51 protein-coding genes (1 of these 51 running past the window's edge) are annotated in these 57,671 nt (G+C 68.5%); 46 read left to right on the plus strand and 5 right to left on the minus strand.

Going from position 1 to position 57,671, the window contains the following annotated elements; genetic code table 11:
* Both U1F38_RS00155 and U1F38_RS00160 read right to left on the minus strand, forming a co-directional pair.
* Positions 1-5,265: hypothetical protein (locus tag U1F38_RS00155; protein WP_409985771.1), on the minus strand; the 5,265-nt coding region annotated here is incomplete at its 3' end.
* Between the two features lie 487 nt (positions 5,266-5,752).
* A complete protein-coding gene (locus U1F38_RS00160; RefSeq protein ID WP_409985030.1) occupies positions 5,753-6,697 on the minus strand; it encodes a PhoH family protein in 945 nt (314 codons plus the stop codon).
* Positions 6,698-6,799: 102 nt separating this feature from the next.
* On the opposite strand from U1F38_RS00160, the gene U1F38_RS00165 reads away from it, so the two are divergent.
* The 8 genes from U1F38_RS00165 to U1F38_RS00200 all read left to right on the plus strand — a co-directional run bounded on the left by U1F38_RS00165 (position 6,800) and on the right by U1F38_RS00200 (position 13,577).
* On the plus strand, positions 6,800-7,021 hold the full coding sequence (locus U1F38_RS00165) for a hypothetical protein (protein WP_409985031.1): 222 nt from the start codon (positions 6,800-6,802) through the stop codon (positions 7,019-7,021).
* 7 nt (positions 7,022-7,028) lie between these two features.
* Positions 7,029-7,604, plus strand: a complete 576-nt coding sequence (ruvA, locus tag U1F38_RS00170; RefSeq protein WP_409985032.1) for a Holliday junction branch migration protein RuvA — start codon at positions 7,029-7,031, stop codon at positions 7,602-7,604.
* Positions 7,605-7,771: 167 nt separating this feature from the next.
* Complete coding sequence (locus U1F38_RS00175) at positions 7,772-8,131, plus strand: I78 family peptidase inhibitor (protein ID WP_409985033.1); 360 nt, start codon at positions 7,772-7,774, stop codon at positions 8,129-8,131.
* Positions 8,132-8,214: 83 nt separating this feature from the next.
* Positions 8,215-9,705, plus strand: coding sequence for a trypsin-like serine peptidase (locus U1F38_RS00180; protein ID WP_409985034.1), 1,491 nt, complete (start codon positions 8,215-8,217; stop codon positions 9,703-9,705).
* Between the two features lie 22 nt (positions 9,706-9,727).
* Complete coding sequence (gene ruvB, locus U1F38_RS00185) at positions 9,728-10,789, plus strand: Holliday junction branch migration DNA helicase RuvB (protein WP_409985035.1); 1,062 nt, start codon at positions 9,728-9,730, stop codon at positions 10,787-10,789.
* Positions 10,790-10,874: 85 nt separating this feature from the next.
* Entirely contained in the window at positions 10,875-11,558 is a 684-nt protein-coding gene (locus U1F38_RS00190) for a DUF484 family protein (RefSeq protein ID WP_409985036.1), read from the plus strand.
* Positions 11,559-11,712: 154 nt separating this feature from the next.
* Positions 11,713-12,702, plus strand: coding sequence for a tyrosine recombinase XerC (locus tag U1F38_RS00195; RefSeq protein WP_409985037.1), 990 nt, complete (start codon positions 11,713-11,715; stop codon positions 12,700-12,702).
* On the plus strand, positions 12,699-13,577 hold the full coding sequence (locus U1F38_RS00200; RefSeq protein WP_409985038.1) for a restriction endonuclease: 879 nt from the start codon (positions 12,699-12,701) through the stop codon (positions 13,575-13,577). The genes U1F38_RS00195 and U1F38_RS00200 overlap by 4 nt, the downstream gene beginning before the upstream one ends.
* Positions 13,578-13,794: 217 nt before the next feature.
* Here U1F38_RS00200 and U1F38_RS00205 read toward each other — a convergent pair whose 3' ends face one another.
* Positions 13,795-15,237 (minus strand): aldehyde dehydrogenase family protein, encoded by a 1,443-nt coding sequence (locus U1F38_RS00205; protein ID WP_409985039.1) that lies wholly within the window; start codon positions 15,235-15,237, stop codon positions 13,795-13,797.
* A 178-nt stretch (positions 15,238-15,415) separates the two neighbouring features.
* Between U1F38_RS00205 and U1F38_RS00210 the strand changes: the two genes are divergently transcribed.
* From U1F38_RS00210 to thiE, 23 genes are all read left to right on the plus strand, one after another.
* Positions 15,416-16,474, plus strand: a complete 1,059-nt coding sequence (locus U1F38_RS00210; protein ID WP_409985040.1) for a CobW family GTP-binding protein — start codon at positions 15,416-15,418, stop codon at positions 16,472-16,474.
* Positions 16,475-16,721: 247 nt separating this feature from the next.
* A complete protein-coding gene (gene dksA, locus U1F38_RS00215; RefSeq protein ID WP_409985041.1) occupies positions 16,722-17,369 on the plus strand; it encodes an RNA polymerase-binding protein DksA in 648 nt (215 codons plus the stop codon).
* Positions 17,370-17,403: 34 nt separating this feature from the next.
* A complete protein-coding gene (locus U1F38_RS00220) occupies positions 17,404-19,113 on the plus strand; it encodes an STAS domain-containing protein (protein WP_409985042.1) in 1,710 nt (569 codons plus the stop codon).
* A 280-nt stretch (positions 19,114-19,393) separates the two neighbouring features.
* On the plus strand, positions 19,394-19,939 hold the full coding sequence (gene hslV / locus U1F38_RS00225) for an ATP-dependent protease subunit HslV (RefSeq protein ID WP_409985043.1): 546 nt from the start codon (positions 19,394-19,396) through the stop codon (positions 19,937-19,939).
* A gap of 86 nt (positions 19,940-20,025) precedes the next feature.
* On the plus strand, positions 20,026-21,354 hold the full coding sequence (gene hslU, locus U1F38_RS00230) for an ATP-dependent protease ATPase subunit HslU (protein ID WP_409985044.1): 1,329 nt from the start codon (positions 20,026-20,028) through the stop codon (positions 21,352-21,354).
* A 363-nt stretch (positions 21,355-21,717) separates the two neighbouring features.
* A complete protein-coding gene (gene mraZ / locus U1F38_RS00235) occupies positions 21,718-22,146 on the plus strand; it encodes a division/cell wall cluster transcriptional repressor MraZ (protein ID WP_409985045.1) in 429 nt (142 codons plus the stop codon).
* A 10-nt stretch (positions 22,147-22,156) separates the two neighbouring features.
* Positions 22,157-23,173: a 16S rRNA (cytosine(1402)-N(4))-methyltransferase RsmH gene (rsmH, locus tag U1F38_RS00240; RefSeq protein WP_409985772.1), complete on the plus strand. Its 1,017-nt coding sequence runs from the start codon at positions 22,157-22,159 to the stop codon at positions 23,171-23,173.
* Positions 23,170-23,478 (plus strand): cell division protein FtsL, encoded by a 309-nt coding sequence (gene ftsL / locus U1F38_RS00245; protein ID WP_409985046.1) that lies wholly within the window; start codon positions 23,170-23,172, stop codon positions 23,476-23,478. Before rsmH ends, ftsL begins: the two co-directional genes overlap by 4 nt.
* The gene (locus tag U1F38_RS00250; protein ID WP_409985047.1) at positions 23,475-25,211 is read left to right on the plus strand and encodes a peptidoglycan D,D-transpeptidase FtsI family protein; all 1,737 of its coding nucleotides are present in this window, start codon (positions 23,475-23,477) and stop codon (positions 25,209-25,211) included. Before ftsL ends, U1F38_RS00250 begins: the two co-directional genes overlap by 4 nt.
* Positions 25,211-26,716 carry a UDP-N-acetylmuramoyl-L-alanyl-D-glutamate--2,6-diaminopimelate ligase gene (locus U1F38_RS00255; RefSeq protein WP_409985048.1) on the plus strand — a complete coding sequence of 502 codons (1,506 nt, stop codon included), beginning with the start codon at positions 25,211-25,213 and terminating at the stop codon, positions 26,714-26,716. Before U1F38_RS00250 ends, U1F38_RS00255 begins: the two co-directional genes overlap by 1 nt.
* A gap of 71 nt (positions 26,717-26,787) precedes the next feature.
* Positions 26,788-28,194: a UDP-N-acetylmuramoyl-tripeptide--D-alanyl-D-alanine ligase gene (gene murF / locus U1F38_RS00260; RefSeq protein ID WP_409985049.1), complete on the plus strand. Its 1,407-nt coding sequence runs from the start codon at positions 26,788-26,790 to the stop codon at positions 28,192-28,194.
* Complete coding sequence (mraY, locus tag U1F38_RS00265; RefSeq protein ID WP_409985050.1) at positions 28,184-29,362, plus strand: phospho-N-acetylmuramoyl-pentapeptide-transferase; 1,179 nt, start codon at positions 28,184-28,186, stop codon at positions 29,360-29,362. Before murF ends, mraY begins: the two co-directional genes overlap by 11 nt.
* Before the next feature lie 7 nt (positions 29,363-29,369).
* Complete coding sequence (gene murD, locus U1F38_RS00270; RefSeq protein WP_409985773.1) at positions 29,370-30,893, plus strand: UDP-N-acetylmuramoyl-L-alanine--D-glutamate ligase; 1,524 nt, start codon at positions 29,370-29,372, stop codon at positions 30,891-30,893.
* Entirely contained in the window at positions 30,890-32,158 is a 1,269-nt protein-coding gene (ftsW, locus tag U1F38_RS00275; RefSeq protein ID WP_409985051.1) for a putative lipid II flippase FtsW, read from the plus strand. The genes murD and ftsW overlap by 4 nt, the downstream gene beginning before the upstream one ends.
* The gene (gene murG, locus U1F38_RS00280) at positions 32,155-33,228 is read left to right on the plus strand and encodes an undecaprenyldiphospho-muramoylpentapeptide beta-N-acetylglucosaminyltransferase (RefSeq protein ID WP_409985052.1); all 1,074 of its coding nucleotides are present in this window, start codon (positions 32,155-32,157) and stop codon (positions 33,226-33,228) included. The genes ftsW and murG overlap by 4 nt, the downstream gene beginning before the upstream one ends.
* The gene (murC, locus tag U1F38_RS00285) at positions 33,225-34,643 is read left to right on the plus strand and encodes a UDP-N-acetylmuramate--L-alanine ligase (RefSeq protein WP_409985053.1); all 1,419 of its coding nucleotides are present in this window, start codon (positions 33,225-33,227) and stop codon (positions 34,641-34,643) included. Before murG ends, murC begins: the two co-directional genes overlap by 4 nt.
* A gap of 11 nt (positions 34,644-34,654) precedes the next feature.
* Positions 34,655-35,629, plus strand: a complete 975-nt coding sequence (locus U1F38_RS00290; protein ID WP_409985054.1) for a D-alanine--D-alanine ligase — start codon at positions 34,655-34,657, stop codon at positions 35,627-35,629.
* Entirely contained in the window at positions 35,626-36,438 is an 813-nt protein-coding gene (locus U1F38_RS00295) for a cell division protein FtsQ/DivIB (RefSeq protein ID WP_409985055.1), read from the plus strand. Before U1F38_RS00290 ends, U1F38_RS00295 begins: the two co-directional genes overlap by 4 nt.
* A gap of 31 nt (positions 36,439-36,469) precedes the next feature.
* On the plus strand, positions 36,470-37,699 hold the full coding sequence (gene ftsA / locus U1F38_RS00300) for a cell division protein FtsA (RefSeq protein ID WP_409985056.1): 1,230 nt from the start codon (positions 36,470-36,472) through the stop codon (positions 37,697-37,699).
* 179 nt (positions 37,700-37,878) lie between these two features.
* Complete coding sequence (gene ftsZ, locus U1F38_RS00305; RefSeq protein ID WP_409985057.1) at positions 37,879-39,117, plus strand: cell division protein FtsZ; 1,239 nt, start codon at positions 37,879-37,881, stop codon at positions 39,115-39,117.
* 263 nt (positions 39,118-39,380) lie between these two features.
* The gene (lpxC, locus tag U1F38_RS00310; RefSeq protein ID WP_409985058.1) at positions 39,381-40,304 is read left to right on the plus strand and encodes a UDP-3-O-acyl-N-acetylglucosamine deacetylase; all 924 of its coding nucleotides are present in this window, start codon (positions 39,381-39,383) and stop codon (positions 40,302-40,304) included.
* A 72-nt stretch (positions 40,305-40,376) separates the two neighbouring features.
* Complete coding sequence (gene thiM, locus U1F38_RS00315; RefSeq protein ID WP_409985059.1) at positions 40,377-41,219, plus strand: hydroxyethylthiazole kinase; 843 nt, start codon at positions 40,377-40,379, stop codon at positions 41,217-41,219.
* A gap of 12 nt (positions 41,220-41,231) precedes the next feature.
* A complete protein-coding gene (gene thiE / locus U1F38_RS00320) occupies positions 41,232-41,918 on the plus strand; it encodes a thiamine phosphate synthase (RefSeq protein WP_409985060.1) in 687 nt (228 codons plus the stop codon).
* On the opposite strand, the gene U1F38_RS00325 is transcribed toward thiE, so the two are convergent.
* The gene (locus U1F38_RS00325; protein WP_409985061.1) at positions 41,882-42,967 is read right to left on the minus strand and encodes an AraC family transcriptional regulator; all 1,086 of its coding nucleotides are present in this window, start codon (positions 42,965-42,967) and stop codon (positions 41,882-41,884) included. The two genes, thiE and U1F38_RS00325, sit on opposite strands and share 37 nt — an antisense overlap.
* A gap of 132 nt (positions 42,968-43,099) precedes the next feature.
* Here U1F38_RS00325 and U1F38_RS00330 point away from each other — a divergent pair, with 132 nt between their 5' ends.
* Entirely contained in the window at positions 43,100-44,818 is a 1,719-nt protein-coding gene (locus tag U1F38_RS00330) for an AMP-binding protein (protein WP_409985062.1), read from the plus strand.
* A 47-nt stretch (positions 44,819-44,865) separates the two neighbouring features.
* On the opposite strand, the gene U1F38_RS00335 is transcribed toward U1F38_RS00330, so the two are convergent.
* Entirely contained in the window at positions 44,866-46,581 is a 1,716-nt protein-coding gene (locus U1F38_RS00335; protein ID WP_409985063.1) for a Na+/H+ antiporter, read from the minus strand.
* 71 nt (positions 46,582-46,652) lie between these two features.
* Here U1F38_RS00335 and U1F38_RS00340 point away from each other — a divergent pair, with 71 nt between their 5' ends.
* The 14 genes from U1F38_RS00340 to U1F38_RS00405 form a co-directional block, all read left to right on the plus strand.
* The gene (locus U1F38_RS00340; protein ID WP_409985064.1) at positions 46,653-48,275 is read left to right on the plus strand and encodes a carboxyl transferase domain-containing protein; all 1,623 of its coding nucleotides are present in this window, start codon (positions 46,653-46,655) and stop codon (positions 48,273-48,275) included.
* A 39-nt stretch (positions 48,276-48,314) separates the two neighbouring features.
* A complete protein-coding gene (locus U1F38_RS00345) occupies positions 48,315-48,689 on the plus strand; it encodes a type II toxin-antitoxin system VapB family antitoxin (RefSeq protein WP_409985065.1) in 375 nt (124 codons plus the stop codon).
* A complete protein-coding gene (locus U1F38_RS00350; RefSeq protein ID WP_409985066.1) occupies positions 48,676-49,077 on the plus strand; it encodes a PIN domain nuclease in 402 nt (133 codons plus the stop codon). Before U1F38_RS00345 ends, U1F38_RS00350 begins: the two co-directional genes overlap by 14 nt.
* A gap of 20 nt (positions 49,078-49,097) precedes the next feature.
* Positions 49,098-49,952, plus strand: a complete 855-nt coding sequence (locus U1F38_RS00355) for a dienelactone hydrolase family protein (RefSeq protein ID WP_409985067.1) — start codon at positions 49,098-49,100, stop codon at positions 49,950-49,952.
* The gene (locus U1F38_RS00360) at positions 49,949-50,458 is read left to right on the plus strand and encodes a DinB family protein (protein WP_409985068.1); all 510 of its coding nucleotides are present in this window, start codon (positions 49,949-49,951) and stop codon (positions 50,456-50,458) included. Before U1F38_RS00355 ends, U1F38_RS00360 begins: the two co-directional genes overlap by 4 nt.
* On the plus strand, positions 50,455-51,243 hold the full coding sequence (locus U1F38_RS00365) for an enoyl-CoA hydratase/isomerase family protein (protein ID WP_409985069.1): 789 nt from the start codon (positions 50,455-50,457) through the stop codon (positions 51,241-51,243). The genes U1F38_RS00360 and U1F38_RS00365 overlap by 4 nt, the downstream gene beginning before the upstream one ends.
* Before the next feature lie 111 nt (positions 51,244-51,354).
* On the plus strand, positions 51,355-52,119 hold the full coding sequence (locus U1F38_RS00370; protein ID WP_409985070.1) for a DUF4126 domain-containing protein: 765 nt from the start codon (positions 51,355-51,357) through the stop codon (positions 52,117-52,119).
* 231 nt (positions 52,120-52,350) lie between these two features.
* Positions 52,351-54,378 carry an acetyl/propionyl/methylcrotonyl-CoA carboxylase subunit alpha gene (locus U1F38_RS00375; protein WP_409985071.1) on the plus strand — a complete coding sequence of 676 codons (2,028 nt, stop codon included), beginning with the start codon at positions 52,351-52,353 and terminating at the stop codon, positions 54,376-54,378.
* 39 nt (positions 54,379-54,417) lie between these two features.
* Positions 54,418-55,326, plus strand: a complete 909-nt coding sequence (locus U1F38_RS00380) for a hydroxymethylglutaryl-CoA lyase (protein ID WP_409985072.1) — start codon at positions 54,418-54,420, stop codon at positions 55,324-55,326.
* A gap of 97 nt (positions 55,327-55,423) precedes the next feature.
* Positions 55,424-55,879, plus strand: coding sequence for a hypothetical protein (locus U1F38_RS00385; RefSeq protein WP_409985073.1), 456 nt, complete (start codon positions 55,424-55,426; stop codon positions 55,877-55,879).
* Positions 55,880-56,070: 191 nt separating this feature from the next.
* Positions 56,071-56,565, plus strand: coding sequence for a YbaK/EbsC family protein (locus U1F38_RS00390; RefSeq protein WP_409985074.1), 495 nt, complete (start codon positions 56,071-56,073; stop codon positions 56,563-56,565).
* Between the two features lie 86 nt (positions 56,566-56,651).
* A complete protein-coding gene (locus U1F38_RS00395) occupies positions 56,652-56,825 on the plus strand; it encodes a DUF1289 domain-containing protein (protein ID WP_409985075.1) in 174 nt (57 codons plus the stop codon).
* On the plus strand, positions 56,822-57,463 hold the full coding sequence (locus tag U1F38_RS00400; RefSeq protein ID WP_409985076.1) for a 2-hydroxychromene-2-carboxylate isomerase: 642 nt from the start codon (positions 56,822-56,824) through the stop codon (positions 57,461-57,463). The genes U1F38_RS00395 and U1F38_RS00400 overlap by 4 nt, the downstream gene beginning before the upstream one ends.
* A gap of 7 nt (positions 57,464-57,470) precedes the next feature.
* On the plus strand, positions 57,471-57,671 hold the beginning of the coding sequence (locus U1F38_RS00405) for an MBL fold metallo-hydrolase (protein WP_409985077.1). 696 nt of this gene lie beyond the right edge of the window; only the first 201 of its 897 coding nucleotides appear in the window; its start codon is at positions 57,471-57,473; the stop codon falls past the right edge of the window.

Genomic DNA, 57,671 nt, shown 5'->3' on the forward strand with positions numbered 1-57,671 from the left:
GGCGGCGGCATTTTGAGCGGCCCCGCCCCCACCCCTGCCCTCCCCCAGAGGGGGAGGGAGTGATACCACCCGCCGCGCCTGCATGGGGTGGCGCATGGCGTGGCCCAGATAGCGCCCGGTGGCCGAGTCGGGGGCGGCCTGCAAGTCGGCCACGCTGCCTTCGGCCACCAGCCGCCCGCCGCGCAGGCCGGCGCCGGGGCCGATGTCGATCAGGTGCTGGGCTGCACGGATGGTGTCCTCGTCGTGCTCGACCACCACCAGGGTGTTGCCCTGATCGCTGAGCTGCTTGAGCGCGCCCAGCAGGATGCGGTTGTCGCGCGGGTGCAGGCCGATGGTGGGCTCGTCCAGCACATAGCACACGCCCTGCAGGTTGCTGCCCAGCTGCGCCGCCAGGCGGATGCGCTGGGCCTCGCCGCCGCTGAGGGTGGGCGCGCCGCGGTCGAGCGTGAGGTAGCCCAGGCCGACCTGCTCCAGGAATTGCAGGCGGCCCTGGATCTCGGGCAGCAGGTCGCGCGCGATGTCGGCGGCGCGGCCGTCGAGCTGCAGGTGGTTGAACCAGCGGTGCAGGTCTTCGACGGACAGGCGGGCGAGTTGGGTGATGGAGATGCCGCTGCCCTCAGCCCGACCCTCTCCCGCGAGCGGGAGACCCTCACCCCCACCCTCTCCCGCAAGCGGGAGAGGGGGCAAGAGCGTCGCTTGGTTTTGCTCCCTCTCCCCCACGGGGAGAGGGTGGGGGTGAGGGTGCTCCCTCCCCCCCTGGGGGAGGGTTGGGGTGGGGGCCGGCGGCGTGTCCACATTCACAACCCCATCCACCACCGCTGGCCCCCCTCCTTGCCTCGGTGCAGGCGGCGAGACGCCGCCGCCCTTCAGGCCGTCCCCTTCCGCGCAGGCGGAAGGGGAGCCGCGGCCTTCAGCCCCAGACGGGGGAGGAGCAATGTCCAACAGCACCGCGCGCGCCACCGGATTGAGCCGCGTGCCCTGGCAGGTGGGGCAGGGCTGGTCGGCCAGGTCCTCCAGCTCGGGCTCGGCAAAGCTCTGCTCGCGGCCCTTCTCGTCGGCGGCCAGCACCGAGTCGTCCAGCGCCTTGCGCTGCTCGCGCGTCAGCTTGACGCCGGTGCCCACGCAGTCGGGGCACCAGCCGTGCTTGCTGTTGTAGGAAAACAGGCGCGGATCCAGCTCGGCGTAGCTGGTGGCGCACACCGGGCAGGCGCGCTTGGTCGAGAACACCTCGACGCGGCCGATGCGCGCCGTGGATGCGCCCGTTTCCATCGCGTTGCGCAGGCCCGCAATGTCGTGCAGCACGTGCACCACGCCCTTGCCGTGCTCCAGCGCGCGCGCCAGGGATTCGCGCAGCTGCGCCTCGTTGCCGGGGGTGACGGGCAGGCTCATCACCGGCAGCTCGATGGTGTGCTCCTTGAAGCGGTCGATGCGCGGAAAGCCGGTGGTGGGCAAAAACTCGCCATCGACCCGCAGGTGCGTGAAGCCGCGCGGGCGCGCCCAGTCGGCCAGCTCGGTGTACACGCCCTTGCGCGCGATGACCAGCGGCGCCAGCAGGCCGATGGTCTGGCCGCGAAAGCGCGTGAGGATTTGCGCGGCGATGCGCTCGGGTGTTTGCGGCTGCACGGCAGCACCGTCGTGCACGCAGTGCTGCACGCCCAGCTTGACGTAGAGCAGGCGCAGAAAGTGCCAGACCTCGGTGGTCGTGCCCACCGTGCTCTTGCGCCCGCCGCGCGACAGGCGCTGCTCAATCGCCACCGTGGGCGGAATGCCATAGACCGCGTCCACGTCGGGCCGGCCCGCGGGCTGCACGATGGAGCGCGCGTAGGCGTTGAGCGATTCCAGGTAGCGGCGCTGCCCTTCGTTGAACAGGATGTCGAAGGCCAGCGTGGACTTGCCCGAGCCCGACACCCCCGTGACCACGCTGAAGCGGCCGCGCGGCACCTGCACGCTGAGGTTCTTCAGGTTGTGCTCGCGGGCGCGCAGGATTTGGATTTCTCCCTCTTCGGGTTTGACTCCCTCTCCCTCTGGGAGAGGGTAGGGGTGAGGGCCGGCGGCGTTTAATGTGGACACACCGCTGGCCCCCACCCCTGCCCTCCCCCAAGAGGGGAGGGCTTCAGCCGCCTTCAACACGCCAGCGCCCAGCGCCGCCTCATAGTCCCGCAGCGCCGCCCCCGTGTGCGACGTGGGGTGCCGCGCCACATCTGCCGGCGTGCCCTGTGCCACGATGCGCCCGCCCGCATCGCCGCCCTCGGGCCCCAGGTCGATCAGCCAGTCGCTGGCCCGCATGACGTCCAGGTTGTGCTCGATCAGGATCAGCGAGTGGCCCGCGTCCAGCAGCCGCCGCAGCGCGCGCATCAGCTTGGCGATGTCGTCGAAATGCAGGCCGGTGGTGGGCTCGTCGAACAAGAACAGCCGGCCCTTGCGCGCCACGGGCTGGCGACTGGCAGCTTCGTTCTTCGCCGCCTCGGCCAGGTGCCCGGCCAGCTTCAGCCGCTGCGCCTCGCCGCCGCTCAAGGTGGGCACGGGCTGGCCCAGTCGCACATAGTCCAGTCCCACGTCGACGATGGGCTGCAGCGCGCGCACCACCTCGCGGTCGCGCGCAAACACCCGCACCGCCTCGGCCACGGTCAGCTCCAGGATGTCGGCCGCGTTGAGCGGGCGCCCCCGAAAAATGGGGTCAGATGATGATTTCCGCTGCTCCATGGCCGTCGCCAGGCGGTCGGCGGCCTCTTGAAAATGCTGATCTGACCCCAATTTCTGGGCGGGCCGGTCGATGCGGATTTCGAGGATTTCGGGGCGGTAGCGCTGGCCGTTGCAGTCGGGGCAGCGCAGGTAGACGTCGCTGAGGAACTGCATCTCCACGTGCTCGAAGCCCGAGCCGCCGCAGGTGGGGCAGCGCCCGTCGCCGGAGTTGAAGCTGAACTTGGCGGCGGTGTAGCCGCGCTGGCGTGCCAGCGGGGCGTCGGCCAGCAGCTTGCGGATGGCGTCCCAGGCGCCGACGTAGCTCGCGGGGTTGGAGCGCGCGGTCTTGCCGATGGGCGACTGGTCGACGAACACCACCCCGGCCAGTTGCTCGGCGCCCAGCAGGCGGTCGTAGCGGCCGGGCGCTTCGGTGGCCTGGCCGAAGTGGCGCATCAGCGCGGGGGCCAGCACGTCCTGCATCAGGGTGGACTTGCCCGAGCCCGACACGCCGGTGACGGTGACCAGGCGCTGCAAGGGAAAGGCGACGTCGATGCCCTTGAGGTTGTGCTCGCGCACGCCTTCCAGGATCAGGCGCGGGGTGTTGTCTTGCACGAGGCGGCTGAAGCCCAGGCCGATCGACTTGTGTCCGCCCAGGTACTGGCCGGTCAGCGTGTCGGCGCCGCGCAGGGCAGCGGGCGTGCCGTCGAACACGATGCGCCCGCCGGCCGCGCCCGGGCCGGGGCCGAAGTCGAGCACCCGGTCGGCCGCCAGCATGACGGCCGGGTCGTGCTCGACCACCACCAGCGTGTTGCCCGCCGTCTTCAGGCGCTGCATGGCCTGCGTGATGCGGTCCATGTCGCGCGGGTGCAGGCCGATGCTGGGCTCGTCCAGCACGAACAGGGTGTTGACGAGCGAGGTGCCCAGCGCGGTGGTGAGGTTGATGCGCTGCACCTCGCCGCCGCTGAGGGTGCGGCTTTGGCGGTCGAGCGTGAGGTAGCCGATGCCGACGTCGCAGAGGTATTTGAGGCGGGTGCCGATTTCGTCCAGGATGAGCTTGCGGGCCATCGCATCCGCGCTGCTGGACTTTGGGCGTGCGCCCTCACCCCGGCCCTCTCCCGCAAGCGGGAGAGGGAGTGGGACAGGGAGCAGGGACGCTGCATCTGGTTCGGCTGTTGCTCCCTCGCCCCTTTGGGGAGAGGGCTGGGGTGAGGGGCTGGCGGCGTCGGCTGCGGGCGCTGCGGGCCCCCACCCCAACCCTCCCCCAGAGGGGGAGGGAGCAGGAGGGGCGGCTCCCCCAGAGGGGGAGGGGGTCTGATCGAGACGGTTGAAGAAGCGCCGCAGCCGCTCGATCGGCAACAGCATCAAGTCGTGCAGGCTCAGGCCCGGCAGCGCCTCCAGCTGCGCGCGCGTCCACGCCACGCCCTGGGGCATGAAGCGCTGGAAAATTTGGCCCCCACGCTCGGCGCTGCCGCGCTCTGGCTGCCCCCCGAGGGGGCTGTCGTCACTTGGGGCGGCCCGGCGTGACGACGGCTCCAGCTCCGCATCGGCATCTTCCTTGCTGCCCACGCGCCACAGCAGCGATTCGGTTTTCAAGCGCGCGCCACCGCAGTCGGGGCAGGGCGTGTAGCTGCGGTATTTGGACAAGAGCACGCGGATGTGCATCTTGTAGGCCTTGCTTTCCAGGTACTTGAAAAAGCGCCGGATGCCGTACCACTGCTTGTTCCACTGCCCTTCCTTGAAGCTGGGCGTGCCCTCGATCACCCAGTGCCGCTGCTCGGGTGTCAGCTTGTTCCAGGCCGTGTCGCGCGGGATGCCGGCGCTTTCTGCGTGGCGCATCAAATCGTCCTGGCATTCCTTCCACGCCGGTGTCTGGATCGGCTTGACGGCGCCGGCGCGCAAGGTGAGCTTTTCGTCGGGAATGACCAGACCCCAGTCCACACCGATCACGCGGCCAAAGCCGCGGCAGGTCTCGCATGCGCCCACGGCCGAGTTGAAGCTGAACATCGAGGGCAGCGGCTCGCCATAGCGGATGTCGCTTTCGGGGCAGTGCAGGCCGGTGGAGAAGCGCCAAAGCCCGGGCTCCGCCCCTTCATCCCGCAAGACATACACGCTCAAGCGCCCGGCGCCGCGCGCCAGGGCCAGCTCGATCGCTTCGATGGCGCGCGCCTTTTCGACGCTGCCGATGCGAAAGCGATCCGCCACCACATCCAGAACCTTGCGCTCACCCTCGATGCGCTCCGCCTGCACGCGCGTGAAGCCCGCCGCCGACAGCCATTGCTCGACATCGGCCGCCGTGGCGCTGGCCGGCAGTTCGACAGCAAAAGTCAATACCAGGCGCGGATCCTGGGTGGCGGCGCCGCGCGCCAGCAATTCAGCGTAGATGCTCTCGGGCGTGTCATGCCGCACCGGCAGCGCGGTCTGGCGGTCGAACAAGGCCCCGGCGCGCGCAAACAGCAGCTTCAGGTGGTCGTTCAGCTCCGTCATCGTGCCCACGGTGGAGCGCGAGCTGCGCACCGGGTTGGTCTGGTCGATGGCGATCGCCGGCGGCACGCCCTCGATTCGGTCTACCGCCGGCTTGTCCATGCGGTCGAGAAACTGGCGCGCATAGGCGCTGAAGGTCTCGACGTAGCGGCGCTGGCCCTCGGCGTACAGCGTGTCGAACACCAGGCTGGACTTGCCCGAGCCGCTCACGCCCGTCACCACCGTCAGCTCGCCGGTGCGGATGTCCAAATCCAGGTTCTTCAGGTTGTGCTGTCGCGCGCCGCGAATGCGGATCAGGCCGTGCGTCATGTCGGGTCCATTGGAAAGGGGCCCGAAGATTCTAGAGATGCGGGGGCGGCATCACGGCCGCAGGGTCATGCGGGCAAGAGCAAAAAACAGCCGGACGCAGAGGACGCAAAGATGACGCAGAGGACGCAAAAGAATCAAAAATTTTGAAAAATTCGACCAAAACCAAGGTGCAATGGACGTGAGGCACTATCGTTTTGGAAGTCATCCAATTGAAGTTTTTTGCGTCCTTTGCGAATTTTTCGCGTCCTCTGCGTCCGGCTGTTTCGGCTGTTCCGATTGTTCAACCGCTCGCCTTGCGCTGCGCATCGTAGGCATCCACGATGCGCGCCACCAGCGGGTGGCGCACCACGTCGCGGCTGGTGAAGCGGGTGAAGGCCAGGCCCTTGACGCGCCTCAGCACGCGCTCGGCGTCGATCAGGCCGCTGGTCGTGTCCTTGGGCAGGTCGATCTGGCTCACGTCGCCGGTCACCACGCACTTGCTGCCAAAGCCGATGCGGGTGAGAAACATCTTCATCTGCTCGGGCGTGGTGTTCTGCGCCTCGTCCAGGATGACGAAGGCGTGGTTGAGCGTGCGCCCGCGCATGAAGGCCAGCGGCGCGATCTCGAGCTGCGCGCGCTCGAAGGCCTTGGCCACGCGATCGAAGCCCATCAGGTCGTACAGCGCGTCGTACAGCGGGCGCAGATACGGATCGACCTTCTGCGTCAGGTCGCCCGGCAGAAAGCCCAGGCGCTCGCCGGCCTCCACCGCCGGGCGCGTCAGCAAAATGCGCTGCACGCTCTGGCGCTCCAGCGCGTCCACGGCGCAGGCCACGGCCAGAAAGGTCTTGCCGGTGCCGGCCGGGCCGATGCCGAAGGTGATGTCGTGGCTGGCGATGTTGTCCAGGTACGCGCTCTGGTTGGGCGTGCGCGCCTTCAGGTCGGCGCGGCGCGTGGTCAGCATGCGGCTGCCATCAAAGGCCTCGACGTCCGCGCGTTCGTCGCCCGCCAGCATCAGTTGCACCGTCTCGGCGTGGATGGGCCGCGCGGCGATCTCGTACAGGGCTTGCAGCACGGTCAGCGCGCGCTCGGCGTGCTTCTTGCTGCCCTCGATCCTGAACTGCTCGTGGCGGCGGGCAATGCTCACTTGCAGTCCGGCCTCGATGGTGCGCAGGTGCTCGTCCAGGGGGCCGCACAGATGGGCCAGGCGGGTGTTGTTGGGCGGGGTGAAGGTATGGCGCAGAATCACCGGCGCATTGTCTCGCAAGGCGGCATGACGGTGGTTGAGCCCGATTGCAACCGCCGAACGCGGCGGACGCAGAGAAATCGCAAAGATCGCAAAGATCGCTCCTTGGATGACTTCAATGACGACAGCCCGCCGCACCCAAAGCGCCTGGCCTTCCATTGGCTTTTCAAAAGATTCTTCTGCGTCCTTTGCGATTCCTCCGCGCCCTCTGCGTTCGGTGGTTTGGTTGTTCTGGCGCGCCCCTTTGATACTATGGTTGTGATAGCTGCCCGCGGTTCATTCATCGGCGCCACGCCGTCATTTGATTCCAACCTTCAACCCGGATGACCTTCCCGTGATCGGACGCCTGTCGGGCCTCTTGGCCGAAAAATCCCCGCCGCAAATCCTGATCGACTGCCAGGGCGTCGGCTATGAGGTGGATGTGCCCATGAGCACCTTCTACAACCTGCCGGCGCTGGGCGAGCGGGTGACGCTGCTGACGCACTTCGTGGTGCGCGAGGACGCGCAAATCCTCTATGGCTTTGGCACCCTGGCCGAGCGCGACGCGTTTCGCCAGCTGGTCAAGATCAGCGGCGTCGGCCCGCGCACCGCACTGGCCGTGCTGTCGGGCCTGAGCGTGGCCGACCTGGCCCAGGCGGTCGGCGCGCAGGAGGCGGCTCGGCTGGTCAAGGTGCCCGGCATCGGCAAGAAGACCGCCGAGCGCCTGCTGCTTGAATTGAAGGGCAAGCTGGGGCCCGAGCTCGGGACTCATCCGGCCGCGCTGGCGCCCGATGACAACGGCGACATTTTGCAGGCACTTGTTTCATTGGGCTACACCGACCGCGAGGCCCTTGCCGCGGTGAAGGCTTTGCCCAAGGATGTGGGTGTCAGCGAGGGCATCAAGCTCGCCCTGAAGGTGTTGACGCGCTAGCAGCCGGATCGCTGCCGGCATGAGGGCAGCGGGCGGTGGAGACCGCGCATCGCTTGTTCCACCGCTCCGGGGCGCCTTCAGGCGATGCGAACGATGGGAGCGTGGCTTACCATGACTGGCCGCCCCGAGACCGGCGAATCGCCCCGCGACAACAGGAGAACCAACCCATGCGAATGAACACCCCTGCCTGGCCCTTGGCGCTGGGGCCCCTGCTGGTGCTTTCCGCCTGCAACAGCACCGGCGCGCCGGCGCAGGCCCCCGTCGCTGCCGCACCGCCACCGGCGAGTGCAACGCAACTGGACAGCGGCCAGCCCCCGCGCAACCAGTGCAATGCGCAGGCCGTGCAGTCGCTGGTGGGTCAGCCCTATGGCGCCGGCACGCTGGCGCAGGCACTGGCCGCGGCCGGCGCCGACACGGTGCGCATGCTGCGCCCCGACAGCATGATCACCAAGGAGTACCGGGTCGGGCGCCTGAACGTGGTGGTGGATGCCGCCACCGGCCGCATCGTCAGCGTCAATTGCGGCTGAGCGTGGCGGCCGTCGGCCAGCGACCGGCGGTGTTCGCACGGGCAAGGCCCGTTGGGCACAATGCCGCCCAGGAGCTTTTTGTCATGAAACACCTTCACGCCCTTTGGATGGCCTGCGCGGCCGGCTTGATCCTGTCAGCCTGCGGCGGATCGGACTCGCCCGCACCGGCCCCGGCACCAGCGCCCACGCCGGCGCCAGCCCCTGCGCCGGCCCCGGCCGTGACCGATCGCATCGAGCCGCTGGACACGGCCGGGCTCAAGCAGGCCGCTGCCACGCTGGCCGAGCCCTCGCCCGCCAGCCGCCTGCCGGCCGGTGCCGTGGTGCCGCAGATCGTGCTGGGCCCGCTGCAAGCGCCCAAGCAAGCCGTGGTGGCCGCCAAGGGCGCGCCCCTGCAGATCGGGCTGGCGCGCGCGGTGGACGCCACCGCCCAGGCGCCTGACCTGGCCGCCCGGCTGCGCTGGCGCCAACTGGCCGACGGCACGCAAGTGGCTGCGCTGGCCTTCTCGTCGGCCGGCGCGCAGGCCATTCGCCTGGGCCTGCAGGTGCTGCAACTGCCGCCGGGTGCCGTGCTGCGCTTTTACGGCGCGGCCGGCTCGCCCGCCGTGGCCTGGTCTGCCGAGCAACTGGCGGCCTGGCAGCGCGCCAATGTGCAGGGCGGCCAAAGCCCCGAAGCGGCCCGTACGGTGTGGGGCCCGGACACGCCCGGTGCGCTCAGCACGCTGGAGCTGCAATTGCCACCCGGCGCCAGCCCCGCCGACGTGCAATTGGCCGTGCCCCAACTCTCGCACTTCACCCAGACCGTGGAGCAGGCGGCGGCGCTCGCGCAAGACCCCAACATCGGCCGCGCCGGTGCCTGCACGCTGGATGTGATGTGCTCGCCTCAGCTCGATGCCGAAAGCCGCTCGGTGGCGCGCATCGTGTTCACCGAGGCGGGCAGCAGCTATCTGTGCACCGGCACCCTGCTCAATGACACCCGGGGCAGCCGCACGCCCAATTTCCTGACGGCGGCGCACTGCATCTCCAACGCCGACGGCGCGGCCAGCGTGATCAGCTACTGGTTCTTCCGCGCCGCGTCCTGCAACGCCTCGCCCGCGCTGGACCCGGCGGCCGTGCAAGTCACCGGCGGCGCGCGCCTGCTGTTCACCGATTCGGGCGTGGACAGCACCCTGCTGCAACTCAACGCCCAGCCCCCCGCCAACGTGGTGTATGCCGGCTCGTACTTCGGCAGTTCGGTCGTGCCCGGCACCGCCATCGTGGGCGTGTCCAACCCATCGGGCGACTTGCAGAAATACAGCGTGGGCGACATCGCCGGCTACGCCAACTGCGACAGCAGCACCTGTGCCGGCGCCACGGTTGATTCCGGCGCGATGTGGCAAGTCGGCTGGACGCAAGGCACGACCGAAGGCGGCAGCAGCGGCTCGGCCATCTGGACGCAGCTGGGCGGCAGCACGCGCTATGTGGTGGGCGCGCTGCACGGCGGCAGCGCCAGCTGCCAAAACCCCCGGGGCGCGGATTTCTTCGGGCGTTTCGACCGCGCTTTCTATCGCGGCCTGGGCAATTGGCTGACGCAGTGATGGGCACCGGCACAATCGCGGCATGAGCATCACGGTTGACGACTTCGCCCCGCCGGCCGGCCACCCGGCACCGCGCGTGGTTTCGGGCGCCGTCGCCTCGCCGCGCGAAGAGGCGCAAGAGCGTGCGCTGCGCCCCAAACTGCTGCACGACTACGTCGGCCAGGCCAAGGCGCGCGAGCAGCTCGAGATCTTCATCGGCGCGGCGCGCAAGCGCGGCGAGGCGCTGGATCACGTGCTGCTGTTTGGCCCGCCCGGCCTGGGCAAGACCACGCTGTCGCACATCATCGCGCACGAGCTGGGCGTGCAGCTGCGCCAGACCAGCGGACCGGTGCTGGAAAAGCCCAAGGACCTGGCGGCGCTGCTGACCAGCCTGGAGAAGAACGACGTCCTGTTCATCGACGAAATCCACCGACTGAGTCCGGTGGTCGAAGAAATCCTCTATCCCGCGCTGGAGGACTACCAGATCGACATCCTGATCGGCGAGGGCCCGGCGGCGCGCTCGATCAAGCTCGACGTGCAGCCCTTCACCCTGGTGGGGGCCACCACGCGCGCCGGCATGCTGACCAACCCGCTGCGCGACCGCTTTGGCATCGTCGCGCGGCTGGAGTTCTACACGCCCGACGAGCTGGCGCGCATTGTCACGCGCTCGGCCGGGCTGCTGAAGGTGGAGGCGGATGCCGAAGGTGCGTTCGAGATCGCCCGCCGCAGCCGCGGTACCCCGCGCATCGCCAACCGCCTGCTGCGCCGCGTGCGCGACTACGCGGATGTGAAGGGTGATGGCCGCATCACGCGCGCACTGGCGCACGACGCGCTGGCCATGCTGGACGTGGACCCGGAAGGCTTCGATCTGATGGACCGCAAGCTGCTGGAGGCGGTGATCCACCGTTTCGACGGCGGCCCCGTGGGTCTGGACAACATCGCCGCCAGCATCGGCGAGGAGGCCGGCACCATCGAGGACGTGATCGAGCCCTACCTGATCCAGCAGGGCTATCTGCAGCGCACCCCACGCGGACGGGTGGCCACGCAGGCGGCGTACCGGCATTTGGGCGTGGCGCCGCCGCAGGGCGCGGGCGGCCTGTTTTGAATGGGCGCTGGCGACCGGCTGTTCCTGGCGCTCCGCCGTCTCAGCCAGTCGATAATCACCGTGCCCGCATCGACGAGAACCTTTCATGAGCCCCGCTGCCACGCCCCCTATCACCGAAGCCGACATTGCCGAATTCTTGATTCAGGCGCCCGACTTCTTCGAGCGCCATGCCGAATTGCTCACGGCCGTGCAACTCACCAGCCCGCACGGCGGGCGCGCCGTCAGCCTGCAGGAGCGCCAGGCCGAGATGCTGCGCGAGAAGATCAAGGTGCTGGAGCAGCGCCTGATGGAGATGATGCGCCACGGCACCGAAAACATGCTGATCGCCGACAAGCTGCTGCGCTGGACGCGCCAGCTGTTTCTGGTCCACCGCGCGGTGGACTTGCCGGTGGTGCTGGTCAGCGAGATCTGTGCCCAGTTCAACGTGCCGCAGGCCGCCCTGCGCCTGTGGGACGTGGCCGAGGTCTATGTGGCCGAGCCGTTCGCCTATGGTGCCAGCGACGACGTCAAGAGCCTGGCCACCTCGCTCACGGCGCCGTACTGCGGCGTCAACGCCGGCTTCGAGGCCGTGCAGTGGCTGGAAGACCCGCAGGCCGCGGCCTCGCTGGTGCTGTTGCCCCTGCGCGCCAGCGCCGGCGCGCCCGCGTTCGGCCTGCTGGTGCTGGCCTCGCCCGACAGCGCGCGCTACCAGGCCGGCATGGCCACCGACTTCCTGGAGCGCATCGGCGAGCTGGCCAGCGCGGCCCTCTCGCGCCTGCGCAGCGCGTGATGTTCGCAGGCAGGCGACGTCGGACTTTCACCTTCTGCCTCTGGGAGAGAGTTGGGATGAGAGCCGGCGGTGGTGCAAAAATCAGTGGTCTCAATGAATGAAATCAGCGCGTCGCGCCCACCAATTCAGCGCAACAAGCTATTGATTGAATAGCATGGCCGAACCCGCGCCAACGCCCGCCGGCGACGCCCATGGGCTCCTGATCGAGCGCTATCTGGAGCACGTGCGGGTCGAAAAGCGCCTGGCCGCGCGCACCGTCACGCTCTACCAGCTTGATCTGGAAAAGCTCGCTGGATTCGCTGCGGCAGTCCCCGTCGATCTGTCCGCAGTCCAGCCCGCCCACGTGCGCCGCTGGGTGGCGCAAATGCACTCGGGCGGGCGCAGCGGGCGCGGCATTGCGCTCATCCTTTCGGGGTGGCGCGGTTTTTATGCCTGGCTGGGGCGCGAAGGTCTCATCGCGGCCAACCCGGTGCAGGACGTGCGCGCACCCAGACAGCCGCGCCCCCTGCCCAAGGCGCTGGGGGTGGACGAGGCGGTGCAACTGGCCAGCTACGCGGGCACTGCCGACGAGGCGGCCGACCCCTGGCTGGATGCGCGCGACGCCGCCATCGTCGAGCTGCTGTACGGCAGCGGCCTGCGCGTGGGCGAGCTGACGGGCCTGGACGTGGCGGCCAGCGACGGCGCCTTGCGCGCCGGCCGCGGCTGGATCGATCTGTCAGGGGCCGAGGTGCAGGTGCAGGGCAAGGGCGGCAAGCGCCGCACCGTGCCGCTGGGCCAGGCTGCCGTGGCTGCGCTCACGCATTGGCTGGCCGTGCGCGGCAGCGTCGCCACCGCCGACGAAGCCGCCGGCGCCCTGTTCATCGGCCGCCACGGCACGCGGCTCACCGCCCAGTCCATCTGGCAGCGCCTGCGCCGGCGCAGCCTGCAGGCCGGCCTCGCCACGCCGGTGCACCCGCACATGCTGCGCCACTCGTTCGCCAGCCACGTGCTGCAGTCCAGCGGAGACTTGCGCGCCGTGCAGGAGCTGCTGGGCCACGCCAGCATCGCCACCACGCAGGTCTATACGCGGCTGGACTTTCAGCACTTGGCCAAGGCCTACGACGGGGCGCATCCAAGGGCGCATCGCAAGGAGGAAAAGGAGTGAGCATTCCGAAGGTTGGCGCCATCAAGCAGGCGTTGCTGGAGACGCTTCAAGACGACCAGGCTCATCGGCTGAGAGATCTGGTGCCTCTCTTGGCACAGCGGTTCCAACTGACGCCGGAAGACTTGGCCGTGCGCCATGCAACCGGGGCGCTCAAGTTCGAGAACCGGGTACGGTGGGCGCGCCAGCATCTCAAGGATGAGGACGCGTTGGTGGCGCCAGATCGCGGCATGGTGCAGATCACCCCGCGCGGACAGGAGCTCTTGCGCGTCGTCGCCGTCATGCCGCGGAGCAGCACGCAGCAGGCGGAGCCTGTGCTCGCGTCGCCGGACTTCGACGCCAATGAAGCCGAGCAGGCACCCGAAGACGTTCTTGACACAACCGTCGAGCAGTTGACCCAGCGTCTTTGCAACGACGTGCTTGAACGGGTGCGAGAAGTGTCGCCGCAGCAGTTCGAGCGCCTGGTGGTGGATGTGCTGTTGGCCATGGGGTACGGGTTTGACCAGTCGGCCGGTCATGTGACACGCTATGTGGGCGACGGCGGGATCGATGGCTTGGTCCACGAGGACAAGCTGGGCCTGTCCACGATCTTCATTCAGGCCAAGCGCTATCAGGACGGGCACAACGTGGGTCGGCCCGATGTGCAGCAGTTCCTTGGTGCCCTGACCGGCGCGGGGGCAAGCAAGGGCGTGTTCATCACCAGCGCCAGCTTTACCCGGGAAGCCCGCGAGTTCGCAGCGCGCTTGCAGAATCAGAAAGTGGTTCTGATGGATGGCGCCCAACTGGCCCGTCGCATGGTCGAGCACGACGTCGGCGTGACGACCGCGAGGATGCTCGCCATCAAGCATCTCGATAGCGACTACTTCGATCTGGGTTGAGCGGGGCTTCAGATGCGGCGCGACCGGCGCGGCGCCCGGCCGCCGCCCGTCGACGCCAATGTGCCGACCACGACCAGGTCGTATTTTTGGCGTCCCAATCGACTTTGCGGCGCACCTGAGAGCCTTTTGAGGGCCCTCAATACCCTTCGGCGCTCGTGGTGCACCAGCGCCCTTGAAAATCCGGGAGGGCGCCGCTTTGTCCGGACGTCCGCCTGCATTACGCCTTGGCCGGCTTGGGCTCGTAACCCATCACCGCCTTCACTTCCAGAAACTCGCGAAAGCCGTGCTCGCCCCATTCGCGGCCGTTGCCCGACTGCTTGTAGCCACCAAAGGGCGCGCCCACGTCGGGGCCGGCGCCGTTCAGGTGCACCATGCCGGTGCGCAGGCGCGCGGCCACCTGGCGCGCGTGCTCCAGGCTGCCGGACTGCACGTAGCCCGACAGGCCGTAGGGCGAGTCGTTGGCCATGCGGATGGCGTCTTCTTCGGTGTCGTAGGGGATCATCACCAGCACCGGGCCGAAGATTTCCTCGCGCGCGATGGTCATGTCGTTGTTCACGTCGGCAAACACGGTGGGCTTGACGAAGTAGCCCTTGCTCAGACCCTCGGGCCGGCCGGTGCCGCCGGCCACCAGGGTGGCGCCTTCGTCGATGCCCTTCTGGATCAGGCCCTGGATCTTGCTGAACTGCGCCTGGCTGACCACCGGGCCCATGGCCATGCCTTCGGCCATGGCGTCGGCCACCTGGGTTTTTTCGGCCACCGTCCTGGCCACGGCCATGGCCTGGTCTTGCTTGGCGCGCGGCACGAACATGCGCGTGGGCGCGTTGCAGCTCTGGCCCGAGTTGGTGAAGCAGGCCTGCACGCCCTGCTTGACGGCCTTTTCGATATCGGCGTCATCCAGCACGATGTTGGCCGACTTGCCGCCCAGCTCCTGCGCGACACGCTTGACGGTGTCGGCCGCGGCCTTGGCAACGGCGATGCCGGCGCGCGTCGATCCGGTGAAGGTCATCATGTCGATGCCGGGATGCACCGACATGGCCTCGCCCACGCCCGGGCCGTCACCGTTGACCAGGTTGAACACGCCGGGCGGCACGCCCGCCTCGTCCATGATCTCGGCCACCAGGATGCCGCTGAGCGGGGCGATCTCGGATGGCTTGAGGATCACCGTGCAGCCGGCGGCCAGCGCCGGGGCCACCTTGCACATGATCTGGTTGATCGGCCAGTTCCAGGGCGTGATCATGCCGACCACGCCCACCGGCTCGTACAGCGTGGCGGACGTGCCCTGCACCGTCTCGAACTCGAAGTTCTTGAGCACCGCCAGGGTGGTCTTCAGGTGCGCCGTGCCCATGGCCGCCTGCGCGGCCTTGGACAGCCAAAGCGGCGCGCCCATTTCCAGCGAAATGGCTTGCGCCACCTCGTCGGCACGACGCTTGTAGATGGCCAGCACTTTCTCGAGCAGGGCCACGCGCTCGTCGCGCGAGGTGCGCGAAAAGGACTCGAACGCGCGCCGCGCGGCCTGCACCGCCTTGTCCACGTCGGCGGCGGAGCCCAGGCTGATGCGCGAGGCCACCTCTTCCGTCGATGGGTTGATGACGTCCAGCGTGCGTGGCGTGACGGGGTCGGTCCATTGGCCGTCGATGTAGAACTGCAAGTGCTCTTTCATGGGAGGATCTCCTGAGGTGGGGGCGGCCGCCTGGGGCGCCGCGTTTTGGCGTCAACTTGACAGTCTGCCACGTCCGGCGCCACCGGGTTGTCGCCAACGCCACCGTGGGCAAGGTCAAGGCGGCTCCGCTAAACTGATCTGTTGTCCCCTTTTTTGGGCCCTTGCCTTGGATTTGCACATGTCCCTCATCCCCGCCACCATCCTCACCGGCTTTCTGGGTGCCGGCAAGACCACGCTCCTGCAGCGCGTGCTGACCGAGGCGCACGGCCAGAAAATCGCCGTGATCGAGAACGAGTTTGGCGAGGAGAACATCGACAACGAAATCCTGGTGCACGACGACGGCGAGCAGATCATCCAGATGAGCAACGGCTGCGTGTGCTGCACCATCCGCGAGGATTTGCGCAACACCTTGCAACTGCTGGCGGCCAAGAAGCGCAAGGGCCTGCTGGACTTCGAGCGAGTGATCATCGAAACCACCGGCCTGGCCGACCCGGGCCCGGTGGCGCAGACCTTCTTCATGGACGACGAGATCGCCGAGAGTTTCCTGCTCGACTCCATCATCACCCTGGTCGACGCCAGGCACGCCGCGCAGCAACTGAATGACCGGCTGGAGGCGCAGCGCCAGGTGGGTTTTGCCGACCAGATTTTCATCAGCAAGGCCGATCTGGTGAGTGCCGATGAATTGGGCGCGCTGCAGCACCGCCTGAAGCACATGAACCCGCGCGCGCCGCAGCGCGTGGTGCATTTCGGCCAGGTGGCGCTGGGCGAGGTGCTGGACCTGCGCGGCTTCAACCTCAACGCCAAGCTCGACATCGACCCCGAGTTTTTGAAGGAGGACGAGCACGAACACCACCATCATGACGGCGAGCATTGCGACCACCCGTCGCACCAGCACGACCATGATCACGAGCATGGCCACGCACACCATCACCACGATGATGACGACGTCAAGAGCTTCGTGTTCCGCTCCGAGCGCGCGTTCGACCCGGCGCGGCTGGAGGACTTTCTGGGCGCCATGGTCAACATCTACGGCCCGCGCATGCTGCGCTACAAGGGGGTTTTGTCGATGAAGGGTACCGAGCGCAAGGTGATCTTCCAGGGCGTGCACCAGCTCATGGGCAGCGACCTGGGGCCGGCCTGGGGTGCCGATGAAAAACGGGTCAGCAAGATGGTGTTCATCGGCATCGACCTGCCGCGCGACATCCTCGTGCAGGGGCTGGAGCAGTGCCTGGCCTGATCCCATTTCAGGCGGCGCGGCAAGGCCGATACAATCGCCGCCTTTGATGCCGCCCGCCGGATTGCCGGCAAGCCGGCGGCCCAAGAGCCCGAGAAGGTCTATAACAGGGCTTTGCGGATGAAGATGACCCCATTCATCCGCCGTGTTTGCGGTTGAGGGCCGCGGCGAGCCGCGCCTTGTTCTAGAGGAGACGGAAGAAGTGAAACCTGCGGCTGCCAAGACACCGGCCAAAGCAACTGCCAAGGCCATGCCTGACAAGGCAGCGCCCAAACCGGGTGCACGCACCGCGACGGCGGTCGTCAAGAAGGCCGCGCCTGCGCGCGAACCGACGGCCCCGGCGCGGAAATCGACTCCGCCCAAGGCGGTCGCCCCGCCGGCCGCCCAGACCAAGACCCTACCCATGCCCATTGCCGCTGCCGCCCCCATGCCGATCGTGATCAAGAAGGATCCGCGGCTGGCCAACAACTGGAAAACCAAGACCGCCGACGAGCTGTCCGATGCCGAAGTCATCGCCATGCCCGACGCCGAGTACATGAACGACAAGCAGCTGGCGTTCTTCCGCATCAAGCTGGTGCAGCTCAAGGACGACATCCTGCAAAACGCCGACCAGACCACCGAGCAGCTGCGCAAGGACACCGTGGTGGTGCCCGACCCGGCCGACCGCGCCACCATCGAGGAAGAGCACGCGCTGGAGCTGCGCACGCGCGACCGCGAGCGCAAGCTGCTGAAAAAGATCGAGCAGTCCATTGCCCGCATCGACTCGGGCGATTACGGCTATTGCGACGAAACCGGTGAGCCCATCGGCGTGCCCCGCCTGCTGGCGCGGCCCACCGCCACCTTGTCGCTGGAGGCGCAGCAGCGCCGCGAGCTCAAGCAGAAGATGTTTGGCGATTGATTCGGCGCATGCCGTTCGGGGAGGCCGTCAAAGGATGAACGAGGAGCAAGACCCCAAGCCGGGCAGACGGTTTTTGTCCAAGGTGGTCAAGTTCGTCACCAGCCCGACCACCGACTGGGCCGACCTGAACAAGGTCGGCGGCCGCGCCGACACCACCGAATCCAGCGCCGCGCTCAAGGAGATGATCGAGCGCAAGCGGCGCAACGACTTCGTGCGCAACCGCGAATTCGACATGCTGCGCAAGGCGCGCCGCCGCCAACTGGCCGGTGGCGCGGCGGGCGGCTCGGCGCCCACCTCGTACATCTCCAACGTCGAGTCCGCGCATCCGCATGAGCCCGAGCGCACCCTCGAGAAAATTGACCAGATCGAGGAGCAGATGGCGCGCGGCTGGCTCGACCCCGACAGCCCGAACGCGCCCGCGACCCCCGCCGGGGCCTATGACAAGACCCGCCCGGTGGATCTGGCCGATCTGCCCGGTGATCCGGTGGCGCGGCATTTCGACCCCACCGTGGTCGAGCCCCACCTGGCGGCCCTGGCGCACGCCGATGCGCCCCACCCCACGGCCGATACGGAGCCGGACGTGCTGGCGGCCCGATCGGCCGCGGCGCCGGCGCCGGCGCCCGACCCGGAGCCGGTGCAAGTCAGCCCCGAAGTCGAAGAGGTGGCCATCCGCTTTGCCAACGGCGATGCGGCAGGCGCCGAGGCCAACCTGCTCGAGCTGCTGGCCGACGGCAGCGGCCTGAGCGAGGACGCCGAAACCTGGCTGACCCTGTTCGACCTGTATCGCGCGGCGGGCGAACCCGACAAGTTCGACGGCGCGGCCATTGCCTTTGCCGGCCGCTTCGGCCGCTCCGCACCGCAGTGGGACGGCGCGGCCGGCGTGGGGTCCCGCCCCATGCCCATGACGGCACCGTCCACGGCGCCCGCGCCCGTGCGGGCCGACGCCGTGGCGGCGCACTGGACGGCCCCATCCGTCATCGGCCCGCAGTCCATCGCGGCGCTCAACGCTTCGCTGGCGCGCCAGGCGCAGCCCTGGCGGCTGGACTGGCGGCGCGTGCGCACCATCGACCCGACCGCCTTGCCCGCCCTGCTGGACGTGTTGCAGCGGTGGGCCGGCACGCCGGTGCGGCTGCGCTTTCTGGGCGGCGACCAGTTGCTGCATGTGCTCGCGGCCCAGACGCCGTCCGAGCAGCGCGACATCGATCCGCGCTGGTGGGCCGCCCATCTGGCCGCGCTGCGCGTGATCAACGAGCCCGACGAGTTCGAGCTGGTGGCGCTCAACTACTGCGTGACCTACGAGATGTCGCCCCCGCCATGGGAGGACCCGCGCTGCGAATGGGCGCCCATGGCCGACGACGGCCATACCCTGCCGCCGCCCGATGCCGACGCGCCGGCCGATGGCCTGCACAGCGAGTTGCTGGCCTCGGGCGCGATGCCGTTGCAGGGCGGTGCCGCCGGCACCCCCGATTGGGCGAAGCTGGAGCTGGAAGGCGAACTGCTGGGCGACGCCACGGCGCCCCTGCAGGCCCTGGCGGTGACCAGCCGCACGCGGGTGATCGAGTTCAATTGCCGGCAACTGCGGCGGGTGGATTTCGGCGCCGCCGGCGACCTGCTCAACTGGGCCATGCAGCAGCAGGGGCAGGGCCGCCAGGTGGTGTTCCGGCATGCCAACCGATTGGTGGCGGCGTTTTTCGGCGTCATCGGCATCTCCGACGCGGCGCGGGTGCTGCGTCGGGTGGATTGATCTCCCCCTGCGTCGCCTTCGGCGCCTTCCCCCGGAGGGGGACAACGCCAGTGGCCGGCACAGGTCCGGCCACGGCGTTCGCTGGCCTGGCCTGCTCCGCGGCTTTCCGGCCCTTTGGTTTCAGGGGCCGTCGATGAAGGGCATCCTGCTTGCGTCCTCGGATTTCGCGTGGTCTCGTCGCGGCCATGTTGGCGCATGGGGTTGATGCGTCGTGGGTGAGGGCCATGCGGAATCCGTCCGCGGGCCTTGCAATGCGAGGGCGGGCCCCCATCTGTGCGCGATGGAATCCTTTCACGGCACCACCATCATCAGCGTTCGCCGCCAGACCCCCGCGGGCTGGCAAGTGGCCATTGGCGGCGACGGCCAGGTCACGCTGGGCAACATCGTCGTCAAGGGCTCGGCGCGCAAGGTGCGCAAGCTGCACCATGGCCAGGTGCTGGCCGGTTTTGCCGGCGCCACGGCCGATGCCTTCACGCTGTTCGAGCGCTTCGAGGCCAAGCTGGACAAGCACCAGGGCCACCTCACGCGCGCGGCCATCGAGCTGACCAAGGACTGGCGCACCGACCGCGTGCTGCGCCGCCTGGAGGCCATGCTGGCGGTGGCCGACCGCGAGACCTCGCTCATCATCACCGGCAACGGCGATGTACTGGAGCCCGAACACGGCCTGGTGGCCATCGGCTCGGGCGGCGCCTATGCCCAGGCCGCCGCCAAGGCGCTGCTCGACCACACCGAGCTGTCGGCCGAGCAGATCGTCAAGAAGTCGCTGGAGATTGCCGGCGAGCTGTGCATCTACACCAACATGTCGCACACCATCGAGGTTTTGTGATTTTGCTTCGTATTTGATAGTTGCTTGCGCGCACCCTGTCTGCGCCAGAGCCCTGTTTGATTCAAATTTTCCGGTTGAGCCCCGCCATGTCCATGACCCCCCAGGAGATCGTCTCCGAACTCGACCGCCACATCGTCGGCCAGCAGGCGGCCAAGCGCGCCGTCGCCATTGCGCTGCGCAACCGCTGGCGCCGCCAGCAGGTCGATGAAAAGCTGCGCACCGAGATCACGCCCAAGAACATCCTGATGATCGGCCCCACCGGCGTGGGCAAGACCGAGATCGCGCGGCGCCTGGCGCGGCTGGCCAATGCGCCCTTCATCAAGGTCGAGGCCACCAAGTTCACCGAAGTGGGTTATGTCGGCAAGGACGTGGACTCCATCATCCGCGACCTGGCCGAGATGGCCGTGAAGCAAGCGAGAGAGCAGGCCATGCGCCAGCACCGCACGCGCGCCGAGGACCTGGCCGAAGACCGCATCCTCGACGTGCTGCTGCCCCCCGCGCGCAACGCCGACGGCAGCAACGCCCTCAGCGAGGGCGGCGCTGCGCGCCAGGCCTTCCGCAAGAAGCTGCGCGAGCACCAGCTGGACGACAAGGAAATCGAGCTGGAGCTGCAACAGCCCGCGCCCACCATGGAAATCATGGGCCCGCCCGGCATGGAGGAAATGGCCGAGCAGCTCAAGGGCATGCTGGGCAACCTGAACGCCGGCCGGCGCAAGATGCGCCGCGTCAAGATCGGCGAGGCCATGCGGCTGCTGGTGGACGAGGAGGCCGGCAAGCTGGTCAACGAGGACGAAATCCGCCTGCAGGCGCTGCACAACCTGGAGCAGAACGGCATCGTCTTCATCGATGAGATCGACAAGGTCGCCTCGCGCACCGAAAGCGGCAGCAGTGCCGACGTGTCGCGCCAGGGCGTGCAGCGCGACCTGCTGCCGCTGGTCGAAGGCACCACCGTCAACACCAAGTACGGCATGGTCAAAACCGACCACATCCTGTTCATTGTCTCGGGCGCCTTTCACCTGGCCAAGCCCAGCGACCTGATCCCCGAGTTGCAGGGGCGCCTGCCGATCCGCGTCGAGCTCGATTCGCTCTCGGTCGAGGACTTCAAGGCCATTCTCACGCAAACCGACGCCAGCCTGGTGCGCCAGGTCCAGGCCCTGCTGGCCACCGAGGGCGTGACGCTGCAGTTCAGCGACGACGGCATCGCGCGCCTGGCGCAAATCGCCTGCGACGTGAACGAGCGCACCGAGAACATCGGCGCGCGCCGCCTGTCCACCGTGATGGAGCGCCTGCTCGACGAGGTCAGCTTCGACGCCACGCGCCTGGAGGGCCAGCAGGTGCACATCGACGCCGCCTACGTCGATGCGCGCCTCGCCGACGTCAGCCGCGACGAAGACCTGTCGCGCTACATCCTCTGACGCACCCTTGACCCACGGGTCTTGAGTCGCCCCCGCCCGATCGCGGGGTCTTGGTGCTGGCTCGACCCGGCCGCGCGCCACGGCCGCTGTGCACAAATTCACGGCAAGCGCGGGCGCGTGAATCCGGTGGCGGCGACCTGCACCGGGGAAATCACTTTGATAGTTTGAGCTAAGTCCCTAATTTCAAAGAAATTTTGTCTCGAATCTCTGGTGAAAAAACCAGCTAAGGTCTTGATTTCATTGAAAAAATGTGTGCATCCCTTGTTTCCGCCTCGGGTTTCCTGCTACAGTGCAAAAAAGTGCAATTAAGTGGTGAGAAGTGCCGTCACCACCGGGTTTTGATCGTTGCGGCAGGGAAATCGCGTGTTTCAAGGGGCTTCATCGCTGAGTCTGGATGCCAAGGGGCGGCTGTCCGTGCCGACCCGGCATCGTGACGTCCTGCTCGCGACGACCCAGGGACAGCTGACGATCACCAAGCACCCGCACGGCTGCCTGATGGTGTTCCCGCGCCCCGAGTGGGAAAAATTTCGCGACCGCATCGCCCAGTTGCCCATGTCGGCCCAGTGGTGGAAGCGCATCTTCCTGGGCAACGCGATGGACGTGGAGCTGGACGGCACCGGCCGCGTGCTGGTGTCGCCCGAGCTGCGCGCCGCCGCGGGCCTGGTGCGCGAGACCATGCTGCTGGGCATGGGCGATCACTTCGAGCTGTGGGACAAGGCCGCCTACGAGGCCAAGGAAGCCGAGGCGATGCAGGAGCCCATGCCGGCGGCGTTCGAGGATTTTGCGTTTTGAAGGCCGGGCGGTGAACACATGGTCGCACACCACGGTCTTGCTCCACGAAGCGGTCGAAGCCCTGATCGCCGATGCGCAGGGCTGCTACGTGGATGCCACCTTCGGGCGCGGCGGGCACAGCCGCGCCATCTTGCAGCGGCTGGCTGCGGCGGGGCGCCTGGTTGCGTTCGACAAGGATCCCGAGGCGCTGGCCGAGGCCGCGCGCATCACGGACGCGCGGTTTTCGATTCGACATCAAGGCTTTGCGAGCCTGGGCGAGCTGCCACCCGCCAGTGCGGCGGGGGTCCTGCTGGACCTGGGCATCAGCTCGCCGCAGATCGACAACCCCGAGCGGGGTTTTTCTTTTCGTGCCGACGGCCCGCTGGACATGCGCATGGACCCCACGCGGGGCCAGAGCGCGGCCGACTGGCTGGCGGCGGCATCCCAGCAACAGATCGCGGAGGTGATTCGTGACTACGGCGAAGAACGGTTTGCTGTCGCCATTGCAAAGGCGATTGTCGCGCGTCGGCAAACGGGTCATCCCCTGGCCCGCACCCTGGAGCTCGCCGAGCTCGTCGCCGGCGCGGTCCGCACTCGCGAGCCGGGGCAACACCCGGCGACCCGGACATTCCAGGCTGTTCGGATTTTCGTCAACGCCGAGCTTGAAGAGCTCGAGCAGGCGCTAGAGGCCAGCCTTCATGTCCTGCAACCCGGGGGGCGCCTGGTGGTGATCAGTTTTCACTCGCTGGAAGACCGCATCGTCAAGCAATTCATCGCGCGCCATTCGCGCGCGGTGGTGGATCGCCGTGCGCCCTTTGCCGAGCCGGCGCCCACCCTGCTGCGCGCGCTGGCACGCGTGCGCCCCGGCGCTGCCGAGGTCACCGCCAACCCGCGCGCGCGCAGCGCCATCATGCGGGTGGCCGAGCGCACGGAGGTGGCGGCGCGGGTGAACCCCGAGCCGACGCCGGGCCGTCCCAAGTCGGCGAGCGCCCCCTCGGGGGGCAGCGCAGCACGCGCAGCGGCGAAGCGTGGGGGCCCGGTGTCATGACCCGGTTGTCGATTGTTCTGCTGGCCGCGGTGATGTTCTCGGCCATGTATCTGGTGCGCGTGCAGTACGAGTCGCGCCATCTGTTCACCGAGATCGAGCGGGCCCGGGCCGAGGCACGCACGCTGGAGACCCAGCGCCGCCAGCTCGAGGTGGAAAAGCGCGCCCAGGCCACCTCCCTGCGGGTGGAAAAGCTGGCGCAGGAAAAACTGGCCATGCGTCCCGTCACGCCGGCCATCACCGAATACGTCACCGCGCACGCGCAGGCCGCCGTGGCCTCGGGCGCCCGCGAGGAGCGCGCGCGATGAAAAGCATTCGCTACACCTCCAGCCCGCTGCTGGCATCCAAGACGCCCATGTGGCGCAGCAAGTTCGTCGTGGCAGCGCTGGCGCTGGCCTTCATCGGCCTGACCGCGCGCGCGGCCTACGTGCAGGTGTTCGACAACGCCTTCTTCCAGCGCCAGGGCGACCGGCGCGTGCTGCGCACGCTGGAGCTGCCGGCCAGCCGCGGGCGCATCTTCGATCGCAACGGGCTGCTGCTGGCGTCCAGCGTGGTGGCGCCCAGCATCTGGGCCATTCCGGATGAAGTCAAGGCAGACGATGCCGAACTGCGCAAGCTGGCCAAGCTGCTGGGCCTGCCCCTGGCCGATCTCAAGCACAAGCTGGGCGAGGAAGACAAGAGCTTTGTCTGGCTCAAGCGCCTGGTCGACCAGCCGGTGGCGCAGCAGATCGCCGACATGAAGATTCCCGGCATCCACCAGCGCAAGGAGTACAAGCGCAAGTACCCCGAGGGCGAGGCTGCCGCGCACGTGGTCGGCTTCACCGACGTGGAGAACAAGGGCATCGAGGGCGCCGAGCGCTCGTTCGACAAGCTGCTGGCCGGCCGCGAGGGGTCGCGTCGCGTCATCAAGGACCGGCTGGGCCATGCGGTAGAGGAAGTCGGCGAGGAAGTGCCCCCCGTGGACGGGCAGGACATTCAGCTGTCGATCGATTCCAAGATCCAGTTCTTCGCCTACCAGAAGCTGCGCGACGCGGTGATCGCCAACAAGGCCAAGACCGGCAGCGTGGTGGTGCTCGACACGGCCACGGGCGAGGTGCTGGCGCTGGCCAACTACCCCAGCTACGTGCCCGACGACCGCAAGAACCTGTCGGGCCCGCAGCTGCGCAACATCGCCGTCACCGACACCTTCGAGCCCGGCTCGGTGATGAAGCCCATCACGGTGGCGACCGCGCTGGAGCTCGGCCGGGTTACGCCGCAAACCGTGATCCAGACCGGGCCGGGCAGCTACCAGCTGGACAAGTTCACCGTGCGCGACACGCACAACTACGGCGCGCTCACGGTGGAGGGCGTGATCCAGAAGTCCAGCAACATCGGCGCCCTCAAGATCGCGCAAAGGCTCAGCGCCAAGGAGATGTGGGATGTCTACACCTCACTGGGCTACGGGCGCAAGCCGGACCTGACCTTCCCCGGCGCGGCCACCGGGCGCCTGCGCCCCTGGAAGAGCTGGAAGCCGATCGAGCAGTCCACCATGGCCTACGGCTACGGCCTGTCGGCCTCGCTGTTCCAGATGGCGCATTCCTATACCGCGTTTGCGCACGACGGCGTGGTGATCCCGGCCACCCTGCTGCGCAGCCCCGACGGCCAGCCGGTGCAGGGCGTGAAGATCTTTTCCGAGAAGACCGCGCGCTCGGTGCGCAAGATGCTGCAAATGGCCGCCGGTCCCGGCGGCACGGGCCAGCGCGCGCAAACGGTGGGCTACTCGGTGGGCGGCAAGTCGGGCACGGCGCGCAAGCAGCAGGGCAAGGGCTACGCCGCCGGCAAGTACCGGGCCTGGTTTGCCGGCATGGCGCCCATCGAGCAGCCGCGCGTGATCGTGGCGGTGATGGTCGATGAACCCAGCGCCGGCACGTTCTACGGCGGCGCGGTGGCCGCGCCCGTGTTCAGCGAGGTGGTGCAGCAAACGCTGCGCGTGATGGGCGTGGCGCCGGACATGGCGGTCAAGCCCGAGATCGTCACCGAACAGGTGCAGGAGTCCTTTTGATGACCCGGCTGGCCACGCCCCAGGACGCCGCGCTCTGGCTGCACCAGCGCGTGCGTGGGGCCCTGCACACCGACAGCCGGCAGGTCACGGCCGGCGACGGCTTCATCGCCTGGCCGGGCGCCGCCACGGACGGGCGCCGCTTTGTGGCCGGCGCGCTGGCGCAGGGCGCCACGGCCTGCCTGATCGAGCAGGACGGGGCCGAGGCCTTCGGTTTCGACGACGCCGCCATCGCCACCTACGGCGCGCTCAAGGCCGCCAGCGGGCCGATCGCTGCGGCCTACTACGAGCAGCCCTCGCAGGCGCTGTCGGTGGTGGCCATCACCGGCACCAACGGCAAGACCTCGTCGGCCTGGTGGCTGGCCTGGGCACTATCAAAATTGCAGCTGCCTGCGCTGTCCCCGAGCGCGCTGGTGGGCACTTTGGGTATTGGCATGCCGGGCGCCCTGAAAGCCACCGGACTGACCACGCCCGACCCCGTGCTGCTGCAACAGAACCTGCGCGCCTTCGTCGACGGTGGCGTCAAGTCCTGCGTGATGGAGGCGTCTTCCATCGGCATCGCCGAGCACCGGCTGGACGGCACCGCGGTGCGCGTGGCGGTATTCACCAACCTCACGCAAGACCACCTGGACTACCACGGCAGCATCGACGCCTACTGGGCCGCCAAGGCGGCGCTGTTTGCCTGGCCGGGCCTGCAGGCGGCGGTCATCAACATCGACGATCCGCGCGGCGCACAGTTGGCCGAGCACACCCGCGCGCGCGGGCTGGACGTGTGGACGGTGTCGCTGCGCCAGCCGGCGCGCGTGCAGGCGCAGGACGTGGGTTACGGCGCGCACGGCCTGCGCTGGAAGCTGCGCGAAGGCGCGCAGGCCATGGTCATGGACACCGCCCTGGTGGGCGAATACAACATCTCCAATCTGCTGGGCGTGATCGCCGCTCTGCGCGCGCTGGGCGTGCCCCTGGCCGATGCGGCGCGGGTCTGCGCCGATCTGCCGCCGGTGCCCGGCCGCATGGAGCGCGTGACCTCGGCCGGCAGCGTGCCCGCCCCGCTGGTGGTGGTGGACTACGCGCACACGCCCGACGCGCTGGAAAAGGCCCTGGCCGCCTTGCGCCCGCTGGCGGCCCAGCGCGGCGGCCGCTTGTGCTGCGTGTTTGGCTGCGGTGGCAACCGCGACGCCGGCAAGCGCCCGCTGATGGGCGCCGCCGCCCAGGCCGGCGCCGACACCGTGGTCGTGACCAGCGACAATCCGCGCCTTGAGCTGCCCGAGACCATCATCGAGGACATTTGCCGCGGCCTCACGCCAGCCGGCGCGGTGCACGTCGAGGCCGACCGCGCGCGCGCCATCCGCGCTGCGATCGAGCAGGCGGACGCCCACGACGTGGTGCTGATCGCCGGCAAGGGCCACGAGGACTACCAGGACGCGGGCGGCGTCAAGACGCCGTTTTCCGATCAGGCGCATGCGCGCCAGGCCCTGGCCGATCGCGTCGCAGCGGGGGCCGCGGCATGAGCGCGCCGGGCCGTTCCCAAGCGCGAAATCCCGCAGCGCGCAGCGCGGAGGGTAGCCCAGTGAGCGCCGCCATGCAGTGGCCCTTGGCCGACGCCGCGCGCGCCGTGCCGCAGGCCCGCGTGCTGGGCGATGGCGCGGTGCGCATCGATCGCGTGCACACCGACACCCGCAGCGTGCAGCCCGGGGACCTGTTCGTCGCCCTGAGGGGCGAGCGTTTCGACGCCACGCAGTTTCTGGGCGAAGCCGCAGCCAAGGGCGCCGTCGCCGTGCTGTGCGACGCCACCGCCGAACCGGCGCTGGCCGCCTGCGGGCTGCCGGGCATCCTGGTGCCGGACGCCCGCAGGGCCCTGGGCGAGCTGGCGCAGGCCTGGCGCCAGCGCTTCACCGGCCCGCTGATCGCCGTCACCGGCAGCAACGGCAAGACCACCGTCACGCAAATGATTGCGGCCATCCTGCGCGCGGGGCAGGGCGACGCGGCGCTGGCCACCGAGGGCAACTTCAACAACGACATCGGTTTGCCGCTGACCTTGCTGCGCCTGCGGCCCGAACATCGCGTGGCCGTGGTCGAGCTTGGCATGAACCACCCCGGCGAGATTGCGCAACTGGCCGGCATTGCGCAGCCCACGGTGGCGCTGGTCAACAACGCCCAACGCGAGCACCAGGAGTTCATGGCCTCGGTCGAGGCGGTGGCGCGCGAAAACGGCGCCGTGCTGCAAGCCCTGGGGGCCGGCGGGATCGCGGTGTTTCCGGCGGGCGATCCGCACACGCCCTTGTGGCAAGCCTTGGCCGGCGCGCGTGTGCAGCGGCTGTTTGGCGAGGCGGCGCAAGGTGCGACGGTGACGCTGAGGAGCGCTCAGTGGCAGCAGGACGCGTGGCAGGCGAGCGCGCTCACGCCCGCGGGCGAGGTGGCCTTCCGGCTGCACGTCGCCGGGCGCCACAACCTGAACAACGCGCTGGCCGCGCTGGCCTGCGCTGATGCGGCGGGCGTGCCGGCGGCGGCCATGGCCCAGGGCCTGGGGGCATTCCGGCCGGTGCGCGGGCGCTCGCGCACCGTGCTGCTGCGCCGCGGTGCGCGCACCGTCACGCTGATCGACGACAGCTACAACGCCAACCCGGACTCGGTGCGCGCCCTGATCGACGTGCTGGCCGAGTTGCCCGGCCCGCGCCTGCTGGTGCTGGGCGACATGGGCGAGGTGGGCGAGCAGGGGCCGGCGTTTCACGCCGAGGTCGGTGCCTATGCGCGCCAGCGCGGCATCGAGCACCTGCTGGCCCACGGCCCGCTGGCCATTCATGCGGCGATGGCCTTCGGCGGCAGCCACTTCGACACCATCGAGGCCCTGCAGGCGGCCGTGCGCACGCATCTGGCGGGGTGCCAGTCGGTGGCGGTGAAAGGCTCGCGCTTCATGCGCATGGAGCGCGTGGTCGAGGCGCTGACCCGGGTTTCGGACTCGGCCAAGGAGGGCGCCCATGCTGCTTGAGTTGGCCGCCTGGCTGCAAAAGCTCTCGCCCGAGCTCGGATTTTTCCGGGTGTTTCAGTACATCACCTTTCGCGCGGTGATGGCGGCGATGACGGCGCTGCTGATCGGCATTGGCGCGGGTCCGTGGGTGATCCGCAAGCTGACGGCGCTGAAGATCGGCCAACCGGTGCGCGGCTACGGCATGCAGACGCATCTGGTCAAGAGCGGCACGCCCACCATGGGCGGCGTGCTGATCCTGATCGCCATCGCGGTGTCGGTGCTGCTGTGGGCCGACTGGTCCAACCGCTTCATCTGGATCGTGATGGTGGTCACCCTGGGCTTTGGCGCAATCGGCTGGGTGGACGACTGGCGCAAGGTGGTGCGCAAGGACCCCGAGGGCATGCGCTCGCGCGACAAGTATTTCTGGCAGTCGCTCATCGGCGGCGTGGCCGCGCTGTACCTGGTGTTTGCGATCTCGGAGAACACCAACGCGCGCGTGTTCGAGCTGTTCGTGGCCTGGATCCGATCGGGCTTCTCGGTCGAGCTGCCGCACGCGGCCGGCCTGCTGGTGCCCTTCTTCAAGGAGGTCAGCTACCCGCTGGGCGTGCTGGGTTTCGTGATCCTGAGCTACCTGGTCATCGTTGGCTCCAGCAATGCCGTCAACCTGACCGACGGGCTGGACGGCCTGGCCATCATGCCGGTGATCATGGTGGGCTCGGCGCTGGGCATCTTTGCGTACGTGACCGGCAACGCGTTCTACGCCAGGTACCTGCTGTTTCCGCACATCCCCGGCACGGGCGAGTTGCTGATCTTCTGCGCCGCCATGGCGGGCGCGGGCCTGGCTTTTCTTTGGTTCAACGCGCATCCGGCGCAGGTGTTCATGGGCGACGTCGGCGCGCTGGCGCTGGGCGGCGCCTTGGGCACCATCGCCGTCATCGTGCGCCAGGAAATCGTGCTGGCCGTCATGGGCGGCATCTTCGTGGTCGAGGCCATCTCGGTCATGGCCCAGGTCACCTGGTTCAAGTTCACCAAGCGGCGCTACGGCGAGGGCCGGCGCCTGCTCAAGATGGCGCCGCTGCACCACCACTTCGAGAAAAGCGGTTGGGCCGAGACCCAGGTGGTGGTGCGCTTCTGGATCATCACCATGCTGCTGTGCCTGGTGGGTCTTTCGTCGTTGAAGCTGAGGTAGCGCGATGATGGGCCTGTTCAACGATCTGCACGTGCTGGTTCTGGGCCTGGGCCAGTCGGGCCTGGCCATGGCCCGCTGGTGCGTGGGCCAGGGCGCGCGCGTGACCGTGGCCGACACGCGCGAGCAGCCGCCTCAACTGGCCGCGCTGCGCGAGGCGGCGCGCGAGGCCCGCTTCGTGTCCGGGCCGCTGGGCGCCGCCTTGCTCGACGATGCGACGCTGCGCGCCGTCTACCGCAGCCCCGGCCTGCTGCCGGCCGAGGTGGCCGATCTGATCGCGGCCGCGCAGGCGCGCGCGCTGCCGGTGGGCGGCGAGCTGGATTTGTTCACCCAGGCGCTGGCACAGCTCAAGGCCGAGCAGGGCTACGCGCCGCAGATCGCCGCCATCACCGGCACCAACGGCAAGACCACCGTGACCGCACTCACCGGCCAGCTCATCGAGCGCGCCGGCAAGTCGGTGGCGGTGGCCGGCAACATCGGCCCCAGCCTGCTCGACACGCTGCAACAGCACCTGGACGCGCAAAGCCTGCCCGACGTCTGGGTGCTGGAGCTCTCCAGCTTCCAGCTGGACGCCGCGCACGGCTTCGAGCCCACGGTGGCGACGGTGCTGAACCTGACGCAAGACCACCTCGACTGGCACGGCGACATGGACGCCTATGCGGCGGCCAAGGCCCGCGTGTTCGGCCAGACGGGCGTGATGGTGCTCAACCGCGACGATGCGCGTGTGGCCGCCATGCGACCGCCCGTGCCGGCCAAGCCCGCCAAGGGACCGCGCCCGCCGGTGCGGTCGGTCATCACGTTTGGCGGCGGCATGCCCGCCGAGCCGGGCGATTTCGGCATCGAGGTGGTGGGCGGCATGGCCTGGCTGGTGCGCGCGCTGGAGGCCGACGAAACCCAGCGCCGGCGCAAGGACGCCGAAGTCGAGCTGCACCTGCAGCGCCTGATGCCGGCCGATGCGCTGCGCATTCGCGGGCGGCACAACGCCGTCAATGCGCTGGCGGCGCTGGCGCTGGCCATGGGCTGCGGCTGCGCGCTGGGCCCCATGCTCTACGGCCTGCGCGAATACCGCGGCGAGCCGCACCGGGTCGAATCCATCGGCGTGCTGAACGCGGTCGAATACTTTGACGACAGCAAGGGCACCAACGTGGGTGCCACCGTGGCCGCACTGCAAGGCCTGGGCGCCGAGCGCCGCGTGGTGGTCATCTTGGGCGGCGAGGGCAAGGGGCAGGATTTCACGCCGCTGGCCGAGCCGGTGCGGCGCTTTGCGCGCGCGGTGGTGCTGATCGGGCGCGACGGCCCGTTGATCGGTCAGTCGCTGCAGGCGGTGGGCGTGCCGGTGCGTTCGGCCGCCACCCTGGACGAGGCGGTTGCGCTGGCCCGGGAGCTGGCGCAGTCCGGCGATGCGGTGCTGCTGTCGCCTGCCTGCGCGAGCTTCGACATGTTCCGCAATTACGAGCATCGCGCGCAAGTGTTTCGCGAGGCCGTGCAAGCGCTGGCCCGCGCCGCCGGCAGCGAACTGGAGACCCTGGCATGAACGCCGCAAGCAAGGCCCTGGATGGCCTCACCGGCGGCAAGCGCCGGCGCGCTGCCGCCAAGCGCGAGGGCGAGCTGCCCGTGCGCATCAGCGGCAGCGAATACGCGCGCACCACCGCCACGCCCTCGCGCGTGCTCGGCTTCGACCAGGCCCTGATCTGGGCCTGCGTGGCACTGCTGGCCTTTGGCCTGGTGATGGTGTATTCGGCCAGCATCGCGCTGCCCGACAACCCGCGCTTTGCGCGCTACAGCGCCAGCTACTTCGTGGTGCGTCACGCCACCTGGATCGGTCTGTCGCTGCTGACGGCCCTGATTGCCTTCCAGGTGCGCATGGACTGGTGGGAGCGCATGGCGCCGTGGCTGTTCGTGGTCACGCTGGTCTTGCTGAGCGCGGTGCTGATCCCGCACGTGGGCATCGTGGTCAACGGCGCGCGGCGCTGGATCGGGTTTGGGCCGGCCAACTTCCAGCCCTCGGAGCTGGCCAAGATCGCCATCCTGCTCTATGCCGCCGGCTACATGGTGCGCAAGATGGAGGTCAAGGAGCGCTTTTTCCGCGCCGTGCTGCCCATGGCCATCGCCGTGGCCGTGGTGGGCTCGCTGCTGCTGGCGCAGCCGGACATGGGCGCTTTCATGGTGATCGCCGTCATCGCCATGGGCATCCTGTTTCTGGGCGGGGTCAACGCGCGCATGTTCTTCCTGATCGCCACCATCCTGGTGGTGGCATTCGCCATGATGATCTGGGCCTCGCCGTGGCGGCGCGAGCGCATCTTTGCGTATCTCGATCCGTTCAGCGAGGACCACGCGCTGGGCAAGGGCTACCAGCTCTCGCACGCGCTGATCGCCATCGGCCGTGGCGAAATTTTTGGCGTCGGCTTGGGCGGCAGCATCGAGAAGCTGCACTGGCTGCCCGAAGCGCACACCGACTTTCTGCTGGCCGTGATCGGCGAAGAATTCGGCCTGGTCGGCCTGGTCTGCGTGATCGTGCTGTTTTTGTGGCTCACGCGCCGCATCATGCACATCGGCCGCCAGGCCATCGCGCTGGACCGCGTGTTCTCGGGCCTGGTGGCGCAGGGCGTGGGCCTGTGGCTGGGCTTTCAGGCGTTCATCAACATTGGCGTCAATCTGGGTGCGCTGCCCACCAAGGGCCTGACGCTGCCCTTCATGAGCTACGGCGGCTCGGCCATCATGGCCAACATGGTGGCCATCGCCATCGTGATGCGGGTGGATGCTGAAAACCGCGAATTGATGAGAGGGGGTCGCGCTTGACGCAACCCTGCGCTTTGGTCATGGCTGGCGGCACGGGGGGGCACATCTTCCCCGGCCTGGCGGTGGCCGACGCACTGCGCACGCGCGGCTGGCGCGTGCACTGGCTGGGCGCGCCCGGCAGCATGGAGCAGCAACTGGTGCCCCCGCGCGGCTTTCCGTTCGAGGCCATCGACTTCGGCGGCGTGCGGGGCAAGAGCCTGGCCACGCTGGTGTTGCTGCCGCTGCGCCTGCTGCGCGCGTTCGGGCAAAGCATCCAGGTGATCCGCCGCGTCAAGCCCGACGTGCTGGTGGGCCTGGGCGGCTACATCACCTTCCCCGGCGGCTTGATGGGCGTGGCCCTGGGCAAGCCGCTGGTGCTGCACGAGCAGAACTCGGTGGCCGGGCTGGCCAACAAGGTGCTGGCGGGCATTGCCGACCGGGTGTTCACCGCCTTTCCGGGTGTGCTGGCCAAGGCGCGGCGCGTGCAGTGCGTGGGCAACCCCTTGCGCGAAGCGTTCACGCAGGTGCCTGCACCCGAGCAACGCTTTGCCGGCCGTGGCGGGCCCTTGCGCCTGCTGGTGGTGGGCGGCAGCCTGGGCGCGCAGGCGCTCAACGACGTGGTGCCCAAGGCCTTGGCGATGCTGCCGGCCGATCAACGCCCGCTTGTCACACACCAAAGCGGCGCCCGGCAGATCGACGCCTTGCGCGCCAACTATCAAGCCGCCGGTGTGGGGGCCGAACTCGCGCCCTTCATCGACGACATGGCGCGCGCCTATGCCGAAGCCGACCTGGTGATCTGCCGCGCCGGCGCGACGACGGTGACCGAGATTGCCGCCATTGGCGCGGCCGCGCTGTTCGTGCCCTTTCCGCATGCGGTGGACGACCATCAGACCAGCAATGCGCGCTTTCTGGTGGATGCGGGCGCCGCCTGGCTCGTGCAACAGGCCGACCTGACCCCCGAGGTATTGACACATTTGCTCCAAAAAATGGAGCGTTCTGCGCTGTTGCAGCGGGCGCTGAAGGCCAAATCCATGCAAAAACTGACCGCCACGCGCGAGATCGTGGCCGCCTGCGAGGAGCTGGCTGCATGAAGCACGCCATTCGCCACATCCACTTCGTCGGCATTGGCGGCTCGGGCATGAGCGGCATCGCCGAGGTGCTGCACAACCTGGGCTACCAGGTCTCGGGCTCCGATCTGGCCGACAGCGCCGTGCTGCGCCGCCTGGCCGGCACCGGCATCCGCACCTTCGTCGGGCACGCGGCCGAGCACGCGGCGGGCGCCGATGCGGTGGTCACCTCCACCGCGGTCAAGGCCGACAACCCCGAGGTGCTGGCCGCGCGCGCGCGCCACATCCCGGTGGTTCCGCGCGCCATCATGCTGGCCGAGCTGATGCGTCTCAAGCAAGGCATCGCGATTGCCGGCACCCATGGCAAGACGACGACCACCAGCCTGGTGGCCAGCGTGCTGGCCGAGGCCGGTCTGGACCCCACCTTCGTGATCGGCGGGCGTCTGAACAGCGCCGGCACCAACGCCCGCCTGGGCGCGGGCGACTACATCGTGGTGGAGGCCGACGAGTCCGATGCGTCCTTCCTCAACCTGTCGCCCGTGATGGCGGTGGTCACCAACATCGACGCCGACCACATGGAGACCTATGGGCACGACTTTGCCCGGCTGGAAAAGGCCTTCGTCGATTTCCTGGCGCGCCTGCCCTTCTACGGCACCGCCATCTTGTGTGTCGAAAGCCCGGCGGTGCGCGAGATCATCGAGCAGGTCACCAGCCCCATCACCACCTATGGCTTCGGCGAGCAGGCGCAGGTGCGCGCGGTCGATGTGCGCGCCGTGGCCGGGCAGATGCACTTCACCGTGCAGCGGCGCAACGGCGTGCAGTTGCCCGACCTGCCCATCGTGCTGAACCTGGCGGGCGAGCACAACGTGCTCAACGCCCTGTCGGCCATTGCGGTTGCGGTCGAGCTGAACATTCCCGACGAGAAGGTGCAAAAGGCTTTGGCCGAATTCACCGGCGTGGGCCGGCGCTTCCAGCGCTACGGCGAGTTGCCGGCGCCGGGTGGCGGGCATTTCACCCTGATCGACGACTACGGCCACCACCCGGTCGAGATGGCGGCCACGCTGGCGGCCGCGCGCGGCGCCTTTCCGGGGCGGCGCCTGGTGCTGGCCTTCCAGCCGCACCGCTACACCCGCACGCGCGACTGTTTCGACGATTTCGTGCAGGTCATCGGCCGGGCCGATGCCGTGGTGTTGACCGAGGTCTATGCCGCGGGCGAGGAGCCGATCGTGGCCGCCGACGGCCGCGCGCTGGCGCGCGCGTTGCGCGTGGCGGGCAAGGTCGAGCCGGTGTTCGTGCCGGATGTGGGCGATCTGCCGAGCCAGCTCGTCGAGCAACTGCGCGACGGCGATGTGGTGATGTGCATGGGCGCGGGCTCGATCGGCGGCATACCGGCAAAAATGGTTGATTTGCTACAAAAATCTGAGCATAATCCGGACTGAGCTCAAGCACCATGCAGCAACCCAAGCTTCAATTCGGAAAAGTGGCCGTGCTGATGGGCGGACGGTCGGCGGAACGCGAGGTTTCGCTGATGTCCGGCCAGGGGGTTCTGACGGCGCTTCGCGCCCGTGGCGTCGATGCGCACGCCTTCGATCCGGCCGAGCAGCCGATGGACGAATTGCGCCGCCAGGGATTCGCGCGCTGCTTCATCGCGCTGCATGGTCGCTACGGCGAAGACGGCACGGTGCAGGGGGCGCTGGAGCTGCTGGGCATCCCGTACACGGGCTCGGGCGTGATGGCGTCGAGCATCGCCATGGACAAGGTCATGACCAAGCGCGTGTGGCTGGCCGATGGCCTGCCCACGCCCCGCCACGTGTGCCTGGCGCCCGACCGCCAGCAACCCGAGGTGGTGCGCGCGGTGCCCGACGAGCTGGGCCTGCCGCTCATCGTCAAGCCACCGCGCGAGGGCTCGTCCATCGGCGTGACCAAGGTGCGCGGCTACTCCGACATGCAAGACGCCGTGGCCTTGTCGGTGCGCTACGACCCCGACGTGCTGTGCGAGGAGTTCATCGAGGGTGAGGAGGTGACCTGCCCGGTGCTGGGCGCCGGCATGCACGCCCGCGTGCTGCCCGTCATCCGCATCGTCGCGCCCGAGGGGGCCTACAACTATCAGAACAAGTACTTCACCGATGACGTCAAGTACCAGGTGCCCAGCGGCCTGCCCGCCGCCGAGGAGCGCGAGATCCAGCGCATCGTGCTGCAGGCCTACCGCACCCTGGGCTGCCGCGGCTGGGGCCGCGCCGATCTGATGATCCGCGCCAGCGACCGCAAGCCCTTCCTGCTCGAGATGAACACCTCGCCGGGCATGACCAGCCATTCGCTGGTGCCGATGGCGGCGCGGGCCGCGGGCATCAGCTACGAGGACCTGTGCTGGCAGTTGCTGGCCGACGCCGCGCTGGACTACGCCGGGCCGGGAGCGAAGCCATGAGCACGTCGATGACCCTGCCGTTCGACGTCCGGCTGATGAACTTCACCACCGCCGTGCTGGCCTCCGGCCTGTTGCTGGCCGCGGTGGCCGCCGGGCTGTGGTGGGTGCTGCGCAACCCCATGTTCACCATCGGCCAGATCACGGTGACCGGCGACACCCGGCACAACAGCGCCGCCAGCCTGCGCGCCGCGGTGGAGCCGCGCCTGAAGGGCAACTTCTTCACGCTCGATCTGGGCGCCGCGCAGGCGGCCTTCGAGCGGGCGCCCTGGGTGCGCAAGGCCATGGTGCGGCGCGAGTTTCCCAACCGCCTGACGGTGGACTTGCAGGAATACGTGCCTGTGGCGCAATGGGGCGAGGGCGACACCCACCTGATCGATGCCAAGGGACACGTGTTCGAGGTGAGCGACTTCGACAGCGACGAGTCCGATCTGCCGATGCTGATCGGCCCGGACGGGCAGGCCGACCAGGTGCTGGACATGTACCGCGCGCTCGATCCGCTGATCGAGCCCCTGGGCGTCGCCATCGCCACGCTCGAGCTGCAGCCGCGGGGCCACTGGCACGTGGTGCTGGACAGCGGCGCCGACATCGAATTGGGGCAGGGATCGCAGGCCGACCTGGTGGCGCGCCTGGCGCAGTTTGCCGGCACGGTCAAGGAAGTGGCGGCGCGCCATCAGCGAACCGTGGAGGCGGTGGAGACGGCGGACTTGCGCCATCCGGGGGGCTATGCGCTGCGCTTGCGCGGGGTCAGCACCACGCGCGCGGGCACCGCCGGCCCGGCCCCTCGCGGCACCCCGCGCCCAGCGCGTTGAAACACAAGAACACGAGAGCGACGGACAAGCAATGGCAAAAGAGTTCAAGGATCTGATCGTCGGGCTGGACATCGGCACCGCCAAGATCATGGTGGTGGTGGCCGAGGTGCTGCCCGGGGGCGATCTGCGTCTGGCCGGCCTGGGGGGCGCGCCCAGCAACGGCCTCAAGCGCGGCGTGGTGGTCAACATCGATGCCACCGTTTCCAGCATCCAGCAGGCGCTGAAGGAAGCCGAGCTGATGGCCGACTGCAAGATCGGCCGCGTCTACACCGGCATCACCGGCAGCCACATCCGCGGCATCAATTCCAGCGGCATGGTGGCCGTGCGCAGCAAGGAGGTCTCGCCCGCCGACGTGATGCACGTGGTGGAAACGGCCAAGGCCATCAACATCTCCAGCGACCAGCGCCTGCTGCTGGTGGAGCCGCAGGAATTCATCATCGACGGCCAGGACGTGCGCGAGCCGGTGGGCATGAGCGGCATGCGGCTGGAGGCCAAGGTGCACATCGTCACCGGCGCGCAGAGCGCGGCCGAGAACATCGTCAAGTGCGTGCGCCGCTGCGGGCTGGAGGTCGATCAGCTGCTGCTCAATCCGCTGGCATCCAGCCACGCCGTGCTGACCGACGACGAACGTGAGCTGGGCGTGGTGTGCGTGGACATCGGTGCCGGGACGACGGACGTGGCCATCTTCACCGGTGGCTCGATCCGGCACACCGCGGTGGTGCCGATCGCGGGCGATCTGATCACCAGCGACATCGCCATGGCGCTGCGCACGCCCACCATGGACGCCGAGGACATCAAGGTGGCGCACGGTTGCGCCAAGCAGCTGCTGGCCGACCCCGACACCCAGGTCGAGGTGCCGGGCCTGGGCGACCGCACGCCGCGCATGCTCAGCAAGCAGGCGCTGGCCGGCGTGATCGAGCCGCGCGTGGAAGAAATCTTCTCGCTCGTGCAGCAGGTCGTGCGCGAGTCGGGCTTCGAGGAAATCCTGTCCTCCGGCGTGGTGCTGACGGGTGGCAGCTCGGTCATGCCCGGCATGATCGAGCTGGGCGAGGACATCTTTCTCAAGCCCGTGCGCCGCGGCGTGCCCAAGTACTCGCGCGCGCTGTCCGACATGGTGGCCCAGCCGCGCGCGGCCACCGTGATGGGCTTGCTGGAGGAGGCGCGCCTGGCCCGCCTGCGCGGCTTCAAGGCGGCGCAGAAGACCAGCGGCGTCAAGTCCGCCTTCGGCCGCTTCAAGGAATTCATCGTGGGGAACTTCTGACCATGCACCACCTGGCCCGACGCGCCCTGCTGCGCCCCATTCCCCCGCCAGCGCACGCCACCGGGCGGCCGCCCTGATCGGCGGCGCGCCACACCGGCATTTATCGCATCGATTGGTATTTCATTCAAAAAAAGAGTCGTTTCATTCCAGGCAACTGCAGGCACGTATAGGAGTACATCATGAGCATCGAAATGATTGAGACCGAGGCGTTCAACTCGGGCACCCAGATCAAGGTTATTGGCGTGGGAGGTGGCGGCGGCAACGCGGTCGACCACATGATCGACCGCCATGTGCAGGGCGTCGAGTTCATCTGCGCCAACACCGATGCTCAGGCGCTCTCGCGCGTGCTGGCGCAATCGGTCATCCAGCTGGGCAGCTCGGGCCTGGGCGCTGGCAGCAAGCCCGACAAGGGGCGCGAGGCCGCCGAGGCCGCCGCCGACGAGATCCGCCAGGCCATCCGCGGCGCCCACATGCTGTTCATCACCGCGGGCATGGGCGGCGGCACCGGTACCGGCGCTGCGCCGGTGATCGCGCGCATCGCCAAGGACATGGGCATTCTCACCGTCGGCGTGGTCACCAAGCCCTTCGACTGGGAGGGGGGCCGCCGCATGACCAACGCCGAAACCGGCCTGGCCGAGCTGGAGGCCAACGTCGACTCGCTGATCGTGGTGCTGAACGAAAAGCTGCTCGAAGTGCTGGGCGATGACATCACCCAGGACGAGGCCTTTGCCCACGCCAACGACGTGCTCAAGAACGCCGTGGGCGGCATCGCCGAGATCATCAACGACTACGGCCATGTCAACGTGGACTTCGAGGACGTGCGCACCGTGATGGGTGAGCCCGGCAAGGCCATGATGGGCACGGCCACCGCCAGCGGTCCCGACCGCGCGCGCATCGCCGCCGAACAGGCCGTGGCCTGCCCGCTGCTGGAGGGCATCGACCTGTCGGGCGCCAAGGGCGTGCTGGTGCTGATCACCGCGGCCAAGGGCAGTTTCAAGCTGAGCGAGTCCAAGGCAGCCATGGAGACCATCCGCGCCTACGCTTCGGACCAGGCCCATGTCGTCTACGGCGCCGCCTATGACGATGCGCTGGGCGACGAACTGCGCGTCACCGTGGTGGCGACCGGCCTGTCGCGCCAGGGCGCGGGTCGCCGCCAGCCCATCACCGTGGTGCAAGGCGGTCTGCGCACCGGCACCGACAACCAGTTCTACGCCCAGGCTGCGGTCGACGGCTCGTCGCTGGGCGCCAGCCGCCCGGCCATGGGCCAGGCCAGCTACGACCCGGCCATCGTGCCCAAGGTGTGGACCTCGCCGCGCAACATCGACCGCACCCACGCGGCCGCGCGCGTCGACGCCCTGTCCTCGGGTGGCATGGACGACTTCGAGATCCCGGCCTTCCTGCGCAAGCAGGCGGATTAAACGTTCGCCCCCAGTCTCCACTCGCTGCGCGATGTTGCGCCCGGTGCTCGCCGCCAGAGGCGGCGGCCCTTCGGTCTGTCCAGACCTGCGCAGGCAGGTCTGGAGCCGCAGACCTCAGCCCCCGTCCGGGGGGCATCGCCAGTGGCCGGGGGGACCCCGGCCACGGCGATCGCTGGCCTGGCCTGCTCCGCGGCCATTTGGCTCTTTGGGTTTCATGCCCTGCGGGTGGCGTGCAGCGCATGGGTCACTAAAATAATGCCCCTATGCTTGCGCAACGCACCCTCAAGTCCCTGACGCGCGCCGTCGGCGTGGGGCTGCACAGCGGCGAGCGGGTCGAGCTGACCTTGCGGCCCGCGCCGGTGGACACGGGCATCGTTTTTCGCCGCATCGACTTGCCGCAGCCGGTCGATCTGCCGGTCAACGCGCTGGCGGTCACCGACACCCGCCTGGCGTCCACGCTCACCCGTGGCGACGTCAAGGTGCGCACGGTCGAGCACCTGATGTCGGCCTGCGCTGGCCTGGGGTTGGACAACCTGTTCATCGACATCACGGCCGAGGAAGTGCCCATTCTCGACGGGTCGGCGTCGTCTTTCGTCTATTTGCTGCAAAGCGCAGGCATCGAGGTGCAAGGCGCGCCCAAGAAGTTCCTGCGCGTGCTGCAACCTGTCGAAGTGCGCGAGGGCGAGGGCGAGCAGCTCAAATGGGCGCGCGTCGATCCCCATCACGGCTTCACGCTCAGCTTCGAGATCGACTTTCATCACCCCGCGGTTGATTCCACCGGCCAGCGCGTCGAGTTCGACATGGGCTCGGGACGCTACAGCCGCGACATCGCCCGCGCGCGCACCTTCGCCTTCTCGCGCGACGTGGAGATGATGCGCGCCAATGGCCTGGCGCTGGGCGGTGGACTGGACAACGCAATCGTCATGGACGACACCAAGGTGCTCAACGCCGACGGCTTGCGCTATGCCGAGGAATTCGCCAAGCACAAGATGCTGGACGCGATTGGGGATCTGTACTGCGTGGGCCACCCCATGCTGGCGGCCTACAGCGCCTTTCGCTCGGGTCATGCCCTCAACAACCGCCTGTTGCGCGAGCTGCTGGCACGCACCGAGGCGTGGGAGCTGGTCAGCTTCGACAACGAGCGCCAGGCCCCGGCCGGGTTCGCCCAGTTGGCGCGGGCCTGGTAGTACTCTTGCGCCGGCCGCTGGCCGCAGCAAGTCAGCCGCCATTCCAACCCGTACCGCTGCCTGCGACCTTCCATGATGCCGCTCGACCTTCCTCTCTTGCACGCGCGTCTGGCCGCCTCGGTGCCGCTGGTTCAGTGCATCACCAACACCGTGGTGCAGCAGTTCAGCGCCAACGTGCTGCTGGCGGCCGGAGCAGCGCCAGCGATGATCGACCATGAGGCCGACAGCGCGCAGTTCGCCGCCATGGCGGACGCGCTCCTGATCAATCTGGGCACGGCCAGCAACCATCAACTGCTGGCCGCGGATGCCGCCATCAGCGTCGCCACCGAAATCGGCAAGCCCTGGGTGCTGGACCCGGTGAGCGTGGGCGTGGTGGATTTCCGCAGCATCAAGATCCGGCAGGCTGCCGCCTCGCGCCCGACGGTGGTGCGCGGCAATGCATCGGAAGTGGCGGCGTTGGCCGGGGCGGGCGCCGGCGGGCGGGGCGTCGATTCCACCGACGCGGTGGACGCCGTGCTGCCCGCGGCCATCCGACTGGCGCAGGCCACGGGCGGTGTTGTCGCCGTGTCGGGCGCGCGCGATGCCGTGGTCGCGGTACACGGCGCCCAAGTGCAGATCGCGCGCATCGGCGGCGGCCACGCGCTGATGCCGAAGGTGGTGGGCACGGGCTGCGCGCTGGGGTCGCTGGTGGCGGCCTACCTGGCGGCCGGGCGGGAGCCGGGCACTGCGCGGCTGGCGGGCGACTTCGCGGCCACGGTGGCCGCGCACGCGCACTTTGCGCTGGCAGGCTTGGCGGCCGGTGCGCAGGCCGCGGGGCCCGGCAGCTTTCAGGTGGCGTTCATCGATGCCTTGCATGCGCTGACGTCGGCCGATCTGGCGCGGGCCGACGTGCAGCTCGAGACGCGCGCGCTCTGATTTGGTCACGCCATGGACGCGCGCTGGAGCGGGATCGACCCCCGCCTGTACTTCGTCACCGACACGGGGCTGTGCCAGCGCGCCGGACGCAGCGTGGCGCAGACGGCAGCCCTGGCGGTGGCCGGCGGCGCGGGCATCGTGCAGGTGCGCGACAAGACGCTTGGCGACGCGGACTTTCTGGCGCTGACACGCCAGGTGCTGGCGGCGGTGACATCGATCACGCGTGGTACGGGGCGGCGCGTGCCGGTGTTCGTCAACGACCGGGTGGCCGTGGCGCGCACCTTGCTGGATGAGGGTGCGGACGTTCATATCCATGTCGGGCAGGACGATTGGCCGGTGGCCGAGGTGCGGCGCGTGCTGGGCCCGCATGTTTTGATCGGCTTGTCGGCGGCGACGCTCCGCGACTGCGCCGCGGCGCGGGCCGGCGGTCGGGTCGATCTGATCGGCATCTCACCCGCCTTCGATACCGCCACCAAGCGGGACGCGGGTGCTGGCCTTGGCGTGGACGGCGTGCGCGCACTGGCGACGCAGGCCGGACTGCCTTGCGTGGCCATTGGCGGCATCGACGAAGCGCGCGCCGCGCTGCTGCGCAGCACGGGCGTGATCGGCATCTGCGTGGTGTCGGCGATCTGCCGGGCGGGCGATCCGCAGGCGGCCGCGCGTCAACTCCTGGCAGCGTTTGCAGGGCCTTGCGCCTGAGACTGGACGCGGGCAGCGCGTCGGCATTCGTCGGGCGTCATGCCCGTCCAGAGGTGGAAGGCGCGCGCAAAGCTCTTGTCGTTGCCAAAGCCCACCTCGCGGGCGATCTGCTTGATGGGGCGCTGGCTGCGCTGCAGCAGTTCGAGCGCGCGTGTGCGACGCTGTTCATCCTTGATGGATTGCAAGGCCATGCCCTCGCTTGCCAGTTGCCGGTGCAGGCTGCGTGGCGAGAGCGCCAGCGCGGCGGCCAGCGATTCGGCCGTGTGCGCCAGGTCGTCCTGCAGCAGGTGGCGCACCCGCATGGCCAGCAGACGGTCCCGCCGATAGGGTCGTACCATCAGCGGCAGGGCGCGCCGCAGCATCTGCTCGAGTGCGGCGCCATCGCGGCGCAAGGGCAAGTCCAGGTAGCGCGCGTCAAAACGCAGGCTGGCCGCGGGAGCATCAAACACCACCGGGCCCGGGAACAACCTCGCGTAGACCTGGGCGTGGGGCGGCGCGGCAAACGGGAACTCGGCGGCTTGCAGCGGAATGCGCGAGTCGATCCACCAGCAGGCCAGGCCGTGCACGTTGCGCAGCAGCGAAAGCAGGGCGAATTCGCGCGGGGCGCTGGCGCACAAGCGCTCGTCGATGCGCACGCTGGCGTGCAGGTCCGTTGCCGCGATGGTCAGCCGCACGTCGTCGGTCAGCAGGCCATGGTGACGGCACCACAGCGCCAAGGCCGCGCCCAGCGTGGGCGCGCCCATGCTGGCGCGCGCCAGCATGCCGTAGCTGCCCCAGGGCAGGCGGCGGCGAAACCAGCCGGGAGCCTCATCGTCCAATTCCTGCATGGCGGCAAAGCACAGCCGCTCGAACTGCAGGGCGCTGACGTGCCCGGCTTCGAGCCCAGCGCCCCCTCCCGTGGATAACGCGATTTGCGCCTTGGCCAGGGCGGATGCTGCACTCAGACCGCGTTGCGCGTAAGCTTGCACGACGGCCCCAACAAAGGCCGCGGGGGTGCCCGATTGCGTCGACAAGCCCCGGGCGAGCGCAAACGATTGGGATGACGACATGGAAGTTGGCTGGATTTGCAACCATTTTGTCATTTCAGCCCGGGCTGCCGCGGCGTAAGCTGCGCCAACGAGCACTTTGGCGCGCCGCACGTGGCATGGATCGCCCGCCGAACCCGAAAGGAGATGAAGCCCATGAGTCCCCGCAAGAACTTCAGCCGGAGCGAAGCCACAGGTGCGAGCAGCCCCGCCCTGATCGAGCAAACCATCGGTGCCTTTTTTGACGACATGGCCCGCCACCACGCCGATCGGGAGGCGCTGGTGGTCGTGCACCAGAAGCGCCGCTACACCTACCGCCAGCTGCAATCCGAGTCGCGCCGCCTGGCCAGCGCGCTGCTGGGCCTGGGCCTCAAGCCCGGCGATCGCATCGGCATCTGGTCGCACAACAACGCCGAATGGGTGCTGATGCAGCTCGCCACCGCCATGACGGGGCTGGTGCTGGTCAACATCAACCCGGCGTACCGCACGGCCGAGGTCGAATACGCGCTCAACAAGGTGGGCTGCAAGGCGCTGGTCACCATGGCGCGCTTCAAGACCAGCGACTACCTGGGCATGCTGTGCGAGCTGGCGCCCGAATGGGCGCACGCCAGGGCGGGCGAGTCCCTGCAGTCCAGCGTGCTGCCGCATCTGCAACATGTCTTCTGGATCGACGTGGCCGGCGAGGGCGCCGACGAGCCGGGCTTCGGGCGCTTTTCCGAGCTGATCAAGACCGGCGACCCGGATGATGCCCGCCTGCCGCAGGTGGCCAAGCTGCTGCACCCGCAGGACGCCATCAACATCCAGTTCACCAGCGGCACCACGGGCTTTCCCAAGGGCGCCACGCTGACGCACCGCAACATCCTGAACAACGGCTTTTTCATCGGCGAGGCGATGAAGCTGACCGAGGCAGACCGCCTGTGCATCCCCGTGCCGCTGTACCACTGCTTCGGCATGGTGCTGGGCAACCTGGCGGTACTCACGCACGGCGGCTGCATCGTCTATCCCAACGACGCGTTCGAGCCGGTCAGCGTGCTGCAGGCCGTGCAGGACGAGCGATGCACCGGCCTGCATGGCGTGCCGACGATGTTCATCGCCGAGCTGGATCATCCTCGCTTCAAGGAGTTCGATCTGTCCACGCTGCGCACCGGCATCATGGCCGGCAGCCCCTGCCCGATCGAGGTGATGAAGCGCGTGCAAAGCGACATGAACATGCGCGAGGTGACGATTGCCTACGGCATGACCGAGACCAGCCCGGTGAGCTGCCAAAGCTCCACCGACACGCCGCTGGACAAGCGCGTGTCCACCGTCGGCCTGGTGCAGCCGCACCTGGAGATCAAGATCATCGACCCGGATACCGGCACGGTTGTGCCCTGTGGCGCGACGGGGGAGTTCTGCACGCGCGGCTATTCGGTGATGCAGGGCTACTGGGAGGACTCGGCGCGCACGGCCGAGGCCATCGATGCCGAAGGCTGGATGCACACGGGCGACCTGGCAACGATGGACAACGAGGGCTACGTCAACATCGTCGGCCGCAGCAAGGACATGGTGATCCGCGGGGGCGAGAATGTCTATCCGCGCGAGATCGAAGAGTTTTTATACCGCCACCCCAAGGTGCAGGACGTGCAGGTGGTGGGCCTGCCCGACCCCAAGTACGGCGAAGAGCTGTGCGCCTGGATCATCGCCAAGCCCGGACAGCAACTGAGCGAAGACGAGGTGCGCGAATTCTGCAAGGGCCGGATTGCGCACTACAAGGTGCCGCGCTACATCAAGTTCGTGGGCGAGTTCCCCATGACGGTCACCGGCAAGATCCAGAAGTTCAAGATCCGCGAAGCAATGATCGCGGCGCTCGATCTGCGTCCCGCCAAGACGGCCTAGAGCCGGCCAGCGCCCTGACCGCCATGTCGCAACGCCTTGCGCAGCTCTCAGTCTTGAGCCGCCATGCCGGCCGCGCGGCGGGCGGCGCGCAGGCGCTTGCCCATGGACACTTCCTGCAAGTCCAGCTCGCTGACCAGGCTGCGCAGCGACTCGTCGTTGATGCGGTGGGCCTGGCGCTCGGCGTACAGCGTGGTGCGCTCCCGCTGGATGCAGTGCAGGCGCAACTCGATCTCGGCCACGTAGCGCTGCTTGCGCTGGCGCACCATCTCGGGCGATTCGCGCTGCGCCTCGGTGCTGGTCGCGATGCCGGTGCCGTCGTCGAGCAGGTTGATGCGGTTGCGGTACTCCTGGGTCAGGCGCCCCATCGCCTCCTGGCGCATGGCGACCCATTCGGGCGTGTGGGCCTGGATGGCCTCGTCGCTGATCACCAGATCGGCCATGGCCGACTGGCAGGCCGCGATGCGCGCCAGCCGCTCCTCGCGCACGGTCGGCGATTCGCCCGGCGGCGGCAGGTGTCGAAGGATCAGCGGCAGGGCAATGCTGCCCAGCACCAGTGTGAACAGGATCGTGCCCGTGGCCAGGAAGACGAGCATGTCGCGCCCCGGAAAGGGTTGGCCGTCGTTCAGCAGCATGGGCACGGACAGCGCGCCGGCCAGCGTCACGGCGCCGCGTATGCCGGCCAGGGTGGTGGCCAGGTTGAGCAGGTGCGAGGGGCGCTCGGCCATCTTGCCCTGATGGTGAGCCCGCGCCAGGCTGCCTTGCACGCCCAGGCTGATCCAGGCCCAGCGCATCAGCAGCAGGGCGCCGGAGATCGCGGCCACGTAACCCACCAGAATCCAGGCGTCGTGACCGGCCTCGCGCAAGCTCGCGCCGATGATGGACGGCAGTTGCAGGCCCAGCAGCAGGAAGATGGCACCGTTGAATGCGGCCTCGACCATGCTCCAGGTGCCTTCGGTCTGGAGCCGCTCGCTGATGAAGCTGCTGCGTTCCAGGTCGGCAAAGTTGGTGGCGATGCCGGCCGCCACCGCCGCCAGAATGCTGGAGACGCCGATCTTCTCGCCGACCAGGTAGGCCGCAAACGGCAGCAGCACCAGCAGCAGCACCATCTGCGTGGCCGCCACGTCGCCCAGGCGTCTTGTGATCGTGCTGCGCGCATACGCAAAGCCCCAGCCGATGGCCGCGCCCACGCCCAGGCCGCCCAGGGCCATCCACAGGAACGTTCGAGTGACCTCGGCCCACGAGAACAGGCCAGTCAGCGTGGCGGCGATTGCGAACTTCAGTGCCACCAGGCCCGAGGCGTCGTTGAGCAGCGATTCGCCTTCGAGGACATGCATGGTCTTCTCGGGCATGCCCAGGTTGCGCGTGATGGCCGACACGGCCACGGCGTCGGTGGGCGAGACCACGGCGGCCAGGGCGAAGGCGACGGTCAGCGGCATCGTCGGGATCATCCAGTGGATGACGTAGCCCAGGCCGATCACGGTAAACAGCACCAGGCCCAGGGCCAGCTTGAGGATGGGACGGTGCAGCGCGAAGAACTCCCGCTTGGGAATGCGCCAGCCGTCGGCGAACAACAGCGGCGGAATGAACAGCAGCAGGAACAGCTCCGGATCGAACGCGATATGCAGGCCCTTTTGCGGCCAGGCGATCAGCGCACCCAGCGCGATCTGGATCAGCGGCAGTGGAACGGCGCGCATGTAACGTGCGACGATGCCGGTCAGCGCGCCCAGCAGCAGCACGAGCAGCACGATTTCAACGGTGTGCATGCGATATTTTCCCCGGTTGCCGCAGGTGCGGCCGGCGCCGTGCAACCCATTCCACAGCAAAGAGGCAATTCATGAGCATTCTGGGCTCCCAACTCAATCCCCGATCGGCCGACTTCCAGGCCAATGCCGGCGCGATGCGCGCGCTGGTCGATGACCTGAAGGCGCAGGTCGCGAAGGTTGGGCAGGGCGGCGGCGAGGCCGCGCGCAAGAAGCACATGGACCGCGGCAAGCTGCTGCCGCGCGTGCGCGTGCAGATGCTGCTGGACCCCGGCACGCCCTTTCTGGAGATTGCGCCGCTGGCCGCGCTGCACATGTATCCCGAGCGCGGCGGCGCGGACGCGGCGCCGGCGGCCGGTCTGGTGGCGGGCATCGGTCGGGTGTCGGGCGTGGACTGCATGATCGTCTGCAACGACGCCACGGTGAAGGGCGGCACCTACTACCCGATGACCGTCAAGAAGCACCTGCGCGCGCAGGAGATCGCCCAGCAGAACCGCCTGCCCTGCATCTACCTGGTCGATTCGGGCGGCGCCAATTTGCCCAACCAGGACGAGGTGTTTCCGGACCGCGAGCACTTCGGCCGCATTTTCTACAACCAGGCCAACATGAGCGCCGAGGGCATCGCGCAGATCGCGGTCGTCATGGGCTCCTGCACAGCCGGCGGCGCCTACGTGCCGGCGATGAGCGACGAGACCATCATCGTCAAGAACCAGGGCACCATCTTTCTGGGCGGCCCGCCGCTGGTCAAGGCCGCCACCGGTGAGGAGGTGACGGCCGAGGACCTGGGCGGCGGCGACGTGCACACGCGCCTGTCGGGCGTGGCCGACCACCTGGCGCAAGACGACACGCACGCGCTGGCCTTGGCGCGCGAGGTGGTGGCGCACCTGAACCGCAGCAAGGTGCGCGCAGGTGCGCTGCGCGAGCCGGTGGCGCCGCGCTTTGCCGCCGACGAGCTGTACGGCGTGATCCCCACCGACACGCGCAAGCCCTTCGACGTGCGCGAGATCATTGCCCGCATCGTCGATGGCAGCGAGTTCCAGGAGTTCAAGGCGCGCTACGGCACCACGCTGGTGTGCGGCTTCGCGCACATCGAGGGCATGCCGGTGGGCATCGTCGCCAACAACGGCATTCTCTTCAGCGAATCGGCGCAAAAGGGCGCGCACTTCATCGAGCTGTGCTGCCAGCGCAAGATTGCGCTGATCTTCCTGCAGAACATCACCGGCTTCATGGTCGGGCGCAAGGTCGAGAACGAAGGCATCGCGCGCCACGGCGCCAAGCTGGTCACGGCCGTGGCCACGGCCAACGTGCCCAAGTTCACCATCATCATCGGCGGCAGCTTTGGCGCCGGCAACTACGGCATGTGCGGGCGCGCGTACAGCCCCCGTTTTCTGTGGATGTGGCCCAACGCGCGCATCAGCGTGATGGGCGGCGAGCAGGCCGCCAGCGTGCTGGCCACGGTCAAGCGCGACGGCATCGAGGCCAAGGGCGGGCAGTGGAGCCAGGACGAGGAGGAGGCCTTCAAGGCCCCGATCCGCCAGCAGTACGAAGTGCAGGGCCACCCCTACTACGCCACCGCGCGCCTGTGGGACGACGGCATCATCGACCCGGCCGACACGCGCCGCGTGCTGGCGCTGGGTTTGTCGGCGGCGCAGAACGCACCTGTGCCGGACGTGAAATTCGGCGTTTTTCGCATGTAACGTGTATAATATGCATATTGAAGGCAATTTATACACATCATGCGCACCAACATTGACATTGACGACGAGTTGCTTGCCAAGGCCATGCAGGCGGGTCCCTACACGACCAAGAAGGACACGGTCGAGGCTGGCCTGCGGATGCTGGCGCGGCAAGCGGCCTACCGCGAAATCCTGAAGTGGGAAGGCAAGCTGAGGTGGGAGGGCGACGAATCAATCGACTGGACGAAGCCCGTCGCCGACATTGAAGCTGAAGCAGCGGTCGCGCCCGCGCCGGCCCAGCATCGGGTGCAGGAACCGCCCGCGTCGCACGGGACGAACGGCGCGCGAACCCGCGCCGCAACGGCTGCTGCCGCAGCGTCCGCGACGGCAAAAAAGCAAACAAAACCACAGGATTCGCGCCGTGCTGGTCGTTGACTCCAGCGTCTGGATCGACTACTTCAATGCCCGCGACACGGCGGCGCGCGTTGAGTTGCGGCGTCTGCTGCACGACGGCCACATGCGGCTGATCGTGCCCGACCTCGTGCTGTATGAGGTGCTGCGCGGTTTCCGCGAAGAACGCGCGTTGCGTCAGGCGCGCCTGCTGCTGCAAACCCTGCGGATCGAGCCCTGCGGTGGCGAAGAGGTGGCCTTGGCCGCCGCCGAGCACTACCGCCACCTGCGCGCACGCGGCGTCACGGTGCGCAGCGGCATCGACGTGATGATCGCCGCCTTCTGCATCGACCGCGACTACCTGCTGCTGCACAGCGACCGCGACTACGACGCCATGGCCGCGCATCGCGGCTTGCGGGTTTGGGGGCAATGATGATGAACCGGGTTCACCGTGTGACGGCCCTGCGCGTTCTGACCGCGCTGGCCATGGTGCTGGCTTGGGCGCAGGCGGGCGCCCAAACCACGCCGATGGAGCGCATCCAGCTGGTCGACAGCCCCGAGCCCGCCCTGGTGGCGCACTGGTGGCCCGCGGCCGGCGCGGGCGCGCACCCGGCGGTCATCGGCCTGCACGGCTGCGGCGGCCTGTACACCCGCAAGGGCGCCATCAGTGAACGCTTTCGCGGCTATGCCGAGCGCTGGCACGCGGCCGGCTATTCGGTGCTGCTGCCCGACAGCTGGACCACGCACGACCACCAGCACGTGTGCCAGACGCCGTACGCCCAGCGCCATCACTACAGCGCCCAGCGCAATGCCGACGTGCGGGCCGCCGTGGCCTGGCTGCAAGCCCAGCCCGGCGTGGACGCGACGCGCGTTGCCGTGGTGGGTTGGTCCAACGGCGCCAGCACCGCCTTGCGCGCCATCGATCCGGCCCGCGGGCCGGTGCCGCGTCTGGCGGGCGTGGCGGTGTTCTATCCCGGCTGCGCGCCCCTGCAGCGGCGCTCGGCGATGCTGGCCCCGGTGCCGCTGCTCATGCAGCTGGGCGCCAATGACAACTGGACGCCGGCCGCGCCCTGCGTCGCGCTGGCCGAGCGGCTGCAACAGGCCGGCCACGACGTGACGCTGCGCGTGTACGAGGGCAGCGTGCACGGCTTCGATGGCACCGAGCCCCTGCGCATTCGCGCCGACGTGCCCAATGGCGCCGACCCGCACCACATCCGGCAGGGCGGCAACCCGCAGGCGCGCGCGGCCGCCATCGACGAACTGCACGCTTTCCTGCAGCGCGTGCTGGCGCCAAAAGGCCAGTCATGAACCCGCTCGCCCACTTCAGCCAACTGGCGCGCTACAACGTCTGGGCCACGGCGCGGCTGCTGGATGCAGTGGCGCCAGTGGGTGAGGACCAATACCGGCGCGACGTGGGCCTGTTTTTCAAGAGCATTCACGGCACGCTCAATCATCTGCTGGTGGCCGAGCAGCTGTGGTTTGCGCGCTTCGCCGAAGGCCTGTCGCTGCGTCTGGCCCTGAGCGCCGAACTCGAAGCCGATCGCCAGGCGTTGGACGCCCGCCTGCGCGCGGGCAGCACGCGCTGGGCGCCGTTGATCGCCACGTTCAGCGAAGGCCGCTTTGCCGGCACGCTGGACTACACCACCACCAAGGGCTTGGCAGCCTCGCTGCCCTTTGCCGCCACGCTGGCCCACGTCTTCAACCACGGCACGCATCACCGCGGCCAAATCACGGCGGCGCTGACGGCGCTGGGCCAACCCTGCCCCGAGCTTGATTGGGTCTATCTGCTGCAACAGGAGCAAGGCAAACCATGAATTCTGCGGTCCGCATCGACACCCGCGGCCACGTTGCCACCGTCACGCTGGTCCGTCCCGAAGTGCGCAACGCCTTCAATGACGAGGTGATTGCCCAGTTGTCCGAGGCCTTCATGCGGCTGGGGGGCGACAGCCAGATCCGCGCGATCGTGCTGGCCGCCGAGGGCCCGGCCTTTTGCGCCGGGGCCGACCTGAACTGGATGCGCCGCATGGCCGACTACACGCGCGACGAAAATCTGGCGGACGCGGCCCAGCTGGCCTTCATGTTGCGCACGATCTACGAATGCCCCAAGCCCACGATCGCCCGCGTGCAAGGTGACGTTTACGCGGGCGGCATGGGGCTGGTGGCCGTGTGCGACGTGGCCATCAGCGTCGATACCGCGCACTTTTGCCTGAGTGAAGTCAAGCTGGGCCTGATCCCGGCCACCATCAGCCCCTATGTCATTCGCGCCATGGGGCCGCGCGCGGCGCACCGCTGGTTCTTGACGGCCGAGCGTTTTGACGCCGCCGAGGCGTTGCGCATCGGATTCGTGCACGAGCTGGCGAGCGCCGACGCGTTGGACGCCAAGGTCGGCGAGATCGTGCACGCCCTCGTCAGCGCCAGTCCCAACGCCGTGCGCCAATGCAAACGCCTGGTGCAGGACGTCGCCGAGCGCGACATCTCGCGCCTGCTGATCGAGCGCACGGTCGAGGACATTGCCGACATCCGTGCCAGCGACGAGGGCAAGGAAGGTGTGCAAAGCTTCCTGCAAAAGCGCAAGCCAAACTGGCTGGTGACATCATGATTGCCGGGTTCATGAATCAATTTCGATCGCAGCGCTTGTACAGCAAGCGCAAGCAGCTATGATTATCATAGTATTCGACGGCTTGGGCCTGCCGACGTGATGGAGTCTTTCATGCAAGATTTCATCGCTCGAATCGTCCAGTGGCTGCATGGCATGGGCATCCACCCCGATGCCGATGCCACCGCGGCCGTCGGCAGCGCTGCCGGCCAGGTGGGCGATGCCGTCAGCCACGCCGCGGCGCGCATGGACATGCCCAGCCTGCTGGCGCTGGCCGCCGCGCTGGGCTGGGCCAGCGGCTTTCGGCTGTATGCCGTGGTCTTTGTCACCGGCGCCATGGGCGCGGCCGGCTGGATCGCGCTGCCGCCCGACCTGCGCCTGCTCATGCACCCGGCGGTGCTCACTGCCAGCGGCTTCATGATGACGGTGGAGTTCTTTGCCGACAAGATTCCGTGGGTGGACAGTGTGTGGGACACGGTGCACAGCGTCATCCGCATTCCGGCCGGCGCGCTGCTGGCCGCCGGCGTGTTCGGCGCCGACTCGGCCACCATGGGCCTGGTGGCGGGCCTGCTGGGCGGCTCGCTGGCCGCCACCTCGTTTGCCACCAAGGCCACCACGCGCGCGGCCATCAACACCAGCCCCGAGCCCTTCAGCAACTGGCTGGCTTCGTTCTTCGAGGACGGACTGGCCGTCGGCGTGATGTGGCTGGCCACGCAGCACCCGCTGCTGTTCGGCGTCGCGCTGGCCGTGATGCTGGTGGTGTCGGCGCTGCTGCTGATGCTGCTGTTCAAGTTTCTGAAGATCGTGCTGGGCAAGCTCAAGGGCTTTGTCGGCAACAACCGCGCCGAGCCCGGCGGCGCTGCCGGCGCCATCCATTGACGAGGAGATCGAAATGTTCACCAAAATCCTGATCGCCAATCGCGGCGTTCGCGCGCAGCGCGGGCTTGCCAAATGGCCTGGCACGCGCAGCGTGCAGCAGGCGATGAGCCGCGGAGGGCGCCATGTTTGAAAAAATCCTGATCGCCAACCGCGGCGTTCGCGCGCAGCGCGGGCTTGCCAAATGGCCTGGCACGCGCAGCGTGCAGCAGGCGATGAGCCGCGGAGGGCGCCATGTTTGAAAAAATCCTGATCGCCAACCGCGGCGAAATCGCCTGCCGCGTGGCCGCCACCGCCCGCCGCCTGGGCATCAAGACCGTTGCCGTCTATTCCGACGCCGACGCGCACGCCAAGCACGTCATGGCCTGCGACGAGGCGGTGCACATCGGCGCCAGCGCGCCCAAGGACAGCTACCTGCAATGGCAGCGCATCATCGACGCGGCCAAGGCCACCGGCGCGCAGGCCATCCACCCCGGCTATGGCTTTTTGAGCGAGAACGAGGCCTTTGCCAAGGCCTGCGCCGATGCCGGCGTGGTCTTCATCGGCCCGCCGGCCAGCGCCATCCTGGCCATGGGCCTGAAGGCCGAATCCAAGCGCCTGATGGCCAAGGCCGGCGTGCCGCTGGTGCCCGGCTACCAGGGCGAAGACCAGGACCCGGCGCTGCTGCAACGCGAGGCCGACCGCATCGGCTACCCCGTGCTGATCAAGGCCAGCGCGGGCGGCGGCGGCAAGGGCATGCGCGATGTGCACAAGAGCGAGGACTTTGCCGCCGCGCTGGCGTCCTGCAAGCGCGAGGCGATCAACAGTTTTGGCAACGACGCCGTGCTGGTCGAAAAGCTGGTGCAGCAGCCGCGCCACATCGAGATCCAGATTTTCGGCGACACCCAGGGCAACTACGTCTACCTGTTCGAACGCGACTGCTCGGTGCAGCGCCGCCACCAGAAGGTGCTCGAAGAAGCCCCCGCCCCCGGCATGACGCCGGCGCTGCGCCAGCAGATGGGCGAGGCCGCGGTGGCGGCGGCGCGCGCCGTGGGCTACGTGGGCGCGGGCACGGTGGAGTTCATCGCCGAGCAGCCGGGCGGCTACGCGCACCCCGAGCAAATCAAGTTCTACTTCATGGAAATGAACACCCGCTTGCAGGTGGAGCACCCGGTCACTGAAGCGATCAGCGGGCAGGATCTGGTCGAGTGGCAGCTGCGCGTGGCCGCCGGCCAGCCGCTGCCGTGCAAGCAGGGCGATTTGCGCATCCACGGCCATGCCATCGAAGCGCGAATCTGCGCCGAGAACCCCGACAAGGATTTTTTGCCCGCCACCGGCACCCTGCACGTGTACCGCAAGCCGCCGCACAGCGCGTTTGAGGTGGGCCCCACCCGTGTGGACGACGGCGTGCGCGAGGGCGACGCCATCAGCCCCTTCTACGACTCGATGATCGCCAAGCTGATCGTGCACGGCGACACGCGCGAGCAGGCGCTGGGCCTGCTGGACGCCGCGCTGGCGCAAACGCAGATCGTCGGCGTGCAAACCAACGTGCAGTTTCTGCGCCGCGTGCTGGCCACGCCGGCCTTCAGCCAGGCGCAACTGGACACGGCACTGATCCAGCGCGAGCAGGCTCGCCTGTTCAACCAGGACCCGCTGGGCGTCGAGCTGGCCGTGGCCGCCGCCGCCGCGCATGCGGTGCTGGGCGAGCGTGCCAGCGAGGGCAGCGACCCGTTCTCGCGCCGCGACGGCTTTCGCTCGCACGGCGTGGCCTCGCGCCGCATCGACTACGACTACCAGGGCGAGAAGGTGGTGGCCAAGCTGCGCTACCTGGACGACGGCCTGAGCCTGCAGGTGGGCGATGCACCCACTGCGCCGCTCGACTTCATGGCGCAGGGCCATGGCGCCGATGCGCCGATCGATCTGCGCTACAACGGCCGCCGCCAGGTGCTGCGGGTGTTTCGCCGCGGCGAGGTGCTGCACATCTTCGGCGACGCCGGCGCCGCGCAGATCACCGAGCTCGACCCCCTGGCCAGCGCCGGCGAGGGCGGGGGCGAGGGCGGGCGTCTGACGGCCCCCATGCCCGGTAAGGTCGTCAGCATCGCCGTCAAGGCCGGCGACAAGGTCAGCAAGGGCCAGCCGCTGGCAGTGATGGAGGCTATGAAGATGGAGCACACCATCGCCGCGCCGCAGGACGGCGTGGTGGGCGAGGTGCTGTACGCCCCGGGCGACCAGGTGGCCGAAGGGGCGGAGCTGCTGCGCCTTGCGGCTGCGGCCGAGCGCTGAAGCGCCTACCATCGTCGCATCCATTCCGTCATTCCTGCCATGTCACTCCCCACCCGTGTCCAGATCATCGACGTCGGCCCGCGCGACGGCCTGCAGAACGAAAAGCAGCCGGTGCCGGCCGCCGTCAAGATCGAGCTGGTACAGCGCCTGCAGGCCGCCGGCCTGAGCGAAATCGAGGTCACCAGCTACGTCAGCCCCAAGTGGGTGCCGCAGATGGCCGACAACCACGCCGTGATGAGCAGCATCGCGCGCGACCCACGCGTGCGCTACTCGGTGCTCACACCCAACATGAAAGGCTTCGAGGCCGCGCTGCTGGACCGGCCCGACGAGGTGCTGGTGTTTGGCGCGGCCAGCGAGGCCTTCAGCCAGAAGAACATCAACTGCTCGATCGCCGAGAGCATCGAGCGCTTCGCCCCCGTCGTGCAGGCCGCCAAGGCGGCGGGCATCGCGGTTCGCGGCTCGATGAGCTGCGCGCTGGGCTGCCCCTATGAAGGTGAAATCGCGCCCGAGAAGGTGGGCCGGCTGGCGGGCCTGATGAAATCGATCGGCGTCGAGCGCGTGGACGTGGCCGACACCATCGGCGTGGGCACGCCGCGCAAGGTGCAAAAGGCCATCGAGGCGGCGCTGGCGCACTACGACGTGGACCACGTCAGCGGCCACTTTCACGACACCTACGGCCAGGCGCTGGCCAACACCTACGCCGCGCTGGAGCTGGGGGTGTGGAACTTCCAGTCATCGGTGGCGGGCCTGGGCGGCTGCCCCTACGCCAAGGGCGCCACCGGCAACGTCGCCAGCGAGGACGCGGTCTACCTGCTGCACGGGCTGGGTATCGACACCGGCATCGACCTGGACAGGCTGGTCGATGCGGGGCACTATATCAGCGAGCAGCTCGGGCGCAAGCCCAACTCGCGCGTGGCGACGGCGGTTCTGAACAAGCGCGCGGGGTGATGGGCGGAGCGCCGACAAAAACATCAGCCGGCAAGATGCCGGCGCTCCCAGGCGCAACAATCCTGGGAGCGCCGGCGTCTCGCCGGCAAAGACCCGCGTGAACGCAACAACCGTCACGGGTTGGCATTCCCGCGGCTACCTGCCCCACCTGGATCACGCCAGCCTGATCCAGTCCATCACCTTTCGCCTGGCCGATGCTTTGCCCGCCCAAGTCATCGAGCGTCTGCGCCTCGGTGAAGCGGACGATGCGCACTTCAGGCAAGGGCTGGAGGACCAGCTCGACGCCGGACACGGCGAATGCCTGCTGCGTGAGCCCGCCCTCGCGCAAACCGTGGAAAACGCCTTGCTGCACTTCGACGGGCAGCGCTACCGCCTGCTGGCCTGGGTCGTCATGCCCAACCACGTGCATGCGCTGATCGAGACGCAGTCCGGTCATGCCCTGGCGTTGTCGCCGCCCAGATCCGCACCCAGGCCTTGGGGCGGCAGGGCGTGCTGTGGCAGCGGGAATACTTCGATCGCTACATTCGCGACGAAGGCCATTTGCAAGCCGTGATTGCGTACATCGAGAGCAACCCCGTCAAGGCCTGCCTGGTTCGCAGGGCGGGCGATTGGCCCTTTGGCAGTGCCCGGGAGCGCTCCGGGAGCGCCGGCGTCCCGCCGGCATGAGTGAATCCGGCGAGAATGAAGGCCGGCAAGATGCCGGCGCTCCCAGGCCGGTGCACCCGGACCGCTCCCCAAAACACCATGAACGTCATGACCCTTCCCGAATCCGTGCAACGCGTGGCCGCCGCCCTGCAAGCCGCCGGCCACCCGCACGCGCCGGTGATGCTTGACGACGCGGCGCGCACCGCCCAGCAGGCCGCCGACGCGCTGGGCATTGCCGTGGGGCAGATCGCCAAGAGCATCATCTTCCGGCGCAAGAGCGACGACGCGGCGGTGCTGGTCATCACCTCGGGCGACCGGCGCGTGGACGAGAAGAAGGTCGACGCCCTGGTGGGCAAGACGGGCCGTGCCGACGCCGAGTTCGTCAAGGCCAGGACGGGCTTCACGATTGGCGGTGTCTCGCCCGTGGCGCATGCCACGCCGCCGGTGGTGCTGATCGACCGCGAGCTGTTTCGCTTCGACGAGATCTGGGCCGCGGCCGGCCACCCGCACGGCGTGTTCAAGCTGCGCCCGCAAGACCTGGCGGGACTGACCGGCAACGCGCCGGTGGCCGATGTGGTGCAGGTCCCAAGCTGATGTCGTTTGCTATTCAGACAATAGCTGCCGGCGGTTGCCCGGAGCGCGCCAGAGCCAAGTTTGACCCCGATTCGGATGAAGGCCCCGTGCCTTCGCCCTGCATCCAGGTCTGCCGCATCAGCGCGGTGACGGGCTGGTGCGAAGGCTGCCAGCGCCGGCTGGAGGAAATCGGCCTGTGGGGCCAGATGAACGAGGACGACAAGCGCACGGTCTGGCGACGCATCCACGCCCGGCGTATGCAGGCACAAGGCCAACCATGAAGCACATCGACTTTTACCTCGACTTCATCTCGCCCTATGCCCACCTGGCCTTCGAGCAGTTGCCGCGCGCGTTGCAGGGCCTGAGCTATGAGGTGACGTATCGGCCCATCCTGTTTGCCGCATTGCTCAAGCATCACGGACAACTGGGTCCGGCCGAGATTGCTCCCAAGCGCGACTGGACCTATCGGCAGGTGGCCTGGCTGGCTGCGCAGCACGGCATCGCGCTGCAATTGCCGGCCGCGCATCCCTTCAACCCCATCGGCCTGCTGCGCCTGGCCTGGGCCTGTGCCCGCCAAGGGGCGCCCAACCGCTACGTGACGGAGACGATTCTTCACCACGTGTGGCGCGGCGGTGAAGCGGCTGACGACCCCGCGCGGCTGGCAGCGTTGACGGCCACGCTGGCGCCCGCGCACGACCCTGCAAGCGATGCCGTCAAGCAGGCGCTGCGCAGCGCAACGGACGAGGCCATTGCCGCCGGCGTGTTCGGCGTGCCCAGTTTCGGGGTCGATGGCCGCGTGTTCTGGGGCTTTGACGCGCTGCCCATGCTGCGCGCGCACTTGGTCGGCGGGGCCGAGCGCGCGGCGCTGGACGAGGCCTGGTCGGCGCCCGCTGGCGTGGCGGTCGGCATCCGGCGGTAGGCACGCCATGCAGGCCCTTCAATTCGGCGCCGTGCGCGTGTATCTGGGCGAGAAGTCCGGCAAGTACCCCGACGGCAACCAGGTCATCGTGCAGGGCGCGGATGCGCGCGTGGCCTTCGACACGCCGCAGGTGGCGCGCCACATCGGGCCCGAGCTGGACGATGTGGACGCCATCATCCTGGGCCACGTGCACGAGGACCACATGGTG

The organism is Ottowia sp., assembly GCF_046348305.1.
Classification (GTDB): domain Bacteria; phylum Pseudomonadota; class Gammaproteobacteria; order Burkholderiales; family Burkholderiaceae_C; genus Ottowia.

Excerpts from the sequence above, each read along its gene's own strand:
- U1F38_RS00175 (WP_409985033.1), top strand. The coding sequence starts at position 7,772 with ATGCGAATGAACACCCCTGCCTGGCCCTTGGCGCTGGGGCCCCTGCTG.
- U1F38_RS00180 (WP_409985034.1), top strand. The coding sequence starts at position 8,215 with ATGAAACACCTTCACGCCCTTTGGATGGCCTGCGCGGCCGGCTTGATC.
- ruvB (WP_409985035.1), top strand. The coding sequence starts at position 9,728 with ATGAGCATCACGGTTGACGACTTCGCCCCGCCGGCCGGCCACCCGGCA.
- U1F38_RS00190 (WP_409985036.1), top strand. The coding sequence starts at position 10,875 with ATGAGCCCCGCTGCCACGCCCCCTATCACCGAAGCCGACATTGCCGAA.
- U1F38_RS00195 (WP_409985037.1), top strand. The coding sequence starts at position 11,713 with ATGGCCGAACCCGCGCCAACGCCCGCCGGCGACGCCCATGGGCTCCTG.
- U1F38_RS00205 (WP_409985039.1), bottom strand. The coding sequence starts at position 15,237 with ATGAAAGAGCACTTGCAGTTCTACATCGACGGCCAATGGACCGACCCC.
- U1F38_RS00210 (WP_409985040.1), top strand. The coding sequence starts at position 15,416 with ATGTCCCTCATCCCCGCCACCATCCTCACCGGCTTTCTGGGTGCCGGC.
- dksA (WP_409985041.1), top strand. The coding sequence starts at position 16,722 with ATGCCTGACAAGGCAGCGCCCAAACCGGGTGCACGCACCGCGACGGCG.
- U1F38_RS00220 (WP_409985042.1), top strand. The coding sequence starts at position 17,404 with ATGAACGAGGAGCAAGACCCCAAGCCGGGCAGACGGTTTTTGTCCAAG.
- hslV (WP_409985043.1), top strand. The coding sequence starts at position 19,394 with ATGGAATCCTTTCACGGCACCACCATCATCAGCGTTCGCCGCCAGACC.
- hslU (WP_409985044.1), top strand. The coding sequence starts at position 20,026 with ATGTCCATGACCCCCCAGGAGATCGTCTCCGAACTCGACCGCCACATC.
- ftsL (WP_409985046.1), top strand. The coding sequence starts at position 23,170 with ATGACCCGGTTGTCGATTGTTCTGCTGGCCGCGGTGATGTTCTCGGCC.
- U1F38_RS00250 (WP_409985047.1), top strand. The coding sequence starts at position 23,475 with ATGAAAAGCATTCGCTACACCTCCAGCCCGCTGCTGGCATCCAAGACG.
- U1F38_RS00255 (WP_409985048.1), top strand. The coding sequence starts at position 25,211 with ATGACCCGGCTGGCCACGCCCCAGGACGCCGCGCTCTGGCTGCACCAG.
- murF (WP_409985049.1), top strand. The coding sequence starts at position 26,788 with ATGCAGTGGCCCTTGGCCGACGCCGCGCGCGCCGTGCCGCAGGCCCGC.
- mraY (WP_409985050.1), top strand. The coding sequence starts at position 28,184 with ATGCTGCTTGAGTTGGCCGCCTGGCTGCAAAAGCTCTCGCCCGAGCTC.
- murD (WP_409985773.1), top strand. The coding sequence starts at position 29,370 with ATGGGCCTGTTCAACGATCTGCACGTGCTGGTTCTGGGCCTGGGCCAG.
- ftsW (WP_409985051.1), top strand. The coding sequence starts at position 30,890 with ATGAACGCCGCAAGCAAGGCCCTGGATGGCCTCACCGGCGGCAAGCGC.
- murC (WP_409985053.1), top strand. The coding sequence starts at position 33,225 with ATGAAGCACGCCATTCGCCACATCCACTTCGTCGGCATTGGCGGCTCG.
- U1F38_RS00290 (WP_409985054.1), top strand. The coding sequence starts at position 34,655 with ATGCAGCAACCCAAGCTTCAATTCGGAAAAGTGGCCGTGCTGATGGGC.
- U1F38_RS00295 (WP_409985055.1), top strand. The coding sequence starts at position 35,626 with ATGAGCACGTCGATGACCCTGCCGTTCGACGTCCGGCTGATGAACTTC.
- ftsA (WP_409985056.1), top strand. The coding sequence starts at position 36,470 with ATGGCAAAAGAGTTCAAGGATCTGATCGTCGGGCTGGACATCGGCACC.
- ftsZ (WP_409985057.1), top strand. The coding sequence starts at position 37,879 with ATGAGCATCGAAATGATTGAGACCGAGGCGTTCAACTCGGGCACCCAG.
- lpxC (WP_409985058.1), top strand. The coding sequence starts at position 39,381 with ATGCTTGCGCAACGCACCCTCAAGTCCCTGACGCGCGCCGTCGGCGTG.
- thiM (WP_409985059.1), top strand. The coding sequence starts at position 40,377 with ATGATGCCGCTCGACCTTCCTCTCTTGCACGCGCGTCTGGCCGCCTCG.
- thiE (WP_409985060.1), top strand. The coding sequence starts at position 41,232 with ATGGACGCGCGCTGGAGCGGGATCGACCCCCGCCTGTACTTCGTCACC.
- U1F38_RS00325 (WP_409985061.1), bottom strand. The coding sequence starts at position 42,967 with ATGTCGTCATCCCAATCGTTTGCGCTCGCCCGGGGCTTGTCGACGCAA.
- U1F38_RS00330 (WP_409985062.1), top strand. The coding sequence starts at position 43,100 with ATGAGTCCCCGCAAGAACTTCAGCCGGAGCGAAGCCACAGGTGCGAGC.
- U1F38_RS00335 (WP_409985063.1), bottom strand. The coding sequence starts at position 46,581 with ATGCACACCGTTGAAATCGTGCTGCTCGTGCTGCTGCTGGGCGCGCTG.
- U1F38_RS00340 (WP_409985064.1), top strand. The coding sequence starts at position 46,653 with ATGAGCATTCTGGGCTCCCAACTCAATCCCCGATCGGCCGACTTCCAG.
- U1F38_RS00345 (WP_409985065.1), top strand. The coding sequence starts at position 48,315 with ATGCGCACCAACATTGACATTGACGACGAGTTGCTTGCCAAGGCCATG.
- U1F38_RS00360 (WP_409985068.1), top strand. The coding sequence starts at position 49,949 with ATGAACCCGCTCGCCCACTTCAGCCAACTGGCGCGCTACAACGTCTGG.
- U1F38_RS00365 (WP_409985069.1), top strand. The coding sequence starts at position 50,455 with ATGAATTCTGCGGTCCGCATCGACACCCGCGGCCACGTTGCCACCGTC.
- U1F38_RS00370 (WP_409985070.1), top strand. The coding sequence starts at position 51,355 with ATGCAAGATTTCATCGCTCGAATCGTCCAGTGGCTGCATGGCATGGGC.
- U1F38_RS00375 (WP_409985071.1), top strand. The coding sequence starts at position 52,351 with ATGTTTGAAAAAATCCTGATCGCCAACCGCGGCGAAATCGCCTGCCGC.
- U1F38_RS00380 (WP_409985072.1), top strand. The coding sequence starts at position 54,418 with ATGTCACTCCCCACCCGTGTCCAGATCATCGACGTCGGCCCGCGCGAC.
- U1F38_RS00390 (WP_409985074.1), top strand. The coding sequence starts at position 56,071 with ATGAACGTCATGACCCTTCCCGAATCCGTGCAACGCGTGGCCGCCGCC.
- U1F38_RS00400 (WP_409985076.1), top strand. The coding sequence starts at position 56,822 with ATGAAGCACATCGACTTTTACCTCGACTTCATCTCGCCCTATGCCCAC.